Source organism: Ancylomarina sp. YFZ004, from assembly GCF_054254355.1.
The window spans coordinates 403,701-461,371 of record NZ_JBTCHQ010000002.1 but is presented as its reverse complement, the minus strand read 5'-3'; the positions used below and the strand labels follow the sequence as shown (position 1 = coordinate 461,371).

The 57,671-nt window shown below is 35.5% G+C and carries 42 protein-coding genes and 1 pseudogene (2 of these 43 cut by a window edge); 31 read left to right on the top strand and 12 right to left on the bottom strand.

What is annotated here, in order from left to right; genetic code table 11:
• From ACXR6G_RS05185 to ACXR6G_RS05155, 7 genes are all read left to right on the top strand, one after another.
• Positions 1-145, top strand: the 3' portion of a protein-coding gene (locus tag ACXR6G_RS05185) for a LuxR C-terminal-related transcriptional regulator (protein ID WP_458360339.1). 1,568 nt of this gene lie to the left of the window's left edge; only the last 145 of its 1,713 coding nucleotides appear in the window; the start codon falls outside the window, past its left edge; it ends in the stop codon at positions 143-145.
• A gap of 463 nt (positions 146-608) precedes the next feature.
• Positions 609-1,121 (top strand): DUF2589 domain-containing protein, encoded by a 513-nt coding sequence (locus ACXR6G_RS05180; RefSeq protein WP_458360338.1) that lies wholly within the window; start codon positions 609-611, stop codon positions 1,119-1,121.
• A 16-nt stretch (positions 1,122-1,137) separates the two neighbouring features.
• The gene (locus tag ACXR6G_RS05175) at positions 1,138-1,716 is read left to right on the top strand and encodes a DUF2589 domain-containing protein (RefSeq protein WP_458360337.1); all 579 of its coding nucleotides are present in this window, start codon (positions 1,138-1,140) and stop codon (positions 1,714-1,716) included.
• A 12-nt stretch (positions 1,717-1,728) separates the two neighbouring features.
• Positions 1,729-2,205 carry a hypothetical protein gene (locus ACXR6G_RS05170; protein WP_458360336.1) on the top strand — a complete coding sequence of 159 codons (477 nt, stop codon included), beginning with the start codon at positions 1,729-1,731 and terminating at the stop codon, positions 2,203-2,205.
• 97 nt (positions 2,206-2,302) lie between these two features.
• Entirely contained in the window at positions 2,303-6,889 is a 4,587-nt protein-coding gene (locus ACXR6G_RS05165) for a cadherin domain-containing protein (RefSeq protein WP_458360335.1), read from the top strand.
• A 482-nt stretch (positions 6,890-7,371) separates the two neighbouring features.
• Positions 7,372-8,271: a deoxyribose-phosphate aldolase gene (deoC, locus tag ACXR6G_RS05160; RefSeq protein WP_458360334.1), complete on the top strand. Its 900-nt coding sequence runs from the start codon at positions 7,372-7,374 to the stop codon at positions 8,269-8,271.
• Between the two features lie 282 nt (positions 8,272-8,553).
• Positions 8,554-10,401 (top strand): PAS domain S-box protein, encoded by a 1,848-nt coding sequence (locus tag ACXR6G_RS05155; RefSeq protein WP_458360333.1) that lies wholly within the window; start codon positions 8,554-8,556, stop codon positions 10,399-10,401.
• 7 nt (positions 10,402-10,408) lie between these two features.
• On the opposite strand, the gene ACXR6G_RS05150 is transcribed toward ACXR6G_RS05155, so the two are convergent.
• Entirely contained in the window at positions 10,409-11,392 is a 984-nt protein-coding gene (locus ACXR6G_RS05150; RefSeq protein ID WP_458360332.1) for a polyprenyl synthetase family protein, read from the bottom strand.
• 314 nt (positions 11,393-11,706) lie between these two features.
• Between ACXR6G_RS05150 and ACXR6G_RS05145 the strand changes: the two genes are divergently transcribed.
• The 4 genes from ACXR6G_RS05145 (at position 11,707) to polA (ending at position 16,026) form a co-directional block, all read left to right on the top strand.
• On the top strand, positions 11,707-12,006 hold the full coding sequence (locus tag ACXR6G_RS05145) for an ArsR/SmtB family transcription factor (RefSeq protein WP_458360331.1): 300 nt from the start codon (positions 11,707-11,709) through the stop codon (positions 12,004-12,006).
• 44 nt (positions 12,007-12,050) lie between these two features.
• Positions 12,051-12,497 carry a 6-pyruvoyl trahydropterin synthase family protein gene (locus tag ACXR6G_RS05140; RefSeq protein WP_458360330.1) on the top strand — a complete coding sequence of 149 codons (447 nt, stop codon included), beginning with the start codon at positions 12,051-12,053 and terminating at the stop codon, positions 12,495-12,497.
• Positions 12,498-12,576: 79 nt separating this feature from the next.
• Positions 12,577-13,152: a hypothetical protein gene (locus tag ACXR6G_RS05135; RefSeq protein ID WP_458360329.1), complete on the top strand. Its 576-nt coding sequence runs from the start codon at positions 12,577-12,579 to the stop codon at positions 13,150-13,152.
• A 78-nt stretch (positions 13,153-13,230) separates the two neighbouring features.
• Positions 13,231-16,026: a DNA polymerase I gene (gene polA / locus ACXR6G_RS05130; RefSeq protein WP_458360328.1), complete on the top strand. Its 2,796-nt coding sequence runs from the start codon at positions 13,231-13,233 to the stop codon at positions 16,024-16,026.
• Positions 16,027-16,197: 171 nt separating this feature from the next.
• Here polA and ACXR6G_RS05125 read toward each other — a convergent pair whose 3' ends face one another.
• Positions 16,198-16,989, bottom strand: a complete 792-nt coding sequence (locus tag ACXR6G_RS05125) for a class I SAM-dependent methyltransferase (protein WP_458360327.1) — start codon at positions 16,987-16,989, stop codon at positions 16,198-16,200.
• A gap of 137 nt (positions 16,990-17,126) precedes the next feature.
• On the opposite strand from ACXR6G_RS05125, the gene ACXR6G_RS05120 reads away from it, so the two are divergent.
• The 3 genes from ACXR6G_RS05120 (at position 17,127) to ACXR6G_RS05110 (ending at position 23,501) form a co-directional block, all read left to right on the top strand.
• Complete coding sequence (locus tag ACXR6G_RS05120; RefSeq protein ID WP_458360326.1) at positions 17,127-17,888, top strand: exodeoxyribonuclease III; 762 nt, start codon at positions 17,127-17,129, stop codon at positions 17,886-17,888.
• Between the two features lie 322 nt (positions 17,889-18,210).
• A complete protein-coding gene (locus ACXR6G_RS05115; RefSeq protein WP_458360325.1) occupies positions 18,211-21,078 on the top strand; it encodes a DUF748 domain-containing protein in 2,868 nt (955 codons plus the stop codon).
• A gap of 239 nt (positions 21,079-21,317) precedes the next feature.
• Positions 21,318-23,501 (top strand): DUF748 domain-containing protein, encoded by a 2,184-nt coding sequence (locus ACXR6G_RS05110; protein ID WP_458360324.1) that lies wholly within the window; start codon positions 21,318-21,320, stop codon positions 23,499-23,501.
• A 67-nt stretch (positions 23,502-23,568) separates the two neighbouring features.
• Here the strand turns inward: ACXR6G_RS05110 and ACXR6G_RS05105 are convergent, their stop codons facing one another.
• A complete protein-coding gene (locus tag ACXR6G_RS05105) occupies positions 23,569-24,393 on the bottom strand; it encodes a universal stress protein (protein WP_458360323.1) in 825 nt (274 codons plus the stop codon).
• A 643-nt stretch (positions 24,394-25,036) separates the two neighbouring features.
• Between ACXR6G_RS05105 and ACXR6G_RS05100 the strand changes: the two genes are divergently transcribed.
• The 5 genes from ACXR6G_RS05100 (at position 25,037) to ACXR6G_RS05080 (ending at position 31,997) form a co-directional block, all read left to right on the top strand.
• Complete coding sequence (locus tag ACXR6G_RS05100; protein WP_458360322.1) at positions 25,037-28,627, top strand: DNA polymerase III subunit alpha; 3,591 nt, start codon at positions 25,037-25,039, stop codon at positions 28,625-28,627.
• 95 nt (positions 28,628-28,722) lie between these two features.
• Positions 28,723-29,040 (top strand): thioredoxin, encoded by a 318-nt coding sequence (trxA, locus tag ACXR6G_RS05095; protein WP_458360321.1) that lies wholly within the window; start codon positions 28,723-28,725, stop codon positions 29,038-29,040.
• A gap of 125 nt (positions 29,041-29,165) precedes the next feature.
• Positions 29,166-30,086 carry a DUF58 domain-containing protein gene (locus ACXR6G_RS05090; RefSeq protein WP_458360320.1) on the top strand — a complete coding sequence of 307 codons (921 nt, stop codon included), beginning with the start codon at positions 29,166-29,168 and terminating at the stop codon, positions 30,084-30,086.
• 159 nt (positions 30,087-30,245) lie between these two features.
• Positions 30,246-30,974, top strand: a complete 729-nt coding sequence (locus ACXR6G_RS05085; protein WP_458360319.1) for a toxin-antitoxin system YwqK family antitoxin — start codon at positions 30,246-30,248, stop codon at positions 30,972-30,974.
• 150 nt (positions 30,975-31,124) lie between these two features.
• The gene (locus ACXR6G_RS05080) at positions 31,125-31,997 is read left to right on the top strand and encodes a diacylglycerol/lipid kinase family protein (RefSeq protein ID WP_458360318.1); all 873 of its coding nucleotides are present in this window, start codon (positions 31,125-31,127) and stop codon (positions 31,995-31,997) included.
• Positions 31,998-32,074: 77 nt separating this feature from the next.
• Here the strand turns inward: ACXR6G_RS05080 and ACXR6G_RS05075 are convergent, their stop codons facing one another.
• The 3 genes from ACXR6G_RS05075 to lpxK all read right to left on the bottom strand — a co-directional run bounded on the left by ACXR6G_RS05075 (position 32,075) and on the right by lpxK (position 34,849).
• Positions 32,075-32,638: an L-threonylcarbamoyladenylate synthase gene (locus tag ACXR6G_RS05075; protein WP_458360317.1), complete on the bottom strand. Its 564-nt coding sequence runs from the start codon at positions 32,636-32,638 to the stop codon at positions 32,075-32,077.
• 93 nt (positions 32,639-32,731) lie between these two features.
• On the bottom strand, positions 32,732-33,550 hold the full coding sequence (locus tag ACXR6G_RS05070; protein ID WP_458360316.1) for a 2,3,4,5-tetrahydropyridine-2,6-dicarboxylate N-succinyltransferase: 819 nt from the start codon (positions 33,548-33,550) through the stop codon (positions 32,732-32,734).
• A gap of 201 nt (positions 33,551-33,751) precedes the next feature.
• Entirely contained in the window at positions 33,752-34,849 is a 1,098-nt protein-coding gene (gene lpxK / locus ACXR6G_RS05065) for a tetraacyldisaccharide 4'-kinase (protein WP_458360315.1), read from the bottom strand.
• Positions 34,850-35,468: 619 nt separating this feature from the next.
• Here lpxK and ACXR6G_RS05060 point away from each other — a divergent pair.
• A complete protein-coding gene (locus ACXR6G_RS05060; protein ID WP_458360314.1) occupies positions 35,469-37,127 on the top strand; it encodes a S41 family peptidase in 1,659 nt (552 codons plus the stop codon).
• 79 nt (positions 37,128-37,206) lie between these two features.
• On the opposite strand, the gene upp is transcribed toward ACXR6G_RS05060, so the two are convergent.
• Together upp and ACXR6G_RS05050 are read right to left on the bottom strand one after the other, a co-directional pair.
• A complete protein-coding gene (gene upp, locus ACXR6G_RS05055; RefSeq protein WP_458360313.1) occupies positions 37,207-37,857 on the bottom strand; it encodes a uracil phosphoribosyltransferase in 651 nt (216 codons plus the stop codon).
• A 331-nt stretch (positions 37,858-38,188) separates the two neighbouring features.
• Positions 38,189-39,547, bottom strand: a complete 1,359-nt coding sequence (locus ACXR6G_RS05050; RefSeq protein ID WP_458360312.1) for a UDP-N-acetylmuramate--L-alanine ligase — start codon at positions 39,545-39,547, stop codon at positions 38,189-38,191.
• 336 nt (positions 39,548-39,883) lie between these two features.
• Between ACXR6G_RS05050 and ACXR6G_RS05045 the strand changes: the two genes are divergently transcribed.
• The 6 genes from ACXR6G_RS05045 (at position 39,884) to prfB (ACXR6G_RS05020) (ending at position 44,795) form a co-directional block, all read left to right on the top strand.
• Positions 39,884-40,726 carry an MBL fold metallo-hydrolase gene (locus ACXR6G_RS05045; RefSeq protein WP_458360311.1) on the top strand — a complete coding sequence of 281 codons (843 nt, stop codon included), beginning with the start codon at positions 39,884-39,886 and terminating at the stop codon, positions 40,724-40,726.
• Positions 40,727-40,837: 111 nt separating this feature from the next.
• On the top strand, positions 40,838-41,761 hold the full coding sequence (locus ACXR6G_RS05040) for a DUF4271 domain-containing protein (protein WP_458360310.1): 924 nt from the start codon (positions 40,838-40,840) through the stop codon (positions 41,759-41,761).
• Positions 41,762-41,805: 44 nt separating this feature from the next.
• Positions 41,806-42,564, top strand: a complete 759-nt coding sequence (locus ACXR6G_RS05035; RefSeq protein WP_458360309.1) for a uroporphyrinogen-III synthase — start codon at positions 41,806-41,808, stop codon at positions 42,562-42,564.
• A 144-nt stretch (positions 42,565-42,708) separates the two neighbouring features.
• Positions 42,709-43,155, top strand: a complete 447-nt coding sequence (locus tag ACXR6G_RS05030) for a ribonuclease P protein component (RefSeq protein WP_458360308.1) — start codon at positions 42,709-42,711, stop codon at positions 43,153-43,155.
• A 10-nt stretch (positions 43,156-43,165) separates the two neighbouring features.
• Positions 43,166-43,336: a membrane protein insertion efficiency factor YidD gene (yidD, locus tag ACXR6G_RS05025; RefSeq protein ID WP_458360307.1), complete on the top strand. Its 171-nt coding sequence runs from the start codon at positions 43,166-43,168 to the stop codon at positions 43,334-43,336.
• A gap of 357 nt (positions 43,337-43,693) precedes the next feature.
• Positions 43,694-44,795 (top strand): peptide chain release factor 2 gene (gene prfB, locus ACXR6G_RS05020; protein ID WP_458360306.1). Its coding sequence is split into 2 segments (ribosomal slippage): positions 43,694-43,756 and positions 43,758-44,795, totalling 1,101 coding nucleotides; the frame shifts between segments, so codons are not numbered across the junction.
• A gap of 118 nt (positions 44,796-44,913) precedes the next feature.
• On the opposite strand, the gene ACXR6G_RS05015 is transcribed toward prfB (ACXR6G_RS05020), so the two are convergent.
• Positions 44,914-45,567 carry a hypothetical protein gene (locus ACXR6G_RS05015; RefSeq protein ID WP_458360305.1) on the bottom strand — a complete coding sequence of 218 codons (654 nt, stop codon included), beginning with the start codon at positions 45,565-45,567 and terminating at the stop codon, positions 44,914-44,916.
• Between the two features lie 184 nt (positions 45,568-45,751).
• Between ACXR6G_RS05015 and prfB (ACXR6G_RS05010) the strand changes: the two are divergent.
• Positions 45,752-45,904 (top strand): annotated as a pseudogene (gene prfB, locus ACXR6G_RS05010) (peptide chain release factor 2); the annotation flags it as partial.
• Between the two features lie 106 nt (positions 45,905-46,010).
• On the opposite strand, the gene ACXR6G_RS05005 reads toward prfB (ACXR6G_RS05010), so the two are convergent.
• Together ACXR6G_RS05005 and ACXR6G_RS05000 are read right to left on the bottom strand one after the other, a co-directional pair.
• Positions 46,011-47,948: a carboxypeptidase-like regulatory domain-containing protein gene (locus ACXR6G_RS05005; RefSeq protein WP_458360304.1), complete on the bottom strand. Its 1,938-nt coding sequence runs from the start codon at positions 47,946-47,948 to the stop codon at positions 46,011-46,013.
• A 95-nt stretch (positions 47,949-48,043) separates the two neighbouring features.
• A complete protein-coding gene (locus tag ACXR6G_RS05000; protein ID WP_458360303.1) occupies positions 48,044-48,655 on the bottom strand; it encodes a polysaccharide deacetylase family protein in 612 nt (203 codons plus the stop codon).
• A 182-nt stretch (positions 48,656-48,837) separates the two neighbouring features.
• Between ACXR6G_RS05000 and ACXR6G_RS04995 the strand changes: the two genes are divergently transcribed.
• From ACXR6G_RS04995 to ACXR6G_RS04980, 4 genes are all read left to right on the top strand, one after another.
• The gene (locus ACXR6G_RS04995; RefSeq protein WP_458360302.1) at positions 48,838-49,443 is read left to right on the top strand and encodes a TetR/AcrR family transcriptional regulator; all 606 of its coding nucleotides are present in this window, start codon (positions 48,838-48,840) and stop codon (positions 49,441-49,443) included.
• A gap of 118 nt (positions 49,444-49,561) precedes the next feature.
• Positions 49,562-50,635 (top strand): efflux RND transporter periplasmic adaptor subunit, encoded by a 1,074-nt coding sequence (locus ACXR6G_RS04990; RefSeq protein WP_458360301.1) that lies wholly within the window; start codon positions 49,562-49,564, stop codon positions 50,633-50,635.
• Positions 50,632-53,664, top strand: a complete 3,033-nt coding sequence (locus tag ACXR6G_RS04985; protein ID WP_458360300.1) for an efflux RND transporter permease subunit — start codon at positions 50,632-50,634, stop codon at positions 53,662-53,664. The genes ACXR6G_RS04990 and ACXR6G_RS04985 overlap by 4 nt, the downstream gene beginning before the upstream one ends.
• A gap of 58 nt (positions 53,665-53,722) precedes the next feature.
• Positions 53,723-55,069 carry a TolC family protein gene (locus tag ACXR6G_RS04980; RefSeq protein WP_458360299.1) on the top strand — a complete coding sequence of 449 codons (1,347 nt, stop codon included), beginning with the start codon at positions 53,723-53,725 and terminating at the stop codon, positions 55,067-55,069.
• A 67-nt stretch (positions 55,070-55,136) separates the two neighbouring features.
• Here the strand turns inward: ACXR6G_RS04980 and ACXR6G_RS04975 are convergent, their stop codons facing one another.
• Positions 55,137-57,671, bottom strand: partial view of a protein O-mannosyl-transferase family gene (locus ACXR6G_RS04975; RefSeq protein ID WP_458360298.1) — the 3' portion only. Its footprint extends 486 nt past the window's final position; 2,535 of the gene's 3,021 nt are visible here — the last part of the coding sequence; its start codon lies off the right edge, out of view; its stop codon occupies positions 55,137-55,139.

The following is a 57,671-nucleotide window of genomic DNA, read 5'->3' as shown; positions in this document are numbered from 1 at the left end:
CCTCAAGCTCAATCTAACCAGTAAAGAAATTGCAGCCATAAATGGCATGTCTCCTCGTACTGTTGAAACAGCCAGACACCGATTAAGAAAAAAACTAAACGTAGCCGAAGGAACCGATCTAAACAGCTTCTTCCAAAAATTCTAAATCTTATCTGATTACACCATCACTTTATCCTCTTCGTTCCCTTTTCTGTACCCTGAGCGGAGTCGAAGGGAGGAGAGTACCCGAATTTACGATAGGGAGTGGTTCAAAATTATAAGAATAATCGAATTCTGTCCCACGCCAAACTCACAAAAACCACCACGCTTAAATCCTGTCAGGATTACTAGCTTTACTTAAATAACGACTTCTGTTTTGTAGTAAATCGCAAAATTGGGGGTACGTCATATCTACTACATTTGCCTTATGATACATGTTGTGAGTCTCTTATGTGATTGATTTTTTTAATCATAACTAGGCAATATTTTCACTTCATAAATTAGATTTGTATTGTTCAATTCACTTCGTGATGGCATCAAGGGTTAAACCTGTCTTTGCCAAAATGAATTTATATAGTGAAGAAGAGTTTTGAAAAATACAGCTCTTTAAGCGCTATGAAAATCAAGATATGGCATTCTGGAATAAAAAATCACATAACACACATACGCTCTCCGATATTATGAGAGGGATGCAACATTCCGTGAATACAGCACAGGAGATTCTGGAGAAGCATCACATCCATCTATTGAATAAATATTTTAAGGAAGATGGTCATCCAATTACCAAGAAGATTAGAATTAGTGAAGATAAGGTTTTGGATGTACCGCTGGTTTCTGTAATCAATCAGAGTTCGCTGTGTATTGATGAAATGGATATTGAATTCAGTGCAAAGATCAATTCGATTGAGATGAAAAATTTAAAAACGGATGATATGGATGTTGATCGATCGAGTTTTACGATGGACTTTACACCTAGCGAAAGAACTACTAATGTGGTGGCTGTAAAAATTAAATTTAAAACAACGAAACAACCTGAAGGTGTATCTAGGATTGTTGATGAATTTGACAAAAGAATTCATCCAATAGAAGATTATCCTTCGGACAAAGCGAAAAATGATAACGACAATAATCCTAATCTTTAAATAAAACCCCAAAATTATGGCTGAAGAAAAAGGCTTAGCAACCGAAATGCAAGGTTTGCCCATGAGTGACTTAATTGGAGCTCCACTGAAAGCAGCATGCGATTCACAATTCCAATTGGCACAATCTGCCTATACATTTATAACACAACTTGGGTTTCAGGAGGGAGACCTTGATAAACCCAATTTGTTGAAATTTAATTTGCAACGCCCGGTAGAAACGCCCGAAGGCATTCAAACATCCGATATTGAAGTGCAAGCGCCATTTCTTGGCTTGGTTCCTATTCCTTCCTTATTAATTGATGATGTGCACATTGACTTTCAAATGGAGGTGAATGCTGCCACATCAAATAAATCAACTAAAGAGAAAGAAGCTGATATTAAGGCGCATGCCGATTTTAAATTAGGTTTCCTTGGAAAAGGTAATGTTGACGTACATGGTAAAGTTTCCTCAAGCAGAGAGAATACCCGCTCCACTAACCAAACAGCCAAATACCAGGTAAGTGTTTCGGCGCGCCAGCAACCACCTACCGAAGGCCTGAGCAAGCTGATGGATATTATGGCTAGTTGTACAGCGCCTTTGAGTATCAATAAATAAAATTAATTTGAAATGGCATTTAATAATTTCGGATTAATAGCACGTAATCGAGTTACTCAAATTACATTCGAATATAATGATTTTGATCCATTTGACGGAATTAGATTTCGCGAATGGCATCAAAATTATGCGCGTATCGGTTTTAATAAAAATATTATAGAGTATATAAGGATAAGAGATAGGGTTTTACATGAAAATACATATTGGATAAGATGTCCTTATTGCAATTGGTATTATGATATGAGTAGTAAGCGATTTCATATAGACCACAAAGTTTCTTGGCAAGATTACTGCCTTAGTCTTGTAAATAATCAAAATAATATTGGAAACCTGAGAGCTTGGGAAGTTTATATTGGATGTAATGATCCATCGAATCTGATTGTATCCTGTGCCAGTTGTAATGAATCTAAGGGTGATCGAAATATTACAGATGATTGGCTAAATAGACGGCGCATGTTGGCAAGCCAAACGAATGGATTTAATCAATAGTTACATTTTTATTTGAACTCCATTAACAAGTATATATTATAAGATGAGTAATTTATTGAGGTAAGTTGTATTCTACTTTTAAAAAAAATCAAATATTATGAAAAAATATATCCGTTATGTTCCTCTATTATTAATTCAATTAATCTCAACATTCTCAATAAAAGCTCAGGAAGAACTAACACCAGAAGATTTCCTTCCTTTAGAAATGAATATTGCCATTGACGAAAAGGTACCAGTTGAAACTGTGTATATAGGGTTCTCAATTATTGGATATGATAATGCGGATTGTACTTATGAAATAGTATATAGTAATTTTTATCCATGCCCTTTTGAAATTATGGGAAATAAACTATATGCAAAATTTGTATTAACAACGGTAAATCCATTATGTGACACGCCATGGAGTGGTGATATTAAGGTAACAACTAATGATGGAAAGTCATTGACGAAGAGGTATTATGTTAAAATAAATAATTTACCGGATCCACCGAGTATTGTGAATTTCCGTTCGCTTAATGTTGATGAAGATAGTAAAATAGGCATGGATATAGCTCCATATTTTTGGGTTTTGAGTGATTGTCATGATCCTGCTAAATTAAGTATGCTTGATAATGAATATTTCGAAATAATTGATGATAAGATTTATACAAAATTAAAACTTGATTTTGAAGAAAATTCTTTTTTTGAATTCCCTTTAACTGTAAAAGCAGAGGAGTCAGGATTGAGTACTTCATACAATTTATATGTTGCGATTAATGATGTGAACGAAGCCCCAACAGCAATCCAATTGTCAAATGCTACAATTACAGAGAATGCTCCAATTGGAACCGAAGTGGGAACACTAAATGCCAGTGATGTTGATGTCAACCAAAAATTCACATACACAATAGCTGAAAACGAGAACTTCGAGATTGTGGGAGACAAGCTAATCAGCAAAACAGCCTTCGATTTCGAAACTTTGGATAGCTATTCAGTAAAAGTGACTGTTGCTGATCAAGATGGATTAAGCCATAAACAAAATTTTACGATTCAGGTTACCGACGTGAATGAAGCGCCAACAGCCATTGCGCCAAGTGCACCAACTGTAGTTGAAGATGCTACATATATTTCTTTAGACGATAATATTCAGCTTGTAGATGTTGATGGAGACGATCAGATAGTAATATTTAATATAAGTGGGGGAGAGCTGACTATCGGAACTGCAGGTATCACTTTTGGTGGTAGTGGTAATGGAACAGCAAATGTTACGGCAGCTGGTACGCTTGCTGCACTTAATGCCGCATTGGATGCTGCCACCTTTACACCTACACCTAATTTAAATGGTACAAATGCAGGAACAATTTCGTTTACGACTAACGACGGAGAAATGACTTCCAGTGTTACATCAGTTATTTTTGAAATAACTGCCGTTAATGATGAACCTAGCGCAGTTCAACTTTCTGCAAACACGATAACAGAAAATTCAACAATTGGCACTGAAGTAGGCATACTCACAGCCAGTGATGTTGATGCAAACCAAATTTTCACCTACACAATAGCCGAAAATGAGAACTTCGAGATTGCAGGAGACAAGTTGCTTTCAAAAGCAGCCTTAAATTTTGAAACAAAAGATTATTATTCTGCAGAAATTACTGTTGCTGATCAAGATGGATTAAGCCATAAACAAAGCTTTACTATTACAGTAGAGGATGCTAACGATGCACCAACAGCAATTGAGTTATCAAACACTACAATTGCCGAGAATTCTGTAATTGGAACCGATGTTGGAACCTTATCGGCTACCGACGAAGATGCCAATCAAAGTTTCACGTACACGATAGCCGAAAATGCGAACTTCGAAATTGTAGGAGACAAACTGGTTTCAAAGTCAGAATTTGATTACGAAACTAAAGACAGTTATTCGGTTGAGATGACAGTGACCGATCAAGACGGTTTAAGTTTTATACAGAACTTTAGCATTGCAATTCAGGATTTAAATGACAATACTCCAATTGTCTTAGCCAGTCAAATTTTCTCAGTAAACGAGGATGCGCCTAATACGACAAGCTTGGGAACTGTGTTGGCTGCCGACGCTGATGCAGGAACGATTTTTAGTAGCTGGACAATTTCAAGCGGTAATGATGAATCTGTTTTTGCGATTGATGCAAGTACTGGTGAGATAACTGTTAATGATAATTCGAATCTTGATTTTGAAGCAACTACTAGTTATACTTTATCGGTAACAGTTAGCGATGGCATGAATACTAGTTCTGTTGAAACTCTTAATATCAATGTAAATGATATCAACGACAATGCTCCTATTGTGGCTGTATCACAAGTCTTTACGATCGATGAGAATCTAAATGACAATAATATTTTTGGAACCATAAAAGCTACCGACGTAGATCGTAAGTCTGAAGATTTGAAAGATTGGATTATCACGAATGGTAATAAGAACAATGCTTTTACAATTAATCCCCTAAACGGCCAAATTTCGGTAAATAACAGTCTTGCTCTAGACAGGGAAAATACAGATAAATTTCTTCTGGAAATTACAGTAAGTGATGGAGAGTTAGTATCCGAACCAGAGACGATTACAATTAAGCTTAATGATCTAAATGATAACCGTCCTGTAATCGCAGCGAATCAAACCTTCAGCTTGGATGAAAACCCAGCAAAGGGTATTGTAATTGGAAATCTTGCTGTAAAAGATGCTGATATATCAGAAACAATTTATCGAAACTGGACTATCACTAATTTCGTTGATCTTGACGGTAACGGTAATAATGCTATTGCAATTCATCCTGATACAGGAGAATTAACAGTTAACGATCCATTAGATTTTGATTATGAAACAACTCAAAATCTCATCTTACAGATAAAAGTTTCTGATGGAACAGATTTTGGTTTAGAAGAAGAAGTTATCATAAATATTCGTAATTTGAATGACAATTTGCCTACTATAATTGGTAATCAAAGTTTCACAGTGAATGAGAATATTGCCAATGGAACATCAGTTGGAAAGATTTTGGCTACAGATGGTGATGCTGGAACTACATTTTCAAATTGGAATATATTTGGAGGAACCGATGCTGATGGAATTTTTAGTATTGATGAAACGAGTGGGGAGATAAAAATAGCGGATAACACCTATTTAGATGCTGAAAATAAACCGAGTTACTTACTTCAAATTAGACTTAGTGATGGAGATTATCTAAGTGCAATAGGAAATGTTACGATTAATGTGGCAGATCTAAATGACAATGCACCTGTGATTTCAGAAGATCAAGTATTTCATATTAAAGAGAATAGTCCACAAGGCACATTGCTTGCAACTATTGAAGTTACAGATGGGGATATAACACCAACATCCTTATTTACGTTTTCTTGGGTTGGAGGAAATACGAACAGTGCATTTGTGTTAGATCCTAACACAGGTGAAATTCGAATTAATAATCCTGGTGTAATAGATTGTGAAGCAAACTCTAGATTCGATTTGGTTTTTAAAGTAAGTGATGGAACTAATACCAGTAAAGAAGAAACTATTATCGTTTTGATTGATGATATCAATGAGTTTTCTCCGATTGTAAATGCAAGTACTTTCTCAGTGGATGAAAATGCTGAAAATACGGATCTTGTAGGTCAGCTTTTAGCAAGCGATAATGATGTTTCAGCAACTTTTAGTGATTGGACAATCACTAGTGGAAATGAAGATGCAATCTTTTCTATCCATACAGCAAGTGGTGAAATTTCTATTGCTGATAACACAAAGCTTGATTTTGAAACGAACATCAGTTACACCTTATCTGTGACAGTAAGCGATGGAATCAACACAAGTTCTGTCGAAACTGTAAGTATCAATGTAAAAGATATAAACGAAGTACCAAGTGCTATTCAACTTTCAAATGCAACAATTGCTGAGAATTCAGCAATTGGAATTGAAGTGGGAACGCTAACAGCTAGCGATGTTGATGCTGGTCAAAGCTTCATTTACACCATAGCGGAAAATGCGAATTTTGAGATTGCAGGAGACAAACTAGTCAGCAAAGCGGTATTCGATTACGAAAATCAAAATAGCTACTCTGTTGAAATTACAGTGAGTGATCAAGCAGGTTTAAGTCACAAACAGATCTTCAGCATCGACATAACAGATGCAAACGATGCTCCAATCTTTACATCTGAAGCCATTACCGAAGGCGTAGAGGCAGTGGAATATGTTTATACGGTAGAATGTATGGATATTGATGGTGACGCCATTAGCCTGCTCGCTATTGAGAAACCAGATTGGTTAAATCTGGTTGATAATGGAGATGGTACTTGTACCCTTAGTGGCACACCTGCTCGCGGAGGGCTTTATCATGTGATTTTGGAAGCTAGTGATTCTGAATTTACCATTCAACAGGAATTCGATATTGATGTAGAAGTTATTACAGGAATTGAACCTGATTTTACAGCAAGCACGGTCAATATCTATCCTAACCCGGTGGCCAACGAGTTGCACATTGACCTTTCAGGATTCAAAGGAGAAGAGCTAAGTATAGCCTTGTATTCTTTGACTGGGAAACTAATATTTAAGGAATCGTATCAAAGTATAGGAGAGGAAATCAATATACGCAAATCGCTTCAGCATCTGCAATCAGGTTTATATTTGCTAATGATTGATAATGATGGCAGCCGAAAAACTTATAAAATTGTTAAGAAATAGTAATACGTTTAGTTAGGGTTAAGCCAGGGGCGTCATTATGATGGCTCTGGCTTTTTTATTTGAAATCTTCTACTTGGCAATCAGCTTCTTCAAGTTTTTGTAGATAGGATTATTAATTAGTGAAAATCATTTGTCTAGTATTGCTGTCCCAGATATATTATCTGGGGGATAAGGAGTTGGCGATTTACAATCGCATTTAATGACTATTTTTTTACGAGGGGTTACAAATCCCCAACTAGAATCTTCCAGATTGTAAATCTGAAAGAGCGGATCTCTTATTTTCCATTCATTTTGTCATTACCCTAGCCTTCATTCTTCTATTAACCCAAAGTAAATTAATGCAATAGAAATAGGGGATGAGTTAAAATTATTCTATTTTTGTGACTTGAAAGAACATATTCTATGCCGTTTAGGCTGAGAGTATTAATGGAAAAATCAGCGAATAACGATTCGCAACTGGTTATTAATTATTTACATACATTATGAAGAGAGACATTTTAGAAATCTTAAAATCATACGATCTTAAGATTAGCGATGCAGAAGTAAAGGCTAATGTCAAATCAATTGTAGACAAAGATTATAAGGCTTTGTACACCATTGAAAATCTAAAGAAGAATTTTTCTTTCATAGATTTAACGACACTGAACTCTACAGACACGCACGCAAAGGCTAAAAGTTTTGCTGACAATGTAAATAACTTCCAGAATGATTTTGACATGCCAAATGTGGCCGCTATTTGTGTATATCCATACCAGGTACCTACATTAAATGAAAACTTAAAAGCTGAGGGCGTTAGAATTGCTTCTGTAGCAGGTGTTTTCCCATCTTCTCAATCATACGTTGAAGTTAAAGCATTGGAATGTAAAATGGCCGTTGAAAAAGGGGCTAACGATATCGATATTGTCATATCTATCGGAGCTTTTCTTGAGGGACATTATCAAACTATGTTTGATGAAATTGCAATTCAGAAAGAAGCTTGTGGAAAAGCACATTTGAAGGTTATTCTTGAAACAGGAGAGTTAAAAACGGCTGAAAATATTCGTACGGCATCTATTATTGCAATGGAGGCTGGCGCTGATTTCATTAAGACATCGACAGGGAAAGTGCCTGTTAATGCGACTTTAGAAGCTGCTTATATCATGACTCAGGTAATTACTGAGTACTATGAAAAAACGGGCCGGATGGTAGGTTTCAAGCCAGCTGGAGGAATTTCTACTGCCAAAGATGCGATTGAGTTCTATTCGATTTCGAAGCATAACTTAGGTGAGGAATGGTTGAATAACAAGTGGTCTAGAATTGGAGCTTCGAGTCTAGCTAATAGTTTGTTGACTGAGATTCATAAATTGGAAACAGGAGAAGAGAAAGAGATTAAGTATTTTTAATTCTGTTACTTATATAATTGAGATAAAAGCCGGGTAATTCCGGCTTTTTTTATTTTTAACAAAATAAATGAACTTAATATTTGTATCTCATTAAATATTATGTAATTTCATTCATTGTTTAAATGTCTGTTTAGCATCAGAATATGTCCATTCATCTTTCAATATAGTCAGCTTGATGTAAATGATTCAGTTTTTTTAAACTGATCTAGTCATGTTTTTGAGAGACGGATGAGCTATTAAAAAACATAGAATTTAAGATATTTGAATTAACTCTCTAATCTAATGAAATTAGATACAAATCTGAAAAACGAAGATAAAGTCCGGATGTTAGAGGATGAGATTCTTGAGCTCAAGCAAAAGCTTGAGGTGGCTCAAGCAGGATCACCTTGTCAATCTGATTCTAAGTATTTATCAGAATTATTTGGGGTTGTTGACAATGATTTTAATTTACTTTCTATAAATAATAAGAGAAATAAGTTTGTTGAAAATCAGCAGGATGCTCTTATAGGACAGAAGTGTCATTCTGTTTGTTGTGGATCAGACCAGCCTTGTGAAGACTGTTCAATTTCCACTAATAATTCAATGAAATCAGCCTGGTACTTTCTTCAGAATCGACTAGAGAATAATGATAGGATTTGTAAGACTGATATCATTAATCCCCTAAATTATATTGAACCCTTTGAGTTGGCTTTAAAAGAGACGGATCTTTTTTATGAGCAACTTTTTGAATCGACTGGAGATGCGCTTTTAATTTTAGATTGTAAGGGGCGTATTTTGAAATTTACAAGTAAGCTATGTGAAATGCTTTCATATTCAACGGAAGAGTTCTCTGGCTTGACAATTCTTGATATTGATGACCCAACTAACTCGCTTACTTTTGAAGAAAGAACTAAGAATATAAAAAGAGATAAAGGAGCAGTATTCGAAACAGATTTAATTTCTAAATCTGGCAAATTAATTCCTGTAGAATCCAGTTCATCTCCAATACAATACCATAACAAAACTGTATTTTTTGTTACAATAAGAAATATTGAAGAGCGTATAATTGCTCAGAAGGAACTTTTGGAAAGTGAGATTCGTTTTCGCTCTTTAGTTGAAAATGCCAATGATTTAGTGATGCGCTTTGATAGAGAGCATCGTCATGTATTTGTAAATTCAGCTTCTCAGCATGTCTTGGGTATAGCTCCTGAAAAATTTATTGGTAAAACACACCATGAAATGGGCTTTCCTAACGATTTGTGTTTATTGTGGGAAGAAGAAATCGATAAGGTTTTTGAATCGGGAATTACTGATATAATTGATTTTTCAATTCACGTAGAAGGCAATCAGCTCTATTTTGAATGGCAGCTTATTCCAGAGTTTGATTCTGAAGGTGAAGTTCCTTATTTACTAGCTGTTGCTCGCGATGTGTCAACTCGTACATTGAGTGAAAAAGCGCTTGAAGAAGCTTTAAAAACGAAGGACAAGTTTTTCTCAATTATTGCTCATGATCTTAGGAATCCTTTTGGGTCTTTAAGAACACTCTCGGAGTATCTACTAAATAATGAGGATCTAACTAGAAACGAAATTCAGGAATTTGCTGAAATTATTCACGCATCGGCTTGCCAGGGATATGATTTGCTTGAAAACCTTTTGGAATGGTCAAGATCGCAAAGGGGAAGTATAAAATGGCAACCACAGGAATTTGATCTAGTTGAATTGATTAATTCAAACATCAAATTAATTCAACCAATTGTTCATAAAAAGCAGATTGAATTAAATTTTAAACCAGATAAAAGTCATTATGTTTTTGCGGATAAGTATATGACTGATACAATCATCAGAAATATATTGGCTAATGCAGTCAAATTCACCTATATGAATGGGAATGTTGATGTTCAACTGACTGAGCAAGAGAATAATTATTGTGTTTCCGTAAAAGATGATGGTAAAGGAATATCCCAAGGGCATCAAGCTAGAATCTTTGATCTGGATAATCAATATTCCAGTGTAGGAACTGATATGGAAACGGGCACAGGCCTGGGTTTGATTCTGTGTAAGGAATTCATTGATACGAACAATGGCGACTTATGGGTTGAGAGTGAAGTGGGTAAGGGAAGCTGTTTTTCATTTACCGTTCCAAAGAAATAAGCTTCTATTATTTTTTTCTTTCTATTGTATAATCAACTAGTGCTACCATAGCATTTCTAATCTCAGAATCGGGGAAAGTCATTAATATAGCATCTGCTTTAGCTTTATACTCCAACATTTTTTCTCGTGTATAGTCAATACCACCCTTATCTTTTACAAACTTGATGAGTTCTTGAACTCTATCCTTATCCTTATTGTGTTTTTTAAGGGTTTTAAGCACCCATCTTTTCTCTTTAGGAGAACAATCTCTTAATACTGCTATGAGGGGAAGAGTTAGCTTTCTTTCCTTGATATCATTACCTGTTGGTTTTCCAATGGCAGCTTGTTTGTCGTAATCGAATAGATCGTCCTTAATTTGGAAGGCAATGCCTAAATTGACCCCAAATTGTTTCATTCTTTCTTGGGTTTCAGTATCAGCATTTACCGATAAGGCACCCAATTGTGTACAGGCTGCAATAAGACTCGCTGTTTTTTTGTAAATGATATCAAAGTAAACCTCTTCTGTAATGTTGAGTTTCTTCGATTTCTCAATCTGCAAGAGCTCACCTTCACTCATTTCTTTAACCGATTCAGACACAACTTTGAGCTGGCCAAATTCATTATTATCCAAAGCAATTAGTAAGCCTTTAGATAAAAGGAAATCTCCAACCAGAACGGCAACTTTAGATTTCCAAAGCGCATTAATCGAGAAAAAACCTCTTCTTTCATAAGCTTCATCAACCACATCATCGTGTACCAAGGTAGCTGTATGCAAAAGCTGAGTAAGCGTCGCAGCCGTATGGGTCGATTGATTGGTCTCTCCACAAAGTTTAGCAGATAAGAACACCAGAATAGGCCGCATCTCTTTACCTTTTCTTTTGATAATGTATCGATTAATGACATCGAGTAGGCGAACTTTGGTCCGCATAGCATTGCGAAAATACGGATCAAATTCTTTTAACTCTTTCTCAATAGGAGCCTTTATGGTGTTTAATTTAGAAGCTTTACTCATAGCAACCAAAGGTAAAAATTTAGTGCTTTCAATGGCTAAAAAAAAAATAAATTTTCAGATGTCTTAGTCTTTAAATGGCAATTAATAGTCTGTAGATGGAATTAGACTTCGTGTCGATATTATATTGAAAAGAGAAGCTGTGTTTTTGATGTAAAAATATATTCTTCAACATATTTTAGTAGAAAACCTATTCAGAATACCCATAAATTAGCATCAAAGTAACTAATTTAACTATTTCGATATGAGACTTATCTTTCTTAAGGAATATATTTATATATTTGCATAGTTATTAAATACAAGTTTAAGTTTAGTGTATGAAGATTAGCGAATTAGAACCGGAAAAATTAGAACAAGCAGCCAATATGCTAAAGGCAATAGCTCATCCAATGAGAATTGCAATTTTAGGCTATCTTGATGATGGTAAGAAGCTGACGGTTACTGAGATACATGAGTTGTTGAAAATTGAACAATCAACAACCTCGCATCATTTAGGTATTCTTAAGGATAAGGGCGTTTTACAATCTAAACGTGAAGGAAAGAATACTTATTATTTCCTAAAACACTGTAGTTTAAGTAATATTGTTGATTGTATCAGCAATTGTACACATGGATAAAAATTAAAAACCGGTTAATACTGGTTTTTTTTATGATTTAAAGGATGGCAAAAGTTAGATTAACAAAAGAGTTTCGATTCGAAATGGCGCATGCCTTATGGAATTATGACGGTTTGTGTAAGAATATTCACGGACACTCATATATTCTATACGTAACTGTTATTGGAGAACCCATTGCAGATATAAATAATCCTAAGCTAGGGATGGTGATGGATTTTGGAGATTTAAAAAGAATCGTAAATGTTGAGATCGTAGATAAATTGGATCATGCTCTTGTTCTTAGTGATAGAACACCAATGCTTGAGCAGTTGAATATTCCTCAGATGTTCGAACGATTCTTTGTTTTCGATTACCAGCCAACTTGTGAGAATATGATTGCTGATTTTGCAGAACGCATTATTAATCGTTTACCTGCAGATGTGAAATTACATTCCTTAAAACTTCACGAGACAGCAACATCTTTTGCTGAATGGTTTGCAGAGGATAACTAATTCAAAAGAAAATATATAAATTGAAGTCCGGTTTTGTTCCGGACTTTTTTGTACCCGTATTTTTAAAATAATTATCAAGATGATTCCAGGTTCTTTCAATTTCGATCAGATAAAACCAGTTAATCCTTTGCTTGGACTTTTCCCAACTGGGGCATATGGTATTGAGTATGCCTTTAGGGTATATAAAATGGTTGATAGGTTAGCTGAGTTTGAAAAGCTTGGTGCTGCTCCACGTCAAATTTTGAAATTTTGTGCTCTATTTGCTGGTATTGGCAGAGAAGAGAATCAGATGGTTTCGAATTATGGACTTAAATCCTATGAAAAATTAACTGAACACAAATTTTTAGGGAAGTCTTGTTTTAATAATGAACGATGCCGATTCTTAATCCAATGCCAATCTCTTAATATGGATGAGATTCAAAATAAAATAGACGAATACCAAACCGAAAATAGAGATGAAGCTCTCTTCCTATTTAAAATTTTGAAAGATGCCCTAGTTCTAGATGCTTTTCGCTTTGGCAATTTTTGTGCAAACGATCTGGAATTATCAAACTCTAAGAAGTTGGTTTTATTTGCTAGTCAGTTTCATAGGAAAGAAATTAAGCAAGAAGATATTTTAATTGAAATTGAAGATTGGTTGAAAGGCATTCAATAATTTTTCATTCACAATAAAGGCACAAAATAATTCTCGTACTTTTGCTACAACTAATCGTCATTAACACACTTATAATATATGTATTCATCAGATAATAATCCTGATAAGAAGCTCTTTTTACTCGATGCTTTTGCTTTGATCTACCGCTCGTATTATGCTTTTATAAAGAACCCTAGATACACCTCAACGGGGATAAATGCTTCGGCTATGTTGGGATTCACCAATACGCTATTGAATATTCTTGAGAAAGAAAAACCATCTCATATTGCTGTTGTTTTCGATCCGGCAGGTAAAACCTTTCGTCACGAAATGTTTAAGGAGTATAAGGCCCATAGACCACCTATGCCTGATGATTTGAGAAACTCTTTGCCATATATCAAGCGAATAATTAAAGGCTTTAATATTCCTGAAATTGAGGTTGCTGGTTATGAAGCTGATGATGTAATAGGAACTTTGGCAAAGAAGGCTGAAAAGCAAGGTTTCACGGTTTATATGATGACACCTGATAAGGATTATGCCCAATTGGTGAGTGAAAATATTTTCATGTTTAAGCCTGGTCGTTCTGGTAATGAAACAGAGGTTTTAGGCGTTCCAGAAATCTTAAGCAATTTTGGCCTTGAAGACCCAGAGCAGATAATTGACTATTTAGGTTTGATGGGTGATTCTGCCGATAATATTCCGGGTTGTCCAGGCATTGGTCCAAAGACGGCTCAAAAATTATTAGCAGCTTATAAATCCATCGATGGGATTTATGAAAATACAGAAAAGCTAAAAGGTAAGCAGAAAGAAAATATTGTCAATTCAGAAGAACAAGTTCGTTTTTCGAGAGTATTGGCAACAATTGCATTGGATGTGCCTATCGACTATGCTGATGAAAAATGTAAACTGATAGATATTGACGAAGAGATATTAGGTGGCGTTTTTCTTGAGTTGGAGTTCTTTTCTCTAAGAGAAAAGGTTTTGTCTAATGCAAATAATAAATCGATAGATAATACTGATGATGATGCTTCTGACAGTTCGAAATCTGTGGGTAAGAGCACGATAGAAGAAAAAGAAATCATTCTCAGGGAGCTTGAAGACCTAAAAGCACAGTTTTTTGTGCTTGATAATGCGGCAGTTAGAGCTGATTTGAGAGCTGATTTATGTGTGCAAAAATCCTTCTCATTTAGAACAATTTTGAGTGATACGGATCCTAATCAGTCTCAAATCTTAGGATTGGCTTTTGCCTACAAAAATAACCGTTCATTTTTTGTTCCATTTCCTCAAGATGCTTCTGAAGCGAAAAAAGTGGCCCAAGAGTTTCGATTTATTTTTGAGGATGAAAATATCTTAAAAATTGCTCACGACATCAAACGTGATATTTTGGCTTTGCGTTGGTGTGGTATAGAATTGAAGGGGCCAATTTTTGATACGATGATTGCTCATTATTTGATTCAGCCTGAAGTTAAACATGAATTGGTAAATATTGCTCAAGGTAGTATTCAATACAAATTGATGGAAGAAGAGAAGCCTGAGAAGAAAAAGCAAGCTCAGTTGAGTCTGATGTTGGAACCTGAACCCATTAAGCACGACAAATATTGTGAAGAAACTTTGGTGAATTTAGAATTGGTTGAAGCATTGGAAAAAGAATTGACCGATAGTGAACTCCTTGATTTATTCTATAATATGGAAATGCCGCTTCTTCTGATCTTAGCTGATATGGAATTTACAGGTGTGAAGATTGATGTGCCTATGCTAAAAGCTTATGCAGGTGAATTGAACATCGAAGTAAATGTTATTGAGAAGGAGATTCTCGAAATGTCTGGTAAGGAGTTTAATGTGGCGTCGCCAAAGCAACTGGGTGAGGTTTTATTTGAACATATGGCTCTAGATTCAAAAGCTAAGAAGACTAAATCAGGTCAGTTCTCAACTTCGGAGCAGGTTCTAAGCAAGTTGAAGGATAAGCATCCAATTATAGAGAAGATATTGATTTTCCGTGGTTTGAAAAAGTTAATTTCGACCTATGTGGAGGCCTTACCAACTTATATCAATCAAAAATCGGGACGTATTCATACTTCATTTAAGCAAGCTGAAGCGGCTACAGGTCGTTTGAGTTCGATTAACCCGAATATTCAGAACATTCCGATTCGTACACCTCAAGGACGATATGTACGTAAAGCCTTTATTCCTTCTGATGAAAATCATACATTCCTATCAGCTGACTATTCTCAGGTTGAGTTACGCTTAATGGCACATATGAGTCAGGATAAGGCGATGATTGATGCTTTTAATGACGCTGCCGATTTCCACCAGGCAACAGCTGCAAAAATTTACAAATTACCTCTTGAAGAGGTGACTAGCGATATGCGTTCGCATGCTAAGTCTGCCAATTTTGGTATTATTTACGGTATTTCAGCCTTCGGATTAGCTGAAAATCTTAAGATATCTCGTAAGGAAGGCAAGGCTTTGATTACGGGTTATTTTGAATCTTACCCAGGTGTCAAAGAATTTATGGATAAGTCTGTTGCTGAAGCAAGAGAGAATGAATATGTGATGACTATTAAAGGTCGACGACGTTACCTTAAGGACATCAACTCGAGTAATGGTATGATGCGTTCCATTGCAGAACGAAATGCTATTAATGCACCCGTACAGGGATCTGCTGCTGATGTGATTAAGTTAGCAATGATTGGTATCAGTAATCGAATGAAAGTTGAAGGGATGAAGTCTAAGATGCTGATTCAAGTGCATGATGAATTGAACTTCGATTGCTTAAAGTCTGAGCTTGATCAAATGAAAGTGATTCTTCGCGAGGAGATGGAGAATGCTGTTAAGATTAGCGTTCCACTAACCGTTGATATGGGAGTAGGAGAGAACTGGTTAGAAGCTCACTGATCGAACTAAATAAAGAAAATACGAAAGTGGTGTTTGCTCTATGCAGGCACCACTTTTTTTTCGGTCATTGAGCGGAGCCGAAATGCACGAAAAATGTTCCCGATGATTTCGCAAATGAGCGCAGATTTTTTAATTTCCACATCCTCACATTCCTAACTCATAATTTTAAATTTATAATTTGTAAACCCCACTTTCCAAACCAACAACTCCATTTTTTAAAGCTTGATGTAGGTTTGTGATTTTATCAAGGGCATTGTCGCCCATTAATATCTTTTGACCTGTGAGTATGACAGGTTTATCTTTGGCTTTAGCTAGAAAGCTGCTTAGGAAATCAATACCTTTTTGTGTCTGATCTTGCGTTGATACTTTCTGGAAACCTAGAGAATCGAGTTGCTCTTTTAGCTGATTAGATGTTATGAGATGGTTATTAACTAATTCATCAACCCAAGGGAGTGGGTAGTTTAATACATCATCGCTCTTTTTAAGTACATCGTAATAGATAAATCGACTACCTTTTTTTAGAGTTCGTTTGACTTCGGCGTATAGCTTTTGTTTATCCTCAATGCACATTTGTACATGCTGAGTGATTATCAAAGCAAACTGTTCTGAAGGGTAGGGAAGTGCTGTTGCATCAGCTTGATTAAAATGGGTTTTATCATCAAGACCTATAAGCTTAGAAAGGGATTTTGCTGTATTGATGTGTTGCTCTAAATAGTCAATACCATGAACGAAGCAATCGTATTTTTCAGCTAACATCCGGCAAGTACCGCCTAGTCCGCAACCTAAATCAAGAACCACAGAATCTTTATTCAGTTCAATTTGTGAGAACAGTTCTTCACTCACAGCTTTTCCACGAACATGAAACTCATCGAAAGAAGATGTGTGCTTTCGGGTGATATCAGTTTTTGAGATGCCCATTTTTGCTATGGCATCAAGAATCATTTGATATTGGTTTGACTTCATCTCACAAAGAAAGTAAAGAATGCTGATATTGAATTCATCTGTATTTCTATCTCGATCTATTTTTCTTACTTTTAGATCTTGTAAACACAAGATGAACGATAAATGTGACGTTCTCTTTTTAAAACAATTATCCGATTATGAAGATCATATCCTATAACTTAAATGGCATACGTGCCGCTATTAGTAAAGATTTGGTAGGCTGGTTAAAAGCTGAAAACCCAGATATTTTATGCATTCAAGAAACCAAAGCTCAGCCAGAGCAAATTGAATCTCACCTTTTCGAAGAACTGGGATACCATTGCTACTGGCATTCGGCAGTGAAGAAGGGTTACTCTGGCGTGGGTATCCTAACGAAGATTAAACCGAATAAGATATATATCGGTGTTGATAATGAAGAATTCGACGTTGAAGGACGCGCTATTCGTGCCGATTTTGATGGCTTTTCGGTGATGTCAACCTATCATCCTTCAGGAACAACTGGAGGTATTCGTCAAGATTATAAAATGAATTGGCTGAACTATTTCCATGGCTATATTCAGGAATTGAAAAAGGAGATTCCGAACCTGATTATTGCGGGTGATTATAATATTTGTCACAAGCCAATTGATATCAGCAATCCTGAGAAGAAGAAAAACGTTTCTGGTTTTCTTCCGGAAGAAAGAGAGTGGGTTTCTGAATTTATTGCTTCAGGATTTATCGATAGCTTTAGAGTATTCGATCAGTCGCCAGATAAGTATTCGTGGTGGAGCTATAGAGCGGGTTGCCGTGGTAAAAACTTAGGCTGGCGCATCGATTATAATATGGTGAGCGAAAGCTTGCGAGAGAGGCTAAAAGGTGCTTCAATTCTTGCCGATGTGGTACATTCGGATCATTGCCCTGTTGTGCTTGAGATCGATTAATACTTGCCAGTCCAGATTTGCAATCTGGGCTTGAGGAATTGGTGATTTATTCTCTTCGTTCATGAAGCATGTTAGTAATCGCTTATCAAATAAACCAATATTTGTATTACTAGGAGGTCAAAGACCTCCAGCTCGAAACCTGCAGATTTTAAATCTGCAGGAGCAAGGTTTGAAATAATATAAAAGCCGTCAGATATTGAATCTGGCGGCTTTGTTTTTAATTACTAATTAAGTAGCAGGTAATCAAAAGCTTTTGTGATCGTAGAGATAATTAACTAACTTATAGACTAGTTATTTAAGATCAGAATTCACTCTTAGTATTATGAAATACCAACTCTCCAAAGGCAAAAAGATTCTGATCTCTGTCTTGACTTTTCTGTTTATCCTTTTTTTCTTTCTTTCCTTTTTTCTTTCGTCGCTTGTAAAACATTGGGCGGTGAATAATAGTGAAGATTTGATTGGACGAAAGGTTATGATATCCGAGTTGCATTTCAATTATGCTCAGGCAAAAATACAGATAAAAGGATTCAAGCTTTTAGAAGAAAATCCGAAGCGTCTTTTTATAGTTTTTGAGGAGTTACTTTTCAATTTCTCGCCCTATCAGTTGTTAAAACGTGAGTATGCTTTTTCCAATATCTATCTCGATGGTTTAAAGGTTTTTGTTGTTCACAACAGTATCGGCTTTAATTTCGATGATATAATACGCAAACGTGATTTTGGGTTAGATGAGACAAACAAGAAGAAATTAGTGAAATTTTCATTAGAAGATATTCAGTTTAAAAATGGATACATTAAGTATACCGACCTTGAAAAGAATAACATTGTAAAATTCGAGGATATCAATCTCAAACTCCCTTTAATTGCCTGGAATAACAATAAATCTGAAATGGGGGTGGATTTACTCTTTGGAAATAAAGGGAAAATAAGACTGAATGCCGATATGAATCATGCCCTGAATTCCTATTCTGTTGATATTTCAATGCAAACTATCGATTTGAATCACATTAAGGCTTACCTCACAGATTATTTAAATATAAACGCCATATCGGGTCGGTTAAATTCGTCACTTCAACTTTTGGGAAGCCTAAGTGAGCCAACAGATTTTATCATATCGGGACAGGCAAATATTGGTAATATTGAGTTGAGAGATACTAATGATATCAAACTGTTTGAAGCCAAACTTATTGAAGCTTCTCTTGATTCTCTGAATTTGGGAGCCTCTCATTTCGAACTTGGAAAGCTTCATATCGATTCGCCTGAAATTTTTCTAAGTCTGGATACCATCTCCAATAATTACAGTAGAATGATTAGCCCATTTATGCGATTTTATTATAATTTAATGGATAGTTTGAGAAAAATACCTAACAGAACATATCCATTCTACAAAATCGATAATATCTCGGTAAGTAATGGTCTCCTTAGTCTTGCTACGGATAGTTTGAAGCGCGATTTTGTTTATGATTTCGAAGACATTGATATTGAGATAGACCGATTGCACTTTAGGAAGATTGACCTGGACTTACCATGGATTGCCTGGAACAGAACGAAATCAAAGTTTGATGTCGATTTCAAGCTTGGCAATCAGGGAAAAGTTGGTGCGAAAGTAGTAACGAATCATGCTCGGAATACATACGAAATGGATCTTATTACGCAGTCTGTCGATTTGGATACCCTAAAGACTTTCCTTAAGGATTATTTAGAGTTAAGTTCCATTTCAGGACAGTTAAATACAAACCTTCAGCTCATAGGACGTCTAACTGAACCAGCTGATTTGACTTTATCCGGTCAAGCGAATCTAACTGATTTAATAATGAAAGATAGTAGTGAAATAGAGCTATTTTCAGCACGAAACATAGATGTTACAGTAGATTCCCTAAATCCGGGAACGTCTCATTTCGATCTGGGAGGGCTTCGTATTGATTCACCCATAATTTACTTTAGCATAGATACTGTTTCGAACAATTTCAGAATCTTACTTAGCCCGCCCATGCAGACTTATTTCTTTGCAGAGGATAGCCTAAAAGATCAATCTGATGTGATAACTCCATTTTATCAAATCGATAGCATTTCATTGAGTAATGGACTACTAAGTTTTGTCGATCAAACCATGAGGCGAGATTTTGTTTACGACCTTAAACAGATTGATATTACTTTGGGTACATTATCCGAGAATGAAGAACGTGTCCCATTCTCATATTCTATGAACATGCATGGCTCAGGCCGTTTAGCAGGAGAGGGGACTTTTAGCATGAAAAATGCGAAATCCATATCTATTGAAAGTCAGGCAAATAATCTGGATATGATGAGTTTTTCTCCATATAGCGAATATTATTTCGCTCTCCCCATCAATCAAGGTATACTCGATTATAAGTCGAGCTTAGTAATGAATGATACAAAATTGAATGCTACCAATACGATACATATTTCAAGTTTGGCATTTGGTAAAAAAATGAAAGAGGAGAATGCCATAAAAGCTCCCATTCGATTGGCTTTATATATTTTGAAAGATAATAGGGACCAGGTTAATTTTGAATTGCCAGTTACAGGAAACCCCTCGGATCCAGATTTCAGATTGGGCAGAATCATTTCGAAAGCACTGTTGAAATTCATGCTTAATGCCGCTGGCCAGCCTTTCAATATTCTGGGACATTTGGTTGGAGCGAATCCAAAGAGTATCAAAACGATCCCCTTCCACTTTCTACAGGATAGTTTAGATGACCTGCAAAAGAAAAAGCTCAATAAAATTGCTTTGGTTTTAAGCAAAAAGGAGAAATTACGATTCTCTTTTATTCAGGAAACCAACCTTCAGAAAGAAAAGGAACTGTTAGCCCTTAAAAGTTGTATCAGCTCTTTTTGCACTGTTAAAAAAATTGCTTTACCAGATGTTTCTGATAGACAAATATTGGATTGGTGGACTACCAATATGGAATTTATAGATTTTTTAAAAAGTAATTCAAATCTCGAAGAAGGTGAAGTTATTTCAGCTTTGTGCATCGAGATGCTTGGAGAAGCTGAACTCGATGATCTGTTTTTGAACCTATTGGAAAAGAGAAACAGATCATTGCAAGTATTTATGCAAGACAGTTTAAGTGTAGATTCATCATCATTCGAAGTTAAAACGGCTGACCTCAGGAATATGCCAGAGCTTATAAAATCACCTAATTACCGTGTAGAAGTATCTTTAAAGTAGGACTATTTTCAAATCAGTTAGAACAATATTCATGTTTTCATTTATTATTTCATTCTCATTTTTAGCTTTTTACGACCTCCTGTTTTAGTTTTGATTTTTCAATTAAGATTTCTATTTGTTGAGCAAATAAAAACTTAATTTTGTGTTTTAAACCTACTGACTGGTTTAAGTCTTCATAAAGAGGCTTAATTCTTTAATATAGAGCATTTTTATTTCAATTATATTCCAATTTCACCATTATGAACTTTCAATTATCAAAGGGCAAAAAGATTCTAATATCAATTTTTGCTTTCCTTTTTGTTCTCTTCTTCTTTCTATCGTCTCTAATTAAATATTGGGTGGTGAAGAATAGTGAAGAGTTGGTAGGACGTAAGCTTAATATATCAGAATTGCACTTTAATTATGCACAAGTTTCTCTTGGAGTAAAGGAATTTAAGCTTTTCGAGGAAGATAAAATCAGCAGCTTTGTGGCATTCGACGAGTTACATGTTAATTTTTCGCCTTGGCATTTAATCACAGGAGAATATGCTTTTTCGAAGATCTATCTTGATGGTTTGGATGTGTCAGTTATTCAGGATAGCCTTGGTTTCAATTTTGATAGCATGATACCTAAACAGGATTCTGTTGTAGAAGAACCGACTGAGAAAAAAGACTTGAAATTTTCCATAAAAAACATTCATTTTAAGAATGGAGCTATTCGTTATACTGATGTTTTAAAGGATAACACCATTGAGTTTGAGAAGATGGATTTGGAATTGCCTCTGATCGCTTGGAACAACGAAAAATCGGAAATGGGAGTCGACTTTGCCATGGGAGATAAGGGGCGTGTACAAGTTAGTGCCGATATAGACCATGCAAAGAATGCTTATGTTATTGATCTTACTACACAGTCGATTGACTTGAAACCTATAAAAGCTTATTTGACAGATTATATTGATATTTCAGCTATTTCGGGACAGTTAAATACCGCTATTCATCTAAAAGGAAATCTTGATAACCCAATGGATTTGGTTGTGTCTGGACAAACGAATGTTGTCGACTTTGAGATGAAAGATGGTGCTGAAAAAAAGCTGTTTGCAGCTAAAAATGTGCAAGTAGCTTTAGATTCTCTGAATGTTGGGACTTCTCATTACGAAATTGGAGCTGTTCAAGTTGATTCTCTTGAAATCTATGCAAGTTTAGATAAAGAATCGACCAATTTTGAACGTATGCTGGCTCCCTACATGAAAGCTGATTCTTTATCTACTGATACCATCACTACTCAAATTGATACTGCATCAAATCTATTCTATCAGGTTAATAGCATTTCGGTGACGAATGGTTTGGTGAACTTTACTGATAATACCTTAAATCGACCTTTCGTTTACGATCTAAAGAATATCGAGTTTAAAATGGGAACCTTATCTGAGAAAGTCGATTCTATTCCAATATCGTATTCAATGAATTTACACGGAACAGGTCGTTCTGTAGGAGAGGGTTCATTTAGTTTGAAAGATCTTTCATCCGTAAACTTTAAGAATCATATTGAAAATTTAGATATGATGAGCTTTTCGCCATATACTGAGTTTTATATTGCTCGTCCTATCACACAAGGGGAGTTTAATTATAAAACAAGTCTTGAGAAGAATGCTACTCGACTAAAGAATAAGAACCATATTCAAATTTCAGAATTGGATTTTGGGAATAAAACTAAAGATAAGAATGCAATAAAAGCACCCGTTCGACTGGCTTTATATCTACTAAAGGATAAAGATGATCAGATTGATTTTGAATTGCCAGTTTCAGGGAATCCTTCAGATCCTGATTTTAGAGTTGGGAAGATTATTTGGAAAACTTTGATGAATTTTCTAATTAAAACGGCCAGTCAACCCTTTAATATCCTTGTGAATCTAGCCGGTGGAGATCCTGAAAGTATCAAAAGGATACCTTTCCATTTCTTACAAGATAGCCTGGATGCAAGGCAAAAGAAAAACCTGAGAAAGATTGCGACGATTTTAACTAAAAAGGATGAATTGTACTTTTCATTTATTCAGGAAACGAACTTGCAGAAAGAGAAAGAATTTTTAGCTCTTAAGAACTCGATAAGAATTTTCTGTACGTCTAAAAGTATCTCATTCCCCGATGTTGCAGATGATCAACTGATAAATTGGGCGACTGCAAATATAGATTTTATGATTTATTTGAATCCCAATTCAGTAGAGGGCGTTAGTGTATCTTCTCTGTGTATTAAGAAAGTTGGAAAACAAGAGCTTGATTCTATTTTTATGAGCTTGCTTGAAACTCGAAATATTGTTCTAAATACTTTTATGAAGGATAGTTTGGCATTGGATGAGGCATCTTTCAAGGTGAAAACAGCTGATCTTAGGAATATGCCCGAGCAACTAAAGTCACCAAATTATAGGGTCGAAGTCTCTTTAAAATAGAAACCCCAGATATTAAATCCGGGGTTTAAAAGCTCAGTTGTAAGTGATTCAGAAATACATTTTAAGCCTAATAGAATTTTCCATATTTCCATAAACCTTCTTGTGGTTTAATTGACATGACTGGTATTTGTTTGTCATTAGCCATTAGGCTGTAATTTTCCGATTTGAAAAAGAAATTATTAAATCTAGACTCTTTCTTAGTGGCATTTAAAATCAAATCAGCATGCTTGTTTTCAGCAAAATTTAGCATGTTAACTTTAAAATTTAGACAAGATAACTTCTCTTCCTCAAACTGAATATTGAAACGTTTTAGGTAGTTACGAGAAAAGTTTAAGTTCGAACTAGCCAATTGATTTCTTGTGGAGTAATTGCAATCTGGGTAAACTAGATAGATTTTGGGATTGCAAGTTTTTGCCAATTCTTGTACCCAAACTAGATTTGTTTTGCTTTGTCTACTGTGATCAATTGGACAAATAAGAGTGAGTTGATCCGTTTTTTGTTTTGCTTGTTGCACCACAACGGAAGGAATAATAGAACCTGTAATGGCATTCTTGACATAGTGACCAATAAAACGTTGCAAGCCTTTAAAACCTAGAAGACCGCCAAATATCATCAGAGAATTTAATTCTTGAGCGGCCTCTTTTAAGCCGTCTGACATATTGCTAATCTTCACGATTGTTTTTACTTTTTTGCTCTGGTGCTCCCATATCTCCTGAACGGATTTATTAAGAGCAGCTTGTGTATCCTCAACCAACGATTTATCTTTTACAGTGTGCAAAAGATAAACATCAAAACCAGTTAGTTCAGAATAAAACAGAGCATGGCTTAAGGCATATTCAGCATACTGGCTAAAGTCCCAAGCAACTAGAATTGTTTTTTCATTTTTTGTCATGTTTTCGTCAGTTGTAAGTAAAGTGATTAATCTAATCTACAAGGACTTTATTTGGATGTGAATCGACTTGAAAAGGAAACAATAAAATCAGTAAATATATCTTGATTCGTTATTTTTGTCTTGGCTAGTTTAGTTGAACTAGCTTCCATTAAGACTTCTGTAATTGCTAGATAATCAGTGGGCAAAGTTAAATTAATTTATTTCTTGCTAAAACATTAAGCGTGCGGTAGTTAAGTGTAAAATACTTCTTATTTATAAATATATGGATGAGCATAAGGAAAAGGAAGGTAAATACATCATATTTAGTTATTTCACTAAATTATGATTTGATGAATGTTCGATAATATTACAGTAAGCGAAATAAGTATGAGAATATGTTTTGCAATCGCCTATAGATCAGAGTTGAAGGTCAGTTGTTGAGTTTTTTAGTCAAACGAATCAGTTCTTTTGTAATAATATTTGTTGTAAAAAATGTGCTTATGTGGGTATTGATATTTTTGATGGTAATCACGAGAATATAATCGAAGAAAAGATTAAATTTGTCGGAATGCGATCTAAATGCCAGATTTTATATTCAGATCTAGTAAAGGCTTGTTAGCCTATTTGTTTCGCTTGTAGAAAGAATTTTCAATAATACGTATCGATGACCAAATTCACACACTTACACGTTCACTCTCAATATTCCATCCTCGATGGCGCTTCAAAGATTAAGCGAATGATAGATAAGGTTAAGGAAGATGGCATGCCTGCTATTGCCCTGACTGATCATGGAAATATGTTTGGTATAAAAGAGTTTCATGCAGCGGCTACCTCTAGTGGTATCAAACCTATTTTGGGTATTGAAGCTTATGTGGCTCGTCGTACGCGTTTCGAGAAGAAAGACAGACAGGATAGATCGGGATATCATCTGATTATTTTGGCAAAAAATAAGGTAGGGTATCACAATTTAATGCGCTTGGCATCTTTAGGTTTTATTGATGGTTTCTATTATAAGCCTCGTATCGATAGAGAACTACTTGAAAAACATCACGAGGGATTGATCATTTCAACAGCTTGTTTGGGGGGTGAAGTTCCTCAGCACATTATGAATGAGCGCTGGGCTGATTTGGATGAAACGATTAATTGGTATAAGAATCTCTTTGGAGAGGATTATTATCTGGAGCTCATGCGTCACAAAACGAATGATCCTGTTAAGAATGCAGATATATACGACAATCAGGAGCTATGCAATAAAAAGATAATTGAGCTATCGAAAAGGCACAATGTCAAGATGATAGCGACAAACGATTCACATTTTTTGAACGAAGAAGATGCCGATGCGCATGATTTGCTTATTTGTTTGAATACCGGTAAGGATTTGGATGATCCAACTCGAATGCGCTACACCAAGCAGGAATTCTTGAAGACAACGGCTCAAATGAGTGAACTGTTTGCTGATGTGCCAGAAGCCATTGCAAATACACAGGAAATCGCAGATAAGGTCGAGAACTATGAGCTGAATATTCCGCCATTAATGCCTGATTTTCCACTGCCTGATGGTTTTGATGATGCCGATGTGTTTCTACGTCACTTGGCTTTCGAAGGTGCTTATGAGCGTTGGGGTAAAGATCTGCCAAAAGATATTATTGAGCGTCTGGATTTTGAGCTTGATACGATTAAGAAAATGGGATTCCCGGGTTATTTCTTAATTACTTGGGACTTTATTAAGGCAGCTCGAGATATGGACGTGATTGTAGGACCTGGTCGTGGATCAGCAGCAGGATCGGCCGTAGCCTATTGCATTAAAATTACCAATATTGACCCAATTAAATACGATTTACTGTTCGAGCGTTTCCTTAACCCGGATCGTATTTCCATGCCCGATGTCGATATCGACTTTGATGACGATGGACGTCAGCAAGTATTGGATTGGGTAACTGAAAAATATGGACACGAAAAAGTGGCACAAATTGTAACATTTGGAACCATGGCAGCCAAATCATCCATCAAGGATGTGGCCCGTGTTCTGAAATTACCCTTGTCCGAGGCCAATCGTTTGGCTAAACTGATTCCTGATGGACCCAAGGTAAGTTTGGCAAAAGCCTTTAAAGAAGAGCCCGAACTTGAGCGAGAACGAACATCGGACGATCAACTTGTAGCACAAACATTAGGATTCGCAGAACATCTTGAAGGTTCTGTTCGTCAGACTGGAGTACATGCTTGTGGTGTTCTTATTGGTCGTGATGATCTGACCGAACATATTCCTATCATGAAAGTGAAGGGAGTAAACCTACTTGTCACACAGTATGATGGTCGATTTGTAGAGGATGTCGGTATGCTTAAGATGGACTTCTTAGGACTAAAAACCTTGTCAATCATCAAGGATACTTTAGCCAATGTTAAACTTTCTAAAGACATTGACATAGATATTGAGGCCATTCCAATGGATGATGAGAAAACTTTCGAGTTATTCTCTCATGGTGAAACAACGGGTATCTTCCAGTTTGAATCTCCAGGAATGAAAAAGCACTTAAAGGGATTGAAACCTAACCGTTTTGAAGACCTTGTTGCTATGAATGCTCTTTATCGTCCAGGGCCGATGCAATACATACCCAACTTTGTGAATCGTAAGCATGGGGTAGAGGAGATTGTCTATGATCATCCTATCATGGAGAAATTCCTAAAAGATACGTATGGGATTACGGTTTATCAGGAGCAGGTGATGCTCCAATCTAGAGCACTAGGGGGATTTACACGTGGTATGTCTGACTCCTTGCGTAAGGCAATGGGTAAAAAGAAGATTGCTGAAATGGATAAGCTCAAAGTTCAATTTATCGATGGTTGTTTGGCCAACGAGGAATTTATAGAAGGCTTTGAAAAGGAAGTTAAGGGGAAAGGAAAAACCTTCAAAATGAAGGTTGCTGATGATAAAGAAATCGTACGTAAAATTGAAAAAGCTGAGGACCTTATCGATAAAATTTGGTTAGACTGGGAAGCTTTTGCACAATATGCTTTTAATAAGTCTCACTCGGTATGTTATGCATATATAGCTTATCAAACAGGTTATTTAAAGGCACATCATCCAGCAGAATTTATGGCGGCAGTTCTAAGTCGTAATCTTTCTGATATTGAAAAGGTAACCATTTTTATGGATGAGTGTAAGCGTATGCGTTTACCTGTTCTTGGTCCAGATGTCAATGAATCTTACCTTCGTTTTACGGTGAATAAAGATGGGGCTGTGCGTTTTGGAATGGCTGCTGTAAAAGGAGTCGGCGAGGCTGCAGTAGAAGATATTATTAATGAAAGAAAAAACGGAGACTTTAAGGATATTTTTGACTTTGTAGAGCGAGTCTGCTTGAGAACTGTTAATAAGCGAACGCTTGAAAATTTAGCCATGTCGGGTGGTTTTGATAGTTTTGAACTGAATCGAAGCCAGTATTTTTCATGTGATGAATTCGAAACGCCTTTTATTGAGCTTTTATCCAAGTATGGTAATAAGTTACAAGCCGAAAAAGCTATGGCGCAGCAAACGCTCTTTGGTGGGGTAGAAGATTATGTCGTAACACCTCCTAAGGTACCTACTTTAGGAGAATGGAATAAACTTGAACGTTTGAATAAGGAAAAATCCCTAATTGGAATTTACCTTTCAGCACATCCACTTGATGATTATCGATTGGAGATTGATTCGTTTTGTAATGCCTCCTTGTCTCAACTTTCTGCAGATATGCTTCAGTTTAAGGATAAGGAGATTAATATTGCTGGTATGGTTACGGCCGTTCGAAGAGGTATAACTCGAACAGGTAATCCTTTTGCAATTGTTAACATCGAAGATTTTACAGACTCTTATGAATTGCCTTTCTTTGGTAAAGATTTTGTTGAGTTTAACAATTATTTTGTTGAAGGACTTTCTGTTTTCATTAATGGACGCGTTCAGCAACGTTCCTGGCCTAAAGATTCTGTTGAATTAGAATATAAGATAAAATCTATTGGGCTACTTTCTGAAGTTCTGGAAGAAAAAGTGAAGCGAATTACAATCACAATACCAGTTATGAAATTAACTCAGGAGATTGTAACTGAGATGGAGAATTGTTTGACACATGAAGATAATAAAGGCAATTTGTTAGTTAATTTTGTGATTGTTGATGAGGGGAAAATGAGACTAAAAATGTTCTCAAGAACCTGTAAAGTAAAACTTTCTACTGATTTGATAGAATATTTCAAAAATAATTCTGAAATTGAATTCAAAATTAACTAAATTGCGTCATTAAAATTAACATTCTTAGATAGCTAGATATAAGTGTTTCTAAATAAAATATCCAGCTGCATATAAACCAAAAAATAAAAAAAACCATGACTATTAAAGTAGATGATACTAATTTCGAGGAGATAGTTTTGAAGTCTGATAAGCCTGTATTGGTTGACTTTTGGGCTGAATGGTGTGGACCATGTAGAATGGTAGGACCAATCGTAGATGAATTAGCTCAGGATTTCGAAGGCAAATTTGTAGTAACTAAAGTTGATGTAGACTCAAGTCCTGCAACTGCTGCTAAATTTGGTATTCGTAACATTCCTACCATTATTTTCCTTAAAAATGGTGAGGTTGTTGATAAGCAAGTTGGTGCTGTTCCAAAAACAGCTATAGCTGAAAAAATGAATGCTTTACTATAGTCGATAGTAAAACATGTTATCATATTTAGGGCATAGAATTCTATTCTATGCCTTTTTTTTGTCAAATTTGTAAAAGTCTTTCTGACAAGAATCGTTCAGATTATCACAATTATGCAATCAAAATTATGAAGCAATTATCAGACTTAATAGAATTTGAAGCTTTCGATAATTTGGAACTAATGGCCAAGCAAATTGTAGAAGGTTTTCTTCTTGGATTGCATCGTAGCCCTTACCATGGTTTTTCTGTTGAATTTGCTGAGCATCGCTTGTATAATAAGGGCGAATCGACCAAGCATGTCGATTGGAAACTATATGCCAGAAGCGATAAACTTTTTGTTAAGCAATTCGAAGAAGAAACAAACCTAAGAGCCCATCTAGTGCTCGATACCTCTTCGTCTATGCTTTTCCCTTACAAAGACAAAAAAGTCTCTAAAATGGCTTTTTCTGTGCTTTGTTCGGCCGCTTTGATCCATCTCTTACGTAATCAACGCGATGCTGTTGGCTTATCTACTTTTTCGGATAAAATAGAACTCCTGACACCTGCAAAATTATCCTTAACGCATGCTCATAGATTATATGCTGAATTATTAAAAATTTACAATAAAGAAGATCTTAATTTAAATAGGAATACGAAATTTTCTGATAATCTGCATCATCTAGCGGAGGCCTTGCATAAACGTTCTTTAATTGTCATTTTTTCTGATTTAATGGGAGATGATAGTCCCCAGGAAATATTGGAAGCCTTGCAGCATTTACGTTACAACAAGCATGAAGTTGTTTTATTTGCTGTGACGGATCATGATCTGGAAAACCAATTCAATTTTGCCAATCGTCCTTCAAAGTTTATTGATATGGAAACAGGTGAAACTTTAAAGTTGAATCCGTCTGAGGTTCGAGAAGCTTTTAGCCAAAAGCAAACTGCATTTTACGGTGAGATGAAACTTCTTTGTTCTCAATTTGCGATCGACTTTGTTGAGGCTGACATACGTAAACCTTTTAAAGACGTTTTGCAAGCCTACTTAATTAAACGTAAAAAGCTGGGTTGATTCCTTTGTAAATTATTGTATTTGAAACTAATGATGGCTCTAAAGGGCCAAATTTCTTATGAATAAGCCTATTTCCATTATTGATAAGTTATTATTCCATCACTAAATTTTATTATTCATTAGCTTTATTTATTTTTATAGAATAACCGACTTTATAAAATGAAACGACTACTCTTTATATTCTCTATTTTTTTATTATTTGCTTGTGAATCAAAACCCACGAGGGAGACTGTCATTATCAATGAAGATGGAGAAGTATTGGAAGGTTGGGTGAAAAAGTACAATAGTAAGAACAAATTGAGATCTGAAACTTTTTATAAAAATGGTATTAGAGAAGGAGCCGCTCGGGTGTTTTATGATTCAGGAGAATTAAGTGATGAAGTTTTTTATGTTGGAGATGAATTACATGGTATGGCAAAAAAATACCATAAGAATGGTCAAGTCTATTCTTTAACGCCTTATGTGAATGATAAAAAGGATGGTATTCAAAAGAAATTTTTCCCGAATGGTAAAATTTGGGCTGAAACACCTTACAAAAGAGGTAAAGCTGGTATTGGCTTAAAAGAATACAAGCGTAATGGTAGTTTACGAAAAACCTTTCCATCAATTGAATGTCAGCAATTTGTTCGTTCTGATCGAGTCAACTTCAAAATGTTTTTAAATAATTATTCAAGGAATGTGGAGTTTTATATTACCCCTTTGGTTCAAAATAAATACATCCCTATTGGGGCAGATGTGATATCCGCTGAAAAAGGATCGGGAAAGATTGATTTTTTCTACTCTAAAGGTCAAGTCCTTGATACAGTCGTTAATGTTGTTGCAAAGTATAGAACCTCTTGCCGTAATATCTATGTTGTGCAAAAAGAGATTCGTATTAAGAACAATTAATATCTAGATATAATAGATACCCCTGAATTAGCCTCCCTACATTTTTTATAACAAAAATTCGTTTATTTTTGGAATTCCTTTTTCAACCGATAAGGCTTTAGCTTAAGATTATTTAAAGCCAGAGAATTACTAATACTAGATAAGATCCACATGCAGATTAAAGCCAGTGACATCCTTTTTGTTATCAATCCAAATTCAGGTTCACAAAAGCCTGATGCCATTATTAAACAGATAAAGAATAGTGGATATAAAATCGACTATATTTTAACACAAAGCCTTGAAGAATTTAATGGACTATGGGCTGAAAAAGTTGACGATTACAAAGTCATTGTAATTTGTGGAGGTGATGGTAGTGTGAATTGTACCTTGAAGCATTTGCTGGCGAAAAAAGATATTATATTAGCCGTTTTGCCTAATGGATCTGGAAATGGTTTTGCTCGTGAGCTTGGTTTCACAAATGATGTTGAGAATCTTATTTCAAAGATGTTAAGGGGTGAAATCCGGAAGGTAGATATAACAGAGATTAACGATGATTACTCCATAAATGTGGCTGGTTTAGGCTTTGATAGCTATGTCGCTTCCTTATTCGATGGGAGTAAGTTTCGTGGACTTAAAAAGTACATTTTCTGCACTATAAAAGGCTTGTTCTCCTACAAACCAATTTCAGTTGAATTGTACCTTGGGCAAGTTAAAGTGACCGGGAATTTCTGGGGAGTTTATTTGGCTAATACACGACAGTTTGGTAACAATGCTATTATTGCTCCTGAGGCTAAATACGATGATGGTTTGCTCGAAGTGGTATTGATGAAGAAATACCCATTAATTTTAGCACCCATTGTTGTCTATAAGATGTTTACGGGTAAGTTTAAGAACTCCAAATACATGACTTATTTGAGAGCTAGTGATATGGTCATTAAATCAAATTCAAAAACTTATCATGTTGATGGTGAGCCTAGGCTGATGACTGAAGATTTAAATATCTCCTTAAAAAAGCAACAAATCAAGCTAATTAAGATGGATTAGTTTTTACCATTATTATAGAACAAGCCCTTAACTTGAATGAGTTAAGGGCTTGTTTATTTTGTAGCTTATCCTTTGGCTTATTCTCGAATGACTTGAACTCCCCAATCGGCCCCAATTTTAATAATGCTAGATGCTTGAGCTTTTGTCATTTCATCTTGACGATATTCAACCACATAATCAACGGCATCGATAATATCCTGATTGATTTCAGCAAAATTCTGAGCAGGAGCATCACCACTAATATTTGCAGAAGTTGAAACGATAGGTTTACGAAAACGCTGAATCAACTGTTGCGAGAAGGCTTCCTCTGTGATTCGAATTCCAATACTTCCATCAGAATTAATCAGATTCGGAGCTAGATTTTTAGCATTAGAATAAATGATAGTCATGGGTTTATCCGTAACATCAATTAGATCTAAAGCGATATCAGGAACTTCATCAACATATGAGTTTAAGCGATTTGGATTTTCCATAAGCACCAACATGGACTTGGAATCCTCACGTTCCTTAATCTCATACACACGTTTAACAGCTTCTACATTCGTGGCATCACAACCAATACCCCAAATTGTATCTGTAGGATAAAGGATGATTCCACCATTTTTAAGAACTTCTAAAGCTTTTTTTATATCGTTATGCATAATATAGTTTTAAGTACTTATAGTGCCTAAAGTCTAATAAGGAATTAACCTTAAGTACTCTAAACTCTAAATACTTTAAGTATTTCTTGTTATTTAAACGGCAACGTCGTACTCACGTAGAGCGTCGTTTAATGAAGTTTTAAGATCGGTTGATGCTTTACGCTTACCAATGATCAATGCACAAGGAACTTGATACTCACCAGCAGGGAATTTCTTAGTTCTTGTACCTGGAATCACAACTGAACGAGCTGGAACAAAACCATCATACTCTACAGGCTCTTCACCCGTTACATCAATAATTTTGGTTGATTTGGTTAAAACCACATTGGCTCCAAGCACCACTTCTTTTTCAAGATGAACACCTTCAACTACGATACAACGTGATCCGATGAAACAGTTGTCTTCAATAATAACCGGAGCAGCCTGAATTGGTTCTAAAACACCACCAATACCAACACCACCACTTAAGTGAACATGTTTCCCAATCTGAGCACATGATCCAACAGTAGCCCAAGTGTCAACCATTGTCCCCTCACCAACATAGGCTCCAATATTAACATAGGAAGGCATCATCACAACATCACGAGCAATGAAAGCTCCGTAACGTGCAACAGCATGAGGAACGACACGAATGCCAAGTTCTGCATAATTGGTTTTAAGAGCCATTTTATCGTGAAACTCGAAAGGACCAACTTCAATAGTTTCCATTTTACGAATAGGGAAATAAAGAATAACAGCTTTCTTCACCCACTCGTTAACTTGCCATCCGTTTTCAATCGGCTCAGCAGTTCTAAGGACACCTTTGTCAAGAAGTTCGATAACTTCGTTAATATTTCTTTGGACATCAGCACTTTTAAGAAGACTTCTATCTTCCCAAGCAGCTTCAATACTTTGCTTTAAATTTTCGTACATGTTTACTTGTTTTATTTCTTCGGCTCGGTGATGACATTATAGTGTAATACTTGGTTTTGTAGAACATTACAGCCTAAGAACTTGTCTGAAATTTTGATTAATTGCGACAAAGCTAAGAAAGAGTTTTGATTTATTTGATTAATTCAAAGTTTGAGTACCCTCATTTTTATATAAAGCACACTTTTGTAGATTCAGATTATCTCAGTTGCTTCGTTTAAAATTTTCAATAAAATCGTGAATATGTTTATCAAATTGAACTTTCGCTTGATTTTGAAATTTGATTTCCAGGGGAATATAGGACATATTATCTTTCAATATTCGTGATTCTATCTTCATATCAAGAAATCGAATGGCATCCTTTTCGGTTGTGATAATAAGCTTGTTATCAGACTTCATGTTGATGAATGAAGTCTCGATTCGTTCAATGTCTTTGTCCTTGAAAGTATAATGATCAGGGAATTGAATTTCTTTGAACTCATCACAAAATGTCTTTAGGTAATTTCTTAAAGGGGCAGGGTTTGCAATACCAGTTACCAATAAAAGCCCTCTGGAATCTTTCTCTGTATCATTCAAGCTAGTTATTTCATTAGTTGTATTAAATACGGGCTCAGCAGGAGCATAATCAAGGCTCGTGAAGTACAATTCTTGATGAGGTAGAGGATTGACACCTTTTTTTAGTTTTTCAGCCTCAGTATCGCTTAAATCAACTGGGCATTTACTCAGAATGATGATGTCTGCTCTTTTCTTACCTGCAGCTGTTTCTCTTAAACGTCCCATTGGCATCACAAAGTCGTGAGTAATAGGGCGATTGTAATCAATTAAAAGAATTGATAGACCTGGTTTTATATACCTGTGCTGATAAGCATCATCAAGTAGGATACAATCTAGATTTAAGCCTTTGTTTGGCTTAAGCAATTCTTGAACACCATTGACTCTATCTGCATCAACTGCCACATTGAGTTTAGTGAATTTTCGATTCATTTGCATGGGTTCATCACCTAAAATGTATGAATTCGAGTGTTCATCAGCCAAAACAAAACCTTCTGATTGACGTTTATAACCTCGGCTTAAGCTGGCTAGCTGGTATTTATCTTGTAAAAGCTTAATTAAGTATTCAGTATGGGGTGTTTTCCCTGTGCCACCTACCGAAATATTCCCCACCGATATAATGGGTAAATCGAATGAAGTTGACTTTAAATAGCCCCAGTCGAACATTAAATTTCGAAGCGATAGAATACTTGCGTAGATAAGTGTAAAAGGGAAAAGCAAGAATTTAAAATAAGACAGAGCTTTGTGCATAGATTAATTTATCAGAATTAATTTGCTCTAAAATTAATTATTTCTCGCGAAAAATGATCTTGACTGTCATAAAGTAGCAAAGCGATGAAGAAACTTCACCGCTTTGTAACCACTAACCGTTATTAACTTCCGAACAAGAAAGGAGTTAATAAATACTAACCCAATGAATTAGATTTAGATCTAATTCTTTAGAAAAGTTAAATAATATTTTTGAATAAACAAAATATAATCATCTGTAAATTGGGCTTTTATGTGTTTGTGGAATCCTTATTCTTATATAAACCCTTTAAAAATAAGAGTTCCGAGTATTTATATTTTTTTGTAAAAAAACAGATATTTTATTATTTGTCTAATGAATATTAAGAGTCACTTGATGAATGACTTAAGTTTTTTTGCTTTGGAGTAATTAAATTATTTTTTCATCATAATCCTCAATATTAATAAATGTTAATAAAAGTCTGAAGCTTAAATCATATTTCCTATCTTTGGCTTACAGCTCTCTATATAGCTGTGGAATTAGGTGTTTGGGGCTATCTCTATAAGTTAATTATGTCAAGTTTCCAATTGTTTAAACACCCGTATTCTAATTTTAGAAATCTATAAATTCAAATCTCGAAATATGAAGGTATTTAAGAAGAAAGGAATCCTGATACTATTAGCTGCTCTATTGTTTAGTAGTGCTGTCTTTTATGGATTCAACAGGGACGAAAAAAATTTCGAAATCAGTAAGAATTTAAATATTTATCACACCCTCTTTAGAGAGCTTAATATGTTCTATGTTGATGAGATTGATTCTGGTGATCTAATTAAAAAAAGTATGGATGCAATGCTCTCATCACTTGATCCATATACAACTTATATTCCTGAATCGGAGATGGAAGATTTTAAGTTGATGACAACAGGGGAATATGCAGGTATTGGTTCATTAATAAGTAAGCATGGCGATGATATTATTGTTGCTGAGCCTTATAAAGATCTTCCTGCAGATAAAGCGGGCTTAAAAGCTGGTGATGTATTTGTTGAGATTAATGGCATAAAAATAAATAAGAAGAAGACCAGTGATGTGAGTAACCTACTTAAAGGTCAGGCGAATAAGCCTCTTATCATCACAGTGCGTCGCCCGGGAGTAAAAAAGTTGATTGAAAAAGAGGTCATTCGAGCTGAAATCCAGTTGAAATCTGTTCCCTACTATGGTATGTTGAAGGATTCTATAGGTTATATTAATTTGAATCAGTTTACCAATAAGGCATCAGGTGAAGTGAGTAATGCTTTGCGTGAGCTTAAGGAGCAAAAAGCCAAGTCAATTATTCTGGATTTAAGAGGAAATCCAGGAGGCTTATTAGACCAATCGGTAAAAATTGTGAATCTATTTGTCGAAAAGGGTGAAAATATTGTAAGCACTAAAGGTAAGGTTAGTCAGTGGGATAAGACATATAAAGCTGAAACAGTACCGATGGATACAGAAATTCCAATTGCAATTTTAGTAAGTAGAGGCTCTGCTTCAGCATCAGAAATTGTTTCTGGTGCCATTCAGGATTTGGATAGAGGTGTCATTGTTGGTCAGCGTACTTTTGGAAAGGGTTTAGTGCAGACAACACGTAATTTAAGCTATAATTCTAAGTTGAAAGTAACAACAGCTAAATACTATATTCCAAGTGGAAGATGTATTCAAGCTTTGGATTACAGTCATCGAAATGAAGATGGAAGTGTTGGGAAAGTGCCTGATACTCTGACGAGTGAATTTAAAACTAAGAATGGTCGTAAAGTTCGTGATGGTGGGGGTATACTACCTGATGTAAAAGTTAAAATGGATTTATTTAGCAGTTTATCTGTAGGCTTAATCCGCAAGTTCAAAATCTTCGATTACGCCACACTTTATGCCAATAAGCATGCTGAAATTGCAGATGCCAATTCATTTGAATTATCTGACAAAGATTACGAGGACTTTAAACAATTTTTGAACTCTGAAAAGTTTGAATATAAATCGGAAACGACAGAAATTTTGAAAGCTCTAAAAAAGGCTGCCAAAGAGGAGAAATATTATAAGATTGCTAAAGAGGAGTTTGATGGAATCTCGTCGAAATTAATGCCAAATCTGGATCGTGACCTTAAAATGTTCGAAAAGGAAATTAAGTCGCTATTAGCTCATGAAATTGTAAAACGTTACCATTATCAAATAGGAGGTATTTTGTACGCCCTTAAAGATGATAAGGTCCTGAAAGAAGCAATGACGATACTTAAGGATCAAAAGAAATACAATGAGATCTTAAAGAAATAAGTTAGAAGTGTGAGAATTGGATATAAAAAAAGACCTGCTATTAGCAGGTCTTTTTCTATATATGATAGTTTTGTTTTTCTTATAGTTTTGAACCAAAAGCTAAATCGCCTGCATCACCACATCCAGGAATGATATATGATTTAGAATTCAATTCTGGATCAATAGCTCCCATCCATAGAGTGATATTTTCTCCAGCAAGCTTTTCCTTTACAAGCTCAACACCTTCTTTACTAGCAATAATAGAAACAATGTGAACATGTTTAGGTGTTCCTTTTGTAAGCATAGCCTTATATGCTAATTCCATAGATGAACCAGTAGCAAGCATTGGATCAGCTAAAATCACAACTTTTCCATCTATAGAAGGAGATGCAATGTATTCGAACTTAATTTCGAACTCACCAGCTTCGTTAAAATTTCTATAAGCAGAGATAAAAGCATTTTCAGAACGATCAAAGTAGTTTAATAAACCATTGTGTAATGGTAATCCAGCTCTAAGAATAGAAGCAACTACAATCTCATCTTCAGGAAGATTCATTTTTGCAGTTCCAAGTGGAGTTTGAACGTCTTTTTCAGAGTAATTAAAAGTTTTGCTGATTTCATAAGCAAAGATTTCACCTACTCTTTCTAGGTTTCTTCTGAATCGTAAAGGATCGTTTTGAACATTTACGTCGCGAATTTCAGCTATAAATTGGTTGAATAGGGAATTGTTGTTCCCAATAGTATGCACCATGATGTCGTATTTAAAAATTAGCTGAGCGCAAATGTAGGAATATCTATAGAAATATTCTCTATGTTTTTCAGCTCTTTTTTATAAGTATTTGATATTTTGAGCCTACGAAGGTCTTCTGATCTTAGATCCGATTAACAAGTTTATGTATCTAACTTAGTTTAGATTTTAAACTATTAACTAAATTTAAGTGTTTGGTAAATAGTAAGGTTGCGTTGATTTAATTTTATTGAGAAGATTATTTTATAATTTTCATAAAAATGGATCTAATGAGATAAAAAAAGAGATGTTATTTCTAGCATCTCTAAGTTTAATACAAGTCGATTGTGTTTTCTTATTCTATTATTTTATCGGCTAATTCTTTAAGATCTAAGCCCGAAAAATTACCCGAACTCATGAGAAGGAGATTCGTTTTTTCGAAGTTTAAGTGAATTAAATCATTTAATAGGTTTTGAGAATCAGTATAGACTTTTAAGTTGTTGCCACCGAATGCTTCTTCAACTTGTTGAATAGTAATAGCTTTTAGTTTTTTGTGTTCTACGGTTTTAGGATTGAAATAGACCATCGCAATATCAGCTAAAGCCATACTGTCTTTGTATTCTGGAAGGAATTCTTCTTTCAAACTACTAAATGTGTGAAGTTCCATGCAAGCAACAAGCTTTCGGTCAGTAAATTGATTTTTAACTGCCTTCGTAGTCGCTTGAAGTTTAGATGGCGAGTGAGCAAAATCTTGATAAACGATGGTTTGATCATTTTGAGCCAGGGTTTGCAGGCGTTTAGCAGCGCCACCGAAATTTTTGATTGAGGAATAAAATTGCTCATCACTTAGACCTAACTCTTTGCAAATTAGATGTGCACCTTGCAAATTTTGTAAGTTGTGCTCACCAAAAATTGACAACTCAATTTCTCCGTCTTTCGTTATTAACGAACTGATACCATTTTTCACCGTATGGGGATGCGATTTGTATGGCAAATATGTGATACTATCTCTTTTTGACGTGATCATCTTTTCAATATGCTTGTCCTCTACAAAATAGATGAGACTACCTTGAGGTTTGATAAAGTCAATGAATTTTTCAAACTGACTAAGGTAATTTTCGAAAGTGGGAAACACATTGATATGATCCCAGGCAATCCCAGTCAATAGAGCAATATGTGGGTGGTAAAGGTGGAATTTTGGACGAGGATCGATAGGAGAGGCAAGGTATTCGTCACCTTCAAAAACAGCGATCTTAGCATCTTTACTAAGTTTCACCATCGTGTCAAAACCCTCTATTTGGGCTCCAACCATATAATCAAAGTCGATTTCGTGAGACTTCAAAACATGCATCACCATCGATGTGGTTGTTGTTTTCCCGTGAGATCCACCAATAACAACTCGTGTTTTATCTTTAGTCTGTTCGTAAATATATTCAGGGTATGAATAAATTTTCAAACCCAATTCTTTAGCTTTTATAAGTTCTGGGTTATCAATTCGGGCATGCATTCCTAAAATGATAGCATCAATGTCAGATGTGATTTTATCGGGAAACCAGCCCCAACTCTCAGGGAGTAAATTATACTGTTCCAATCTGCTTTTTGAAGGATCAAATATTTCATCATCCGATCCTGAAACTTGAAATCCTTTTTTGTGTAAGGCAAGTGCTAAATTGTGCATAGCAGCTCCTCCTATGGCTATAAAATGTACTCTCATCTATATTATTTTTGCTACAATTGATCATGGGAGGATCAATTTATTAGTGAATTTGTTAATTGGTGTTTTATGTGTTTTTATTCAAGTAGATAGCTTGTTCCACTTTAATTATAACTTTCAATATTAAGTGTATGATTCTAAGTTTATATGTTTTAAAAATTAAGCCTTAAGCATTGAAAACATACGAAAGCTAAATATAATCAAATCTGCTGTGATTGGCAGTATTCTTTTTTCTTTATTACTTTAGACTCTAATAAAAAGATGAGTGATTTTAAAAGTTAACCTTTGGGGAAATAATTAGGCTGTCTAAACCCTCTAAATATAATAGCGATTAATATGCAAATTTATTCGATAGAAACAGGCGTTTTGAAATGCGATGGAGGTGCCATGTTTGGTGTTGTTCCAAAATTTATGTGGAGTAAAAAATATCCAGTTGATGATAACAATCTTTGCGATTGTGCGTTGAGGAGTATGTTAATCGTTGATGGTGATCGTTGTATTCTAGTTGATAATGGAGTTGGAGATAAGCTTTCTGAATCTGAAGCTAGTCATCACAACTATAAAGCTGATATCAAGTTAAAAAAATCATTGAAGAATCTAGGCTTTGATTTTGAGGATATTACTGATGTCATTTTTACGCATCTGCATTTCGATCACTGTGGAGGAGCGACTCGTTATAAGGAGGGAACAAAAGAATTGGAGCTTGTATTTCCTAATGCTACACATTGGGTAAGTAAGGCTCAATGGGAAAATTATTTGAACCCCAATATTCGCGAAGGAGATAGTTACTTCCCAGAAAATATGATGCCCATTTTTGAAGCGGGTAAACTGAATTTGGTTGAGGAAGAAGGTCAATTATTTCCTAATGTTGAAGTTCGAATGTTTAATGGGCATACTGATGGCTTGATGGCCGTTTTGGTTCATGATGAGGATAAAACAATTGCTTTTACTGCCGATTTTATACCCACAATGGCGAATGTAAATGTGAAGTGGGTGGCTGCTTATGACTTATTCCCAACCATTGTGCTTTCAGAAAAACAGGCTTTTTTGAAAGAAGCTGTGGAGAAGAATTATATTCTCTTTTTCCAGCACGATATTCAAAATGAATGTTGTTCTCTTATACAAACAGAAAGAGGTGTTAAGCCCGATAAAAGTTTTAGCCTAAGGAGCTTGTTTTAATAAGTTGACTTATTGAACTTCTGAGGTGAATCCTATCACACTGTTTCATGATTTTCATTTCTTTTATTCCCTATATTTGTGATGACTAATTCTGATAGACATTATTAAACTATGAAGAGTAACTATTTCCCTGATTTTAATTCAATTAATGATACGCTTGTTAATACTTCTCAATCGCTAGGAGATTCTTCGAAGCTGGTTACTCAACAAGATCTTTCAGCTTTAAATAAGAAGTTGTCTAAAGATTCTTTAGCTAAAAGTATAGATTCAATTTCAACAGATTCAAGCCTGATTCTTACCGATTCAATTATAAGTTCTGATACCATAAAGCAGACTATAGAACACATAGAACCTAAATACGGCGGGAAAGATATATCCAGATTTCAGAATATCGGGTTTGGAAATGATTGGCTTGTAGGTGTTATTCTGTTTTCCTTGTTTTTACTTGCTTCAGTTAAGTTTTTGTTTGGTAAGTATTTGTCGAAGCTTGTTGAGTCGATTTTTAATTCTCATACAGCGAATAATCTTTTTTTGGAGAAGAATATTAACATGGTTAAGGGGTCGGCAATTATCAACCTTTTGTTTATTGTTAACATTTCTTTATTTGCAGTAAGTATCATAAATCATAATTCAATTTTATCCGTTCAAGCATATGGATTTAAAGAATTTATCCTGATTTTCATAGCCGTACTCTTTCTTTATATTGGAAAAGTAGTTGTAATTAGGAGCTTAGGCTATGTTTTTAAGAGCAAAAATGAGAGTAAGGAGTATGTTTTCACGACGTTTTTGTACAATAAGAATCTAGGATTGTTTCTTTTTCCAGTGATTATTGCCTTGCCATTTGTGCAAGCTCATGCTGTGAGATGGCTTATGTATATTGGGGTCTTCATGATATTCTTCTTCTTCTTTTTAAGAATTTTAAGAGGTTTGAAAATATTAATACGCAAACATGTTTCTATATTTTATATGATTTTGTATCTTTGCGCACTGGAAATATTCCCTTTACTAATGATTTATAAATTAATAGTAGGGTAGGAATAATAGAGTGGAAAATAATGTTTTAATTAAAGAATATCGCCTTGAAAATCAAAACAATATTAGTTTCGCAACCGAAGCCCCAAACAGAAAAGTCGCCTTATTTCGATCTGGCAGAAAAGTACAACTTAAAAATTGATTTTCGCCCTTTCATTCAAATTGAAGGAATATGTGCTAAAGAATTCAGACAAGAAAGAATCAATATTCTTGACCATACTGCTGTGATTTTTACCAGCAGAACAGCTATTGATCACTTCTTTAGAATTGCCGAAGAAATGCGAGTTACGATTCCGGATGATATGAAATATTTCTGTATTTCAGAATCAACGGCCTTTTATCTTCAGAAATATATCGTCTACCGTAAAAGAAAAATTTTCTTTGGTATTAGAGTTTTCGAAGATCTTATCGATACAATCGTTAAGCACAAAAAAGAAAAATTCTTATTACCCCTTTCTGATATTCACAAGCAATCAATTCCTGCTTTGTTGAATAAAAATAAGATTAAATATTCCAAAGCTATCCTTTACAAGACTGTAAGCAGTGACTTGTCTGATTTAGTTGATGTAAATTACGATATCCTTGCTTTTTATAGTCCTTCAGGAATCAAATCTTTATTACAAAACTTCCCTGAATTTAATCAGGATGGAACTGTAATTGCTGCATTTGGACCTGCAACTTCAAAAGCTGTAACGGATGCAAAACTTAGTCTTGATATTCAAGCGCCGATGCCACAGGCTCCATCAATGACTATGGCCTTGGATCAGTACATTAAAGTGTACAACAAAGAGAATAAAGACAAGTAAAAATATTGCAAGTTGATCTTTGTATTGCTAAAGATCTCTTCAGAAATAAATTGGGGAAAGCTACTTTCCCCTTTTTTATTATCCCTAGGGCATCTTTAATAATTAGGTGTTTTAGTAATTTTAAGCCTCAAGCATTAATCATCCATGACCGATTCTTTACGATATAGCTTTACAAAAGACGAACGCCTTTGTCATAAAAAGCGCATAAGTAGCTTGTTTGCCGAAGGTAGAGGCTTTACCTGCTATCCTTTTCGAATTGTATGGAAATGTGCTGCTCTTGATGTTGATTTTCCAGCTCAGGTAGCTATCACTGTCACCAAAAGAAGTTTCAAGCAAGCCGTTAAGAGAAATCTTTTGAAAAGAAGAATTCGTGAAATATATCGCTTGAATAAACACCTGCTTTATAACGATTTGAATGAGAGAGAGGCGCAAATATCGTTTATGATTGTATATTTGCCTAAAACCATTCTGAAAACAGCCGAGATGGATACGAAACTCGTAAAAGCTCTTAGGCGAATTGGATCCGAATATGACAGGTATAATAAGAATATTAAAAAAGGGGATTCTCTTCATCATGATACTACCGATTAGGTTCTATCAGATGTTTATTTCTCCAATGACGCCTTCGGCTTGCCGATACACACCTTCTTGCTCAACTTATGCCATGCAGGCATTAAAGACTCATGGGCCTTTAAAGGGTAGCTACCTTGCCATAAAACGAATTCTATCCTGTAACCCTTGGGGTGGACATGGACATGACCCAGTGCCTTAAAATAGATTTTTTTCAATTTCTCTTTTCGATAAAAAAATAAGGACCTTGATATTTCTGTTGGCCTGGCAAACTCACATTTTTCATCAATAGCAATTCTTTGGGCAAAACCCTGTGGGTCGGGCTATCCGCACTCACTCTTTGTCAAAAAAAAAGACAAAGGAGTTCAAACAAAAGCTCCTATCCCTTTTGCAAAAAAAACATCACTATGTAAGATGTGAGAAACTCATAATTCCTAATTCATAACTTAATAATTAAAAAATACCAGCATTTATAAAAGGGCGCATTGCCCTATTCGTATTGACCGTTAACAATTGAATTTTGCTAACTTTGAGCTTCGATTATAAAAACTACGAACCTATGATAACAAATGACCAGCTAAAAGATTTAGCGGAGCGCACGATAGCGTTGAGGAGGTATCTTTGACATTGATGCCAAATTAATCCAGATACAAGAAGAAGATTTACGCACACAAGTACCCGGTTTTTGGGATAATCCCAAAGAGGCCGAAGTGCAAATGAAAAAAGTGAAAGGCTTAAAAACCTGGGTAGAATCATACGAGGAAGTTAAGGCTTCGATAGATGATTTGCAGGTGCTTTACGAATTTGCTAAAGAAGATGAAGCTTCTCCTGAAGAAGTGGATGAACAATACGCAAGTACCTTAAAACTACTTGATGCTTTGGAGCTTAAAAATATGCTTCGTAAGGAAGAAGATCATTTTGGAGCCATCTTGAAAATTAACTCAGGTGCCGGTGGTACCGAGAGTCTAGACTGGGCAGGCATGCTTTATCGCATGTATTTGCGCTATGGTGAAGCCAATGGTTATAAGGTTCGTCAGTTGGAATACCAGGAAGGCGATGAGGCTGGAATAAAGTCTGCAACTCTTGAATTTGAAGGCGATTTTGCTTTTGGTTTCTTAAAATCGGAGAGTGGCGTGCACCGTTTGGTGCGTCTATCACCTTTTAATGCGGCTAATAAACGTATGACAACCTTTGCATCAGTTTATGTATGTCCTGCTATCGATGATACCATCGATATTAAAATTAACCCTGCTGATATTACTTGGGATACGTTTCGATCAGGTGGTGCAGGTGGACAGAATGTAAATAAAGTGGAAACTGGCGTTCGAGTACGACACGCACCCACTGGTATCATTATAGAGAACACCGAAACCCGTTCGCAACTCGGAAATAGAGAGAATGCTTTACGCTTGCTTAAATCGCAGCTTTACGAGCTTGAATTGCGTAAGCAACAGGAAGCTTTGGATAAGATTGAAGGCTCTAAGAAAAAGATAGAGTGGGGATCACAAATTCGTTCTTATGTGATGCAACCCTACAAAATGGTGAAAGATGTCCGCACAGGCCACGAAACATCCAACGTACAAGCCGTTTTAGATGGTGATTTGGATGGTTTTATCAAATCCTATTTAATGGAATTTGGTGGTGAGAATAAAGAGGACTAACAATTCCAATTGATATAGATATTAGAAGAGCAGGAACTTAAGAGTTTCTGCTTTTTTTATAGCTAGCTCCATTATCGAGAATCTCATCCGTTCATTATCCTTATTTCACCCTGCTTTTTCAGAAGATATATTTGATTAATAATGGTAAACTAACTGTAAAGTTAATTAGCATATGTAGCAGTACCCCAAAAAGAAACCCATATTTAAGACGGGTTAATGATAAAATATAGCCCATAAGAATTTGTGGTGCTGTTAGAATAGGAAATATGAAATACATCCAAACTTCAAGCTCTATAAAGTTGAAAATATGCATAAATGCAAATAGGACGACCGAGGTATGAACTAAAAGGTTTATAGATTTTGTTGTACTGAAAGATTTGTTTTTGAAAATGTAATGAGCTAAACCAAAAGCAGGTAGTGCTAATAAATAACATTCATACCCATACCCTGTTCCCCAAATGGACTTACAAATTGTGATAATAAATATGGATAGACTAAAGCTAATATATTTATATCTTGGGATAAGAGGTAACCTACAGGCTATCTCTTCTATTATAGGAGCAAATATTATTACGGATAATATATATTTTAATGTAGCATCTTCTTTTTGTGAGATGTGTTCAGGAATTAGATCGAATGCATTAAGTAGTATAAGAGGGATCGATATTGGAATAGCAAAAATTAAATAGGTGAATAACAAGAGTAGTAAGCTCTGTACTGTGGCTTTGCTCTTCTCAAATTTACCTGTTCGTATAAAATTTAATAATTCCATTAATTTAAAATATGATGTAGAGTATGAGTTCTTTCTTATTTAAAGCAAATATATGTTTATTATTAAACATATTTCAACGTTAAATCTGCCAAGTTCGTAGGACGAGTTTATTCTATTTGCAAACCCCAAATTTAAAGCCTCTACAACGAAGTTCATCAATCAATCGAGGCAGGGCATATCTTAAATTATCTCTTATGTGATGCAATCCAATATAATGGTGAAAGATGTACGTACAGGACACGAAACCTCCAACGTACAAGCTGTTTTAGATGGTGATTTGGTTGGTTTTATCAAAGCGTATTTGATGGAGTTTGGTGGAGAGAATAAGGACGATTAATCAAACTCATTCATCCGATAAATTATTTACATCCCGAATATTTATCGGATAAATTTTAATAGAGCAGAGACTTCTGGGTTTCTGCTCTTTTTATTTAAGATCTATTTTACAACATAATCCTTATACCAACTTTTAAATTAAAGTTATCTGTATCGAAGCTTGTTGTGGAAGTTTGAATTCCATCTTCAAAATATTTGATTGAGGAATCCTTCAACGAAATATTAGCTTTTTTACGGGTAAAAAAGAAGCCTGATTTCTCTTGAATAAACAAACGATCTTGTTGCTGTAAATTGAATTGATAGCCTCCCATTACAAATAGACTATAGAACTTTTTCAACTTAGTTCTTAGGCCTAAACCAAAAGAAAAACCTTGTTTTTTCTGTCCAACATACAAAGCAATTTTATCAGCTTTAAATTTTTCACCTCCTGCTTTAAAGTTCGATTCCGACTTGAAATCCCCAACATGAATTCCATCTTGAGAAAAGAAATAATTGACACCACACATCAGGAACAATTGCCTTCCTCTGTTGATGATTGGAGTTTCGTATGCAAGTCCCAATGAATTAATAGAAGAAATATTTTTCCCAATAGATTCTTGCTGTGCAAAGTTTATATCAAAATGAGCATTGAATTTATAGCCCACTCTCATTCCAAAAGAAAATTCGGTATAACTGTTATTATCGATTGATTTATTGAAAACAGTTTGGGATGAAGGAGAGTAAGTGATGTTTGCTGGGGCTAAAGATTGACTCGACTTCGACTCAATGTAAATATCAGTATAAGTGTTCGTAAGAACTTTCATTAGTTTTTGCTTAAACTGATAATCTTTAGGAAGATTGTGTTTTTTGTGTAATAAGAAATCTGCCTTGTTTGAACTATATTCCATTAATTTAGTTAAGGAACTGTCTGCTTGAATGAGTGTTTGATCTTTCCAATTCGATTCTTGAATATCCTTAGCCTCTAAAAAAAAGACATCTCTTAATTCTGCTTGTTCTGAAAATGGAATGGGCTCGACACTTTTTGAATTAATATCTGTTGTTAGATATTCGTATAATCGAATTAAATCGGATTGTGTCTTTTTATTGTTAAGATTTTCCTTTGAAGAGATATAAGAAAGGTAATATTTGCCTTTCCAAAACTTGTACTTTAGTTGCTCTTTTCTGCATGTAACGCTTAGTCCAGAAGAAGCTAGATATTTATTTCTTTTTTCGAAACCATAGTCAGAATAGATACATTCGCTATACAGGTATGCTAATGAAGTTATATCCAGATAAAATTTACCCTTAAAACGAACTTTCTGATTCTCTTTAGGTTTAAATTCTATACGATATACGGGTTGGTTATCTAATTTATCTTTATAGATGCTGTAGTCATACTTTTTAAAATCATTAGGTGAGAGATATGAGGCATGACGTTTGACATCATCGGAGTTTAATGGAAAATGCAAACCTCCATACCACATCACCGAACTGTAATTGTGATATAAGGGGTGTTTATTCATCCGACTCTCTACAACTTTAACTTGACCTTCAGAGGTGTTATTATATGGGGTTTTAAAGACATCAACTATAGCCTCTCCAAAATACAAATATTCATCCTTGTCAGGATTATAATACGATTCTCGGTAAAAACCTTTCATTCGAGTGTCAACATCGGGGTAGTTATCTTTGATCTTGCCGTATGCTCGGCACAGTAAAGCTAGCAGAGTATCTTTAGGCATCACAATCACCTCATTTAGTTGAGCGGTATCTTGTTGTAGTTTTACAAGTAGAGGAGTTCTCAATTTATTTAAGCTAATTTCTTTGGTTTGATAGCCAATACTGCTAATACAAAGTTTGCTGGATTGGTCCTTCTTTGGGATCTTTATTTTAAAATCACCTTGACTATTGCTTACGGTTCCCAAATAGCTGTCTTTAATGTAAATACTACTTCCAGGTAAAACTTGGTTAGTTTGATCGGAAACTTTGCCTGTGATGATTGTTTGGGCAAAAGTGTTACAAGAAAGAATTATTGAGAATATTATAATGAAATAGAGTTTGTTCATCTTAGGCGGAATTATAAATAGGGCTTGTCTTGTAGGAATTGATCGACGAAGATATATTAAAAACAAAACATATTTATATGTCAAATTGATTAATTCTATTCACAAACTCCAAATTGATAGCCTTGTTTCTTCAACTCATCAATTAATCGAGGTAATGCATAGCGCATATTTTTTTCTGATTTCAGATGGTTGTGGAAAAGAATAATGGAGCCAGGTCGGATGCTTCTAAGAACCGCTTTATAGCATTCTTCAGGCGTAATATCTTGACGATAGTCTTCACTTAGCACGTCCCACATGATTATTTTATAATCCTTTAAGAGCTTCTTGGCTTGAGAGCGCTTGATCATGCCATAAGGAGGACGGAATAGCTTGGAATCGATGTATTGACTTGCCAAGTTCACATTATCAACATAGCATTGTGTTTGATTTGTAAAACCTCTCAAATGATTGTGAGTGTGATTGCCTACTGCATGGCCTTCATTTAATATTCTATGGTAAATTCCAGGATATTTTCTCACATTATCGCCCACACAAAAGAAAGTCGCTTTCACATTTTTCGACCTAAGAAGTTCTAAAGTCCAAGCTGTCGATTCAGGAATCGGACCATCGTCGAAGGTGATGTAAACCACTTTTTCACCCGTATTATAATCCCATGTCAGGCTTGGAAAGAGCTTCTTTAAAAATTGAGGTATTCTTACGAATCGCATAAAATAAATTGATTTGATCCATCAAAAGTATAAGTCTTGACGGGAAATGCATAAAAAAATGAAGAAATATGTTTTCATATTTAGCTGTATTTGAAGTGATTTTCACTTAGTAAGATGTTAAAAGTTTGAAATTCCCTTGCAGAAATTAAACACTTGTTTAATTTTGCATCAAATTAATCGATATGGAAGACAGTAGATCTAAAATTTTGAATGCATCTGCAGAACTGTTTGTGAAGAATGGTTATGATGGGACCAGTGTGAGACAAATAGCAAAGGAAGCTGGAGTAAATATTGCCATGATCTCCTATTATTTCAAATCCAAGGAAGGTGTCTTAGTTGATTTGATCTCTGATACATCTAAGCAATTAAAGGAGAAAACGGATCATATTCAATCGCTGGATCTTAAACCACGTGAAAGAGTTTCAGAATTATTTCGAACATATGTCGATCATTTTGTTGATCATGACTTGGTGAGTTATGTTTTTGGAACAGAATTGTCTTTAAATCGGAATAAGAATATTGTCGATCTCATTTTATCCATTATATCAAAAAGTCACAATTATATTTATCAATGTATAAAAGCTTGCAAGCCCGATATTGACGATTCGATTTGTAAAATAATGCCAGTGATGATATTGGGGATGGTTAATAAAGCATTATCTACACCAAGAGCGATGGATGTTGCCCTTGGAGATGAGAGTTTTTCCAGCAAAAATAAAAATGAAATAAGAAAGGTTTTACACCTGTTTGTGCAGGATTATATAACTCTGCAATTGGGAAAAGAGTAAGCTATATAGGTTGATTAAACCGCGAAGGAATTTGCGTGTTTTTTTTACATCTTTAAATTAAACAAACGTTTAATTAATGACTTTGAATTTTAAAATGAAATATCTAAATAATAATTTGATGACATCAATACGATTATTGGGAGCCGGATTAATTTTGTCCTTATTCCTATTTAGCTGTAAAGCTAAAACAGAAATTGAAAAGACCGTACGACCTGTAAAAGTTGAGCGAGTAGAGAGTAGGAATAACACGTCTATCCACACTTTCCCCGGAAAAGTAAAAGAATCCAGAGAGGTGAAATTGGCATTTCGAGTTCCAGGTCCTTTGGTACAGCTAAATGCAAAAGAGGGCATGTTCGTAAAAAAGGGTGACTTGTTGGCTGAGATTGATCCCCGTGATTTTAAGGTTAATTTGGAAGCAGCTAAAACCAATTGGCAGCATGCTAAGCAGGATGCCAAGCGCTATCAGGAACTTTATGAGAAAAAATCGATACCAGAAAGCACTAAAGAAAAAGTTGACGTTGCAGCAGCAGTGGCAGAGTCAAATTTCAATAAAGCAAAAAATGCTTTAAACGACACCAAACTTTTCGCTCCTTTCGATGGCTATGTACAGACTAAAATCGTTGAAAACTTCGAAAAAGTTGGAGCAGGTTATCCAATTTTGACCTTACTAGATGTTTCTGTTCTTGAAGTGATTGCAGGTGTACCTGAGAGTATTGTTAGTCATTCTAAGGATTTTAAATCTTTCACCTGTACAGTGAAAAATGGAAAGACAAGAGTTATAGCAGCCAAACTAAAGGAAATCAGTAAAAAAACGGCAGGAAATAATCAGGTGTATCCTATAAGAGTTTACCTAAACAAGGAGGAGGCGAAAAACCTTCGTCCAGGAATGAATGCCAGTTTAAATATTGAGATTAGTGAAACAAGCACTGAAGATGGCTTCGAACTTCCAGTTGCTTCAGTTGTTAATTATAAAGGGAAGAGTATTGTTTGGGTTTATAACAAAAAGCAGCAAGTGGTGAATCAGCGTGAAGTTGAAGTGATTCGCTTGTTGGCTAACGATAGAATTTTGGTTCGTAAAGGTTTAACTGAAGGCGAACAAATTGTGGTCGCAGGAGCTGCTTTTCTGATTGAAAAACAGAAAGTGAAACTCTTGGTTGAGAAGACTAAATCAAACATAGGAGGTTTATTATGAGTATCGCTAAATATTCGGTAAACAACAGAGTTGTTATTTGGGTCGCTATTTTTTGTAGTCTTGTTGGCGGGGTCTTTTCCTATACAAAGTTGGCCAAGCTTGAAGATGCTGAGTTTACTCTGAAAACAGCCTTGGTAATAACATCATATAAGGGTGCTTCACCTCACGAAGTAGAGCTTGAGGTGACCGATATCATTGAGAAGGCGGTGCAAGCAACTCAAGGACTTGATTTTATCGAATCGGAATCAAAAGAAGGCCTATCAATTGTAACTATAGAGATCAACGGAAGTAAGAAAACGGCTCAAATGCCCCAGATTTGGGACGATCTGAGACGAAAAGTGAACGACTGCAGGCCTTATTTGCCACGAACCGCCTATCCGATGGTTTTAGATGATTTTGGTGATGTGTTTGGAGTTTTTCTTTCTCTTTCGGGAGAAGACTACAGTTATGCCGAGCTTCATGATTATTCAGCTATGCTTAAGCGAGAGCTTTTGATGGTAAAAGGGGTCTCAAAGGTTAAACTTTTTGGAACCAAAACAGAAAGTATAGAGATCAATCTCTTGAGTTCTCGAATGGCGAGTTTTGGAATTAATCCGGGACAGGTGATCGGTATCTTGCATGACTTGAATTCCAGATGGGATAATGGACAGATTGAAGTTGATGGACAGAGAATAAAAATTCGCGATAGAAGCAGTTTTAAGACTGTTGAGGAAGTTGGTGATTTGGTGATTCAGGATTACAGCAATCAACAGATTAAGCTTAAAGATATTGCTGATATCAAAGAAGCTTACCAGCAGCCAGTAAAGAATTTAATGCGTTTCAATGGTAAAGAAGCCATTGGTATTGGACTGTCGATGTCGTGGGGCGTTAATGTAATGAACGTTGGTGACGAACTTGACAAACGTATTGAGGAATTAAATACACAACTACCTATCGGTTTGAGTATCGAAAAGGTTTATTTTCAGTCTGATGAAGTGGCTGAATCTAATGGTTTATTCATGACTAATCTTGCCGAATCGGTTGCTATTGTAGTGATTATTCTGCTTCTATTTATGGGAATACGTTCAGGATTGCTGATTGGAAGCGGCCTGATACTTACTATTTTAGCCACATTTATTGTGATGTTGGCTGGTGATATTGCTCTACAGAGGACTTCTTTGGCTGCGATAATTGTGGCTATGGGTATGTTGGTTGATAATGCCATTGTGGTAACCGATGGGGCACTTGTTGCTCTGCAAAGGGGGCATTCCAGACGAAAATCGGCTCTAATGGGTGCTGAATCAACCATTTGGCCATTATTTGGAGCAACCTTGATTGCCATCTTAGCTTTTTTGCCTATTTATATGGCACCAGGAAGTGTTGGTGAAATCTGTAAATCGATGTTTCAGGTTTTAGCTATCTCTCTGGGATTGAGTTGGCTTTTTTCTGTGACACAAAATGTCCTTTTCAGTGATGTTTTCCTAAAAGTGAATAAGAATTCTTTGAATAAAGAGCCTTTCTCAGGAAAAGGTTACAAGATATTCGAGAAGCTTTTAATGAAGGTTTTACGTCACCGTTTAATTTCACTTTCAGCTGTTGTTCTAGTATTGATTGGCAGTTTAATGGTTTTTGGGAAAGTGAAGAAACCTTTCTTTACGGAGTTAACCAAACCTTTAGTAACGGTGAATTATTGGTTACCTGAAGGGACGGATATCTATAAAGTTGAGGCTGATCTGAAAGAGATTGAAAAATATGTGATGAGTATCGATCATGTTAAAAGTGTAACGGCTGCTATTGGAGAGTCATTGCCTCGATATATCTTGATGGCTGAAGTTGTTAAGAACAACTCATCCTACGGTCAACTTTTGGTTAGATCTGACGAGTTTGATAACCTTGAAGGTGTTAAGATAAAAATTGATAATTACATTAATGAAAATTTTCCAGCTGCTCTCTCGCATTCTAAATATTTGCTAGGTGGTCCTCCATTGGAATTTAAGATTGAAGCCCGTTTTATGGGGCCCGATCCTGCAGTATTGCATAGCTTGGCTGAGAAGGCTAAAGATATTATGCGTCATGAAGAATTGGCAATCAATGTTAGAGACGACTGGAGACAGAAAGTGAAGACCTGGGAGCCTCTTTATAATCAGGAAAAAGGACGACGTGCCAATGTAACCCGTCAGCAAATGTCATTAGCATTACAAACGGCTAATGATGGTGCTGTAGTAGGGCGTTTTTATGATGGTGAACAAGCTCAGAGCATTTTGCTTAAAGTTGTAGATGACACCCATGACCAAAATAATCAGTTGCAATACCTACCCGTGTGGGGTGGTGGTGCTTCTGCTACTATTCTCGATCAGGTTCTTGATGGCTCTAAAATGGCTTGGGAAGATCCTGTAATTCGTCGTTACAACCGTCGTCGTTCGATTACAGCACAATGCGATCCAATAAGTTCAGATGTAACAGGAGATCAGTTGCTGGCGAAATTAAAGGATAAAGTTGAAGCGATTCCATTACCTCAAGGCTATTATATGATGTGGGATGGTGAGCATAGAAAGCAAGTTGAAGGAAATAAAAATGTGGGTGCATTTTTGCCATTGGCATTTATCTTGATGATGATTGTTATTGTGATACTCTTCAATTCTTTCCGTCAAACTATGATCATTTTCTTGATGCTACCACTCTCATTTATTGGTGTAGCTAACGGCTTATTTGTTTTTGATAAGGCCTTTGGCTTTATGGCTATTGTCGGATTCCTCGGTTTACTTGGAATGGTAATTAAAAATGCTGTGGTTCTAATTGATCAGATAAATGTCTTACTAAAAGATAAGTCACCACTTGAAGCTGTTGTAGAATCGGCTGTATCGAGAATGCGTCCGGTAATGATGGCAGCCTTAACGACTATCTTAGGAATGATTCCATTGATTAACGATGCTATGTACGGCTCTATGGCGGCAACCATCATGTTTGGATTGCTTTTCGCGACCATCTTAACACTATTCGTAGTACCGCTATTCTTTTGTTTGTTCTACAAAATTAAGATTGTTGATTAATTGAAATGAGATTATAGATGTGAGACAAATTGTTTCACATCTACTAAAAAATAATACAATGCGATATAAAATACTATTAGTGTTTATTGCTTTTATCTGCTTTGCAAAACCCTCTATTTCACAAGAAGTATTGAGTTTAAAGAAGTGTAGAGAGTTGGCAAAAGAACACAATCAGGATGTACAAAATGCAGCCTTAAATGTTGCGATTTATGAGAGTCATCTGAAATCAAATAAAACCAATCAGTTACCTAAACTTGATTTTTCAGCTAGTTTAACTCGCCTGGGAGATCCTCAGGTGACAAAGATGCCAGCTTTTCAGCTACCCAATATGGATGGAAGCCCTAGTGGTGTTCTTTTTCCTGGAGGAACGCTTTACGAAGCTCCTGATAACTTATACAGGCTTAATTTATCTCTGGTTCAGCCTATTTATATGGGAGGAAAGTTGAGAAATTTGAATAAGCTTAGCCAGAAGAATGTTGACCTTTCAAAAGAGAATCTTCGTTTGGAAAAATCGAATCTCTTATTGGAGACTGACGATACCTATTGGACTATCGTTTCTTTAAAGGAGAAGGTGATTTTAACTCTGGAGAGTATTAAGTTCCTTGAAGAGTTTAAAAAGGATATTAATAATCGATATGAAGTTGGTTTGGTCACAAAGAATAATGTCTTGCAAGCTCAAGTGAATCTGAATCATGTGAAATTAGCTAATATTGAAGCCGAAAATGGTGTTGATTTAGCCAATATGTCTCTTTGTAGATTAATTGGTTTTCCTCTTTGGCAAAAAGTTCAGTTAAAGGACTCTATGGTGAATAAAGCGACACTTCCTGACTTTGAAATTGCACACAAAAAAGCTTTGGCTCAGCGACCAGAATTAAAAATGAGTCAACTGGCTGTTGATATGGGAGAACTTGGCGTTAAAATGACAAGAGCTGATCAATTGCCAAGCCTAAATGTTGGCGTGAACTCTTACTACGGTAATCCAAATCATTTTGGAGTTGATGAGGCTGAAACGTCATGGAATGCTTCAGCAAAATTAACCGTTCCAGTCTTTCATTGGGGAGAAAAAAGACAGGCTGTAAAGCGTAGTAAAATTATGCATCAGCAAGCTGTTAATGAATTGGAAAAGAACAGAGATTTAATTGCTCTTGATGTGCAACAATCCTTATATGCCCTTAAGGTAGCCATCTCGAAAATGAGTTTCACTGAAACTTCATTGGAACAGGCGGAAGAAAACTTGACGATTACGAGAAATAACTACTCCGTTGGTGTGGCTTCTGTAACTCAGGTGCTCGATGCACAGGTGTCCTGGCAATCTTCTTACAGCAATTATATTGATGCTAAAATTAGCTGCCAGCAGAAGTATTCAGTTTATCTGAAAGCGATAGGTGAGCTAGATCAAATCTAGGACTCATTTGTATTTGATTACGATATAAATTAAAATGAGGGGATGTATAAACATCCCCTCATTTTTTTTATTCACTTTTTGCGAACTCTTCTTTCTTGTAGAGTTCAACTATTCGTTTCATCTCCCCAAGCAAGGCTTCGTTTCGTCTTCCAGATCTAACAAAATCTGACAAGCTTGTTGGTTCTAAACTTTTATAATAGTCTAGTTCTTGGGTCAATCGTGTATGGATGATATTCATCATCTCCATTGCCGAATCACGTTTACCAAGCTTCAAATAATTCTCAGCCATTAATAGAGCGATATAGTCGTATGAACTGACCTCGTTAGGAAGTAATTCTCTACTTCTGTCTAAAACTTCAATTGCCTTAGCATTTTTATTCTCAGAAATTAAAGTATTTGAAAGGCTAAGGAAGTTATTTCTCAAGTTAAGACACATTCGTTTGATGTTTTCATCTTTATAAATACCTTCTTTATTGATATTACCCCACTTGAATTTCGTCATCATATTATTGAATAGAATATCTGAATCAATTCGGCCAAGATTACTAGCTTTATCCATCGTTTTAATAGGGATTAATCGATAAGCTAAACCTTCTAATTGGAAGTAATCTTGAAGGCCGTAATAACCCGATTTTGGTACGGTTTGGGAGAAGTAAATAGGACGCTTCCAATTGTTGGTTAAAAGAATATCATAAAGAGCTAAACCTGCTTTTTCCATGAAATTCTGATCTAGTTTCCACTCCAACTGAGCCACGATATGAGTCGAATCTTTTACAAATACAGTTTGTGTAGCCAAAACCTGTTGTTTATCGACTGGCATTCTAAATTTTCGAGCTGGAATGTGATCAATTTTCTGATCGTAGCCGTAAATCGTTTTTGTACTTTCCTTGTCAGAAAGGACATATTCCAGAGCGTCTTTTAAATTCAGACCCTTGTTTTTCTCAACCCAAGCCTCAAAACGAGGATCATCTACAATATAAACAACATCACGACTACCCATCAAATATTTTTCCTTTTCCATAGAAATAGGCAAACTCTTTGAATCGTAATTATCTCGTTTCATTTGGTCGATATACCAATCTGTTGAAAGGTAACTTAGATTACAAACTCGAACATCGGTTCTGATACCTTCAACTTCCTGTAGATACCAAAGTGGGAATGTGTCGTTGTCGCCCATGGTAAATAAGATTGCATTGGGAGCGCATGAATTAAGGTAATTATAGGCCAAGTCATGAGCGAAATAACGATCAGATCGATCATGATCATCCCAGTTTTGTTGTGCAAATAAAGCTGGTACAGCTAAGAAGCAAAGAGATGTGGAAAGGATTAAACTCAATTTAGGAGTCAGGTATTTTTCCATCCCATTAATTACTGCTAGTACACCAATTCCAATCCAAATTGCAAAAGCATAAAATGATCCAGCGTAAGCGTAATCACGCTCGCGAGGTTGCAAAGGAGGTTGATTTAAGTATAGAACAATGGCTAATCCTGTAAAGAGAAAGAGTAGAAGAACTACAAAGAAGTCATTTTTCCCCTTTTTACTGTGTTTGTATTGATAAATGAGACCTATAAGCCCCAAGATTAATGGTAGGAAATAGTAGGTGTTGTTGGCTTTATTCGACTTCATATCATCAGAACGCAGCGATTGATCTCCTAATCTGAGATTATCGATGAAAGGAATACCCGAAATCCAGGCACCCTTTGTTTTATCTCCATAGGATTGCACATCATTCTGACGTCCAGCAAAATTCCACATGAAATATCGGATATACATGTGGTTAATCTGATAGGAAAAGAAAAAGTTTAAGTTCTGTGCAAAGCTTGGCTTTTCCTTTTGTTTAGGATTGAGTCCTGTCCATTTGGCATATTCTACTGGAGCGCGCCCCGACATGCCTTTGGTGTACATTCTAGGGAATAGTGTTTTATGACTCGAGCTATAATTGTTTTTTTCTAATTCATAAGAGAGTTCATATTTCCCATTTTTCTGGATATAAACTTTTTTCGATACATGACTTGGATTCTCTTCATCAGTAGGAGCATTAAAATATTGACCATAAATCAATGGGTTCGATCCATATTGTTCTCTGTTAAGATAGGACAGAAGAGAGAAAACATCCTTAGGATTATTCTGATTCAGAGCTGGATTTGCAGACGCCCTAATCATAATTAGGCTATAAGATGAATAACCTATAAGTATGACACTTATAACTGTAAGAACTGTGTTTAATAGAACTTTTTGACGCTTGATGCTGTATCGAATAGCGAAAATTAGTCCGATGAAAAGAAGAAGTAAATAGAATAATAAACCTGTATTAAAGGGTAGAGAAAGCCCATTCACAAAGGCAAATTCGAACCAAATTCCAACTTTTAAAACTCCAGGAATAATCAGATACATGATACTTGCTAAAAAAAGGATAGCAGCTGATAAAGCTATAAGGATACCTTTTTTTGTAACTGGATATTTTTTGAAATAGAAGAGAATAACGATAGCTGGAATTGCTAATAGATTCAATAGGTGAACACCAATGGATAAGCCCATTAGGTAGGCAATCAAAATTAGCCATCGATTTGCATGTGGGGAATCAGCTTCGCTTTCCCACTT

Excerpts from the sequence above, each read along its gene's own strand:
- ACXR6G_RS05180 (WP_458360338.1), top strand. The coding sequence starts at position 609 with ATGGCATTCTGGAATAAAAAATCACATAACACACATACGCTCTCCGAT.
- ACXR6G_RS05175 (WP_458360337.1), top strand. The coding sequence starts at position 1,138 with ATGGCTGAAGAAAAAGGCTTAGCAACCGAAATGCAAGGTTTGCCCATG.
- ACXR6G_RS05170 (WP_458360336.1), top strand. The coding sequence starts at position 1,729 with ATGGCATTTAATAATTTCGGATTAATAGCACGTAATCGAGTTACTCAA.
- ACXR6G_RS05165 (WP_458360335.1), top strand. The coding sequence starts at position 2,303 with ATGAAAAAATATATCCGTTATGTTCCTCTATTATTAATTCAATTAATC.
- deoC (WP_458360334.1), top strand. The coding sequence starts at position 7,372 with ATGAAGAGAGACATTTTAGAAATCTTAAAATCATACGATCTTAAGATT.
- ACXR6G_RS05155 (WP_458360333.1), top strand. The coding sequence starts at position 8,554 with ATGAAATTAGATACAAATCTGAAAAACGAAGATAAAGTCCGGATGTTA.
- ACXR6G_RS05150 (WP_458360332.1), bottom strand. The coding sequence starts at position 11,392 with ATGAGTAAAGCTTCTAAATTAAACACCATAAAGGCTCCTATTGAGAAA.
- ACXR6G_RS05145 (WP_458360331.1), top strand. The coding sequence starts at position 11,707 with ATGAAGATTAGCGAATTAGAACCGGAAAAATTAGAACAAGCAGCCAAT.
- ACXR6G_RS05140 (WP_458360330.1), top strand. The coding sequence starts at position 12,051 with ATGGCAAAAGTTAGATTAACAAAAGAGTTTCGATTCGAAATGGCGCAT.
- ACXR6G_RS05135 (WP_458360329.1), top strand. The coding sequence starts at position 12,577 with ATGATTCCAGGTTCTTTCAATTTCGATCAGATAAAACCAGTTAATCCT.
- polA (WP_458360328.1), top strand. The coding sequence starts at position 13,231 with ATGTATTCATCAGATAATAATCCTGATAAGAAGCTCTTTTTACTCGAT.
- ACXR6G_RS05125 (WP_458360327.1), bottom strand. The coding sequence starts at position 16,989 with ATGAAGTCAAACCAATATCAAATGATTCTTGATGCCATAGCAAAAATG.
- ACXR6G_RS05120 (WP_458360326.1), top strand. The coding sequence starts at position 17,127 with ATGAAGATCATATCCTATAACTTAAATGGCATACGTGCCGCTATTAGT.
- ACXR6G_RS05115 (WP_458360325.1), top strand. The coding sequence starts at position 18,211 with ATGAAATACCAACTCTCCAAAGGCAAAAAGATTCTGATCTCTGTCTTG.
- ACXR6G_RS05110 (WP_458360324.1), top strand. The coding sequence starts at position 21,318 with ATGAACTTTCAATTATCAAAGGGCAAAAAGATTCTAATATCAATTTTT.
- ACXR6G_RS05105 (WP_458360323.1), bottom strand. The coding sequence starts at position 24,393 with ATGACAAAAAATGAAAAAACAATTCTAGTTGCTTGGGACTTTAGCCAG.
- ACXR6G_RS05100 (WP_458360322.1), top strand. The coding sequence starts at position 25,037 with ATGACCAAATTCACACACTTACACGTTCACTCTCAATATTCCATCCTC.
- trxA (WP_458360321.1), top strand. The coding sequence starts at position 28,723 with ATGACTATTAAAGTAGATGATACTAATTTCGAGGAGATAGTTTTGAAG.
- ACXR6G_RS05090 (WP_458360320.1), top strand. The coding sequence starts at position 29,166 with ATGAAGCAATTATCAGACTTAATAGAATTTGAAGCTTTCGATAATTTG.
- ACXR6G_RS05085 (WP_458360319.1), top strand. The coding sequence starts at position 30,246 with ATGAAACGACTACTCTTTATATTCTCTATTTTTTTATTATTTGCTTGT.
- ACXR6G_RS05080 (WP_458360318.1), top strand. The coding sequence starts at position 31,125 with ATGCAGATTAAAGCCAGTGACATCCTTTTTGTTATCAATCCAAATTCA.
- ACXR6G_RS05075 (WP_458360317.1), bottom strand. The coding sequence starts at position 32,638 with ATGCATAACGATATAAAAAAAGCTTTAGAAGTTCTTAAAAATGGTGGA.
- ACXR6G_RS05070 (WP_458360316.1), bottom strand. The coding sequence starts at position 33,550 with ATGTACGAAAATTTAAAGCAAAGTATTGAAGCTGCTTGGGAAGATAGA.
- lpxK (WP_458360315.1), bottom strand. The coding sequence starts at position 34,849 with ATGCACAAAGCTCTGTCTTATTTTAAATTCTTGCTTTTCCCTTTTACA.
- ACXR6G_RS05060 (WP_458360314.1), top strand. The coding sequence starts at position 35,469 with ATGAAGGTATTTAAGAAGAAAGGAATCCTGATACTATTAGCTGCTCTA.
- upp (WP_458360313.1), bottom strand. The coding sequence starts at position 37,857 with ATGGTGCATACTATTGGGAACAACAATTCCCTATTCAACCAATTTATA.
- ACXR6G_RS05050 (WP_458360312.1), bottom strand. The coding sequence starts at position 39,547 with ATGAGAGTACATTTTATAGCCATAGGAGGAGCTGCTATGCACAATTTA.
- ACXR6G_RS05045 (WP_458360311.1), top strand. The coding sequence starts at position 39,884 with ATGCAAATTTATTCGATAGAAACAGGCGTTTTGAAATGCGATGGAGGT.
- ACXR6G_RS05040 (WP_458360310.1), top strand. The coding sequence starts at position 40,838 with ATGAAGAGTAACTATTTCCCTGATTTTAATTCAATTAATGATACGCTT.
- ACXR6G_RS05030 (WP_458360308.1), top strand. The coding sequence starts at position 42,709 with ATGACCGATTCTTTACGATATAGCTTTACAAAAGACGAACGCCTTTGT.
- yidD (WP_458360307.1), top strand. The coding sequence starts at position 43,166 with ATGTTTATTTCTCCAATGACGCCTTCGGCTTGCCGATACACACCTTCT.
- ACXR6G_RS05015 (WP_458360305.1), bottom strand. The coding sequence starts at position 45,567 with ATGGAATTATTAAATTTTATACGAACAGGTAAATTTGAGAAGAGCAAA.
- ACXR6G_RS05005 (WP_458360304.1), bottom strand. The coding sequence starts at position 47,948 with ATGAACAAACTCTATTTCATTATAATATTCTCAATAATTCTTTCTTGT.
- ACXR6G_RS05000 (WP_458360303.1), bottom strand. The coding sequence starts at position 48,655 with ATGCGATTCGTAAGAATACCTCAATTTTTAAAGAAGCTCTTTCCAAGC.
- ACXR6G_RS04995 (WP_458360302.1), top strand. The coding sequence starts at position 48,838 with ATGGAAGACAGTAGATCTAAAATTTTGAATGCATCTGCAGAACTGTTT.
- ACXR6G_RS04990 (WP_458360301.1), top strand. The coding sequence starts at position 49,562 with ATGACATCAATACGATTATTGGGAGCCGGATTAATTTTGTCCTTATTC.
- ACXR6G_RS04985 (WP_458360300.1), top strand. The coding sequence starts at position 50,632 with ATGAGTATCGCTAAATATTCGGTAAACAACAGAGTTGTTATTTGGGTC.
- ACXR6G_RS04980 (WP_458360299.1), top strand. The coding sequence starts at position 53,723 with ATGCGATATAAAATACTATTAGTGTTTATTGCTTTTATCTGCTTTGCA.